Below are 52,450 nucleotides of genomic sequence, written 5' to 3' on the forward strand. Positions count from 1 at the left end.
TTATTCCTCACACCGGCTACATGGGGGTCATTCTCTGCGAACCCCTTATCTGGATTCCCATGACCCTACAGCTCATCATAATCTATCGAAAAATCAGGTACCAACTCCTTACTGAATAATGATTGATTAACAAGACCAAAACAACTTCTGCTCATTTGAACAGAAGTTGTTTTTAGATATCTAGCTATTAGAACAAACCGATGGCTGTTCCATCAGCAGCCACATCCATATTTAAAGCAGCTGGACGTTTTGGTAAACCAGGCATGGTCATGACATCCCCAGTCAAAGCGACAATAAAGCCTGCTCCCAATTTTGGAACCACTTCACGGATAGTGATTTCAAAGTTTTCAGGAGCTCCCAAGGCATTTGGATTATCAGAGAAGCTATATTGTGTTTTGGCCATACAGATTGGCAACTTATCCCAACCATTTTTCACGATTTGGGCAATTTGTGTCTTAGCTTTCTTCTCAAAATTCACCTTCGTACCGCGATAAATTTCTGTAACAATCTTTTCAATTTTTTCTTCAACAGAAAGGTTATTATCATACAAGCGTGTGTAGTTAGCTGGACTTGTTTCGATGGTTTTAACCAAGGTTTCAGCAAGTTCAACTCCACCGTCAGCACCATTCGCCCATACACTCGCAAGCTCAACTGGCACCTCAATTTCAGCACACAATTCTTTCAAAGCAGCAATTTCTGCTTCTGTATCAGTGATAAATTCATTGATGGCAACCACTGCAGGAATGCCAAACTTACGGATATTTTCAACGTGACGTTTCAAGTTGGCAAAACCAGCACGAACAGCTTCTACATTCTCTTCAGTCAAAGCATCCTTGGTCACTCCACCGTTCATCTTAAGAGCACGGAGAGTCGCTACGATCACAACCGCATCTGGTGAAGTTGGCAAGTTTGGCGTTTTAATATCGAGGAATTTTTCAGCACCGAGGTCAGCCCCAAAACCAGCTTCTGTAATCGTATAGTCGGCTAAATGAAGAGCTGTCGTCGTTGCTAACACAGAGTTACATCCATGGGCGATATTGGCAAATGGACCACCGTGAACAAAGGCAGGTGTACCATAGATGGTTTGAACCAAGTTTGGCTTAATCGCATCTTTGAGGATCAAGGCAAGAGCCCCTTCTACTTCTAAATCACGGACATAAACTGGACTACGATCATAGCGGTAACCAATAACAATGTTGGCCAAACGACGTTTCAAATCTTCAATATCTGTCGCCAAGCAAAGGATGGCCATGATCTCAGAAGCAACGGTAATATCAAATCCGTCTTCACGAGGAATCCCATTGAGCGGTCCACCGAGACCAACCGATACGTGTCGCAAAGCACGGTCATTCAAGTCCACTACCCGTTTCCAGATAATCCGACGTTGGTCTATTCCAAGCTCATTTCCTTGGTGCAAATGATTATCAATCAATGCTGAGAGGGCATTATTAGCCGTTGTGATCGCATGCATATCCCCTGTGAAATGAAGGTTGATGTCTTCCATCGGTAGAACTTGGGCATAGCCACCACCAGCAGCACCACCTTTAATCCCCATAACTGGACCTAAAGAAGGTTCGCGAATGGCAATCATGGTTTTTTTACCGATTTTATTCAAAGCATCTGCTAAACCAATGGTGATGGTTGATTTCCCTTCTCCAGCTGGAGTTGGGTTGATCGCAGTGACTAAGATAAGTTTTCCTACTGGATTTTTCTCAACTTCACGAATCTTATCAAAGCTCAATTTTGCCTTGTATTTTCCATACAATTCAAGATCATCGTCAACCAAACCAATTTTCTTAACAACGTCCACAATCGGTTGGAGTTCAATGCTTTGAGCAATTTCGATATCTGTTTTCATAAGGGACTCCTTTATATTTGATAGATCTATTATACCTAAAATTCGCGAAAATAACATGGTTTTTCCACCTTTTGAATCGAACGTTCGTTTTTTATCTAAATTTTATGGCTATACATAGTTAATCCTAATAGCTTCAGAACTTTACTTACGTATCTTTTTTGTGTAAAATAAGCATATGCATATTTTAATTACATCAGGTGGGACGAGCGAAGCCATTGATAGTGTTCGTTCGATCACCAATCATTCCACCGGGAGCCTAGGGAAAATCCTTGCAGAAATGGCTCTTGCAAAGGGACATCAGGTGACCTTGATCACAACGCCTACCGCGCTTAAACCCGATCCTCACCCACAGCTTCGACTTCTATTGATCCAGAATGTCGAAGAACTTCTCACACAAATGAAAACGGAAGTCCCTCAACATCAGGTTTTGATTCACGCTATGGCAGTCTCAGACTACACACCTGTTTACATGACCGGCCTTGATGAAGTTGAGAAAGCTCAAGACCTTCATAGCTTTATCCATCGTGAAAATCAGGAAGCGAAAATTTCTTCCAAAGAAGAATACCAAGTACTCTTTCTAAAAAAAAATCCGAAGATTATCTCGCTCGTCAAAGAATGGAACCCTGCCATTCAACTGATCGGCTTTAAGCTATTAGTCGACGTTTCTTCTGCAGAGTTGATCCAAGTAGCGCGTGAAAGCCTCGTTAAAAATCATGCCAGCATGATCGTTGCCAACGATCTGACCAAGATTCAGAACGGTCAGCATCAAGCCTATCTAGTGACAGATGATCAGGTCCTAGAAGCTTCTACGAAAGCAGAAATCGCAGAGGCTATCCTACGTTATATCAAATAAAAAGGAACATATGACACACATTACTTTAGCGGTTACCGGTAGTATTTCCGCCTATAAAGCTGCTGATATTACTAGCCAACTAACCAAATTGGGATTTGAAGTGAAGGTCCTCATGACTCCTTCAGCCCAAAAATTTATCACCCCTTTAACCTTGCAAGTTCTTTCAAAAAATCAAGTGGGGCTTGATGTTATGATTGAAGACGATCCACAGCGGATCGAGCACATCGACATTGGGAAAGAAACTGACCTCTTTCTTGTAGCGCCGGCCAGTGCCAATACCATTGCTAAATTGGCTATGGGACTGGCAGATAATATGGTCACAAGCACAGCTCTAGCCTTGCCTCAAAGGACTAAAAAATTACTGGCCCCTGCTATGAATACAAAAATGTTAGAACATCCCGCTACCCAACGAAATCTAAAACTCTTACAAGACTATGGTTACCAGATGATCCAACCTCGTGATGCTGTTCTTGCTTGTGGGGACAAAGGTGCTGGAGCTCTAGCGCCTGTAGAAACTATTGTAGAAACTGTTAAGGAGAATTGTTTATGAGAAAATCATCTTCTATTTCACGAATTGCCATCTTTTTTGCGGTGATGATCACCATTCACTTTGTGACGTCCTTCATTCTGCAATTTGTTCCATCAGGTATTCAACCGACCTTGGTTCATATTCCTGTCGTGATCGCCTCTATCATATACGGTCCACGGATTGGAGCTATCTTAGGACTCCTCATGGGACTCTTTAGCCTTACTATGAATACCCTGGTTATAACACCCGCCAGCTATCTCTTTAGTCCCTTTGTCCCTCACGGGAATCTCTACTCCCTTATCATTGCCATAGTCCCTCGGATTCTCATCGGGGTAACCCCTTATTTTGTCTATCGTTGGATTCGCAATCGTACTGGACTTGTGATCGCTGGAATTGTCGGCTCTATGACCAATACTGTTTTCGTTCTAAGTGGGATTTATTTCTTCTTTGGAAATAGCTTCGGTGGTGGGATTCAACATTTCCTAGCCTTGATTGTATCTACCAACTCTCTCATCGAAGTCATTGCGACAGTACTCATTACCAGTGCAGTCGTTCCATCTCTTGAAAAATTAAAATAACCTTCAAAGCCAAGACCAATTTATCTTGGCTTTTTTTGATGGTGAATTAACTCTATTTTTTTGAAAAGATTTACAATTATCGCTAGAATTTTCTGAAAAAATTTGCTACAATGTAAGCGATTAAATTATAAGCAAAAAGGAGACGCTTGCATGACCTATCAAGAAAACTACCAAAAATGGCTCGACTTTGCTGAATTACCAGCTTACCTTCGTGATGAGTTGGTCGCAATGGATGAAAAAACAAAAGAAGATGCCTTCTATACCAACCTAGAATTCGGTACAGCTGGTATGCGTGGATTAATCGGTGCTGGTACCAACCGTATTAATATCTATGTTGTTCGCCAAGCAACTGAAGGGTTGGCCCAATTGATCAACTCAAAAGGTGAGGAAGCGAAGAAACGCGGAGTTGCGATCGCTTACGATAGCCGTCACTTCTCTCCTGAGTTTGCTTTTGAATCAGCTCAAGTTTTGGCTGCTCATGGGATCAAATCTTATGTATTTGAAAGCCTTCGTCCAACACCTGAATTGTCATTTGCCGTTCGTCACCTCCACACATTTGCTGGGATCATGGTAACAGCTAGCCACAACCCTGCTCCATTTAACGGATATAAGGTATACGGTGAAGACGGTGGACAAATGCCTCCAGCAGATGCTGATGCATTGACAGATTACATCCGTGCTATCGAAAATCCTTTCACTGTACAATTAGCTGACCTTGAAGAAAGCAAAGCTAACGGCTTGATTGAAGTTATCGGTGAAAACGTCGACGCTGAATACTTGAAAGAAGTGAAAGGCGTTAACATCAACCAAGACTTGATCAATGAATACGGTCGTGACATGAAGATTGTCTACACTCCACTTCATGGTACTGGTGAAATGTTGGCTCGTCGTGCTCTTGCCCAAGCTGGATTTGAAGCTGTTCAAGTTGTTGAAGCTCAAGCTGTTCCAGATGCTGACTTTTCAACTGTTAAATCTCCAAACCCTGAAAACCAAGCTGCCTTTGCTCTTGCTGAAGAACTTGGTCGCAAAGTAGACGCTGATGTATTGGTTGCAACTGACCCAGATGCTGACCGCCTTGGTGTAGAAATCCGCCAACCAGATGGTTCTTACCTCAACCTTTCTGGTAACCAAATCGGAGCGATCATTGCTAAATACATTCTTGAAGCTCACAAAACAGCTGGTACCCTTCCTGCAAATGCTGCCCTCTGTAAATCAATCGTATCAACTGAGTTGGTGACTAAGATTGCAGAAAGCTACGGCGCAACAATGTTTAACGTCTTGACTGGTTTCAAATTTATCGGTGAAAAAATCCATGAATTTGAAACACAACACAACCATACTTACATGCTTGGTTTCGAAGAAAGCTTCGGTTACCTGATCAAACCATTCGTACGTGACAAAGACGCTATCCAAGCCGTTCTTATCGTTGCTGAAATCGCAGCTTACTACCGCTCACGTGGTATGACTTTGGCAGATGGTATCGAAGAAATCTACAAACAATACGGTTACTTCGCAGAAAAAACCATCTCTGTTACCCTTTCAGGTGTGGACGGGGCTGCTGAAATCAAGAAAATTATGGATAAATTCCGTGGTAATGCTCCTAAACAATTTAACAAGACAGACATTGCTAAGACAGAAGACTTCTTGGAACAAACAGCTACTACTGCTGACGGCGTTGAAAAATTGACAACTCCTCCAAGCAACGTTCTTAAATACATCTTGGCTGATGATTCATGGTTTGCCGTTCGTCCTTCAGGTACAGAACCAAAAATCAAATTCTACATCGCTACAGTTGGTGAATCTGAAGCAGATGCTAAAGAAAAAATTGCAAATATCGAATCAGAAATCAATGCTTTTGTAGGCTAAAACACGAGGCTGGGACAAAAGTCCTAGCCTCTCAATTATCTTTGAATTGTCGAGCAAGACGCAGTGGTTGAGTGGGCTCTACTACGCTGATTTCATCAGTTTTTACAGCCCTACTCAACTGTTCGGAGGTGGGACGACGAAATCGAATTCTAACGAATTACCGATTTCTGTCCCACTCTCTCTTTCTTTCGTAGCAAATACCAGCGATTTTATAGAAAATATGGCATACTAGACTTAGAAGAAAGCGAGGTAATCTCATGGAACAATTTTTAGAAGATATTAAAGATCTTGAAGTCACAACTGTCGCGCGTGCGCAAGAAGCGATTGATCAAAAAGAAACAGCGACCTTCTTTATCGGACGCAAGACTTGTCCTTACTGCCGGAAGTTCGCTGCTAAGTTAGCAACTGTCGTAGCTGAAACAAAAGCTCATATCTATTTTATTAATAGTGAAGAACCAAGTCAGCTAGATGCATTACAAGCCTTCCGCTCAACCTACGGCATTCCAACTGTCCCAGGATTTTTACATGTCGAAGCCGGTGAAGTCAGTGTTCGTTGCGACTCATCTATGTCTGAAGAAGAAATCAAAGCATTCGCTCATTTATAAAAAAATTGAGGCTGGGACAAAAATCCTAGCCTCTCAATTATTTTTGGATTGTCGAGCAAGACGCAGTGGTTGAGTGGGCTCTACTACGCTGATTTCATCAGTTTTTACAACCCTACTCAACTGTGCGGAGGTGGGACGACGAAATCGAATTCTAACGAATTACCGATTTCTGTCCCACTCTCAATTTTCATTTTCTGAAAAAGACGTCCAAATCTTCTGCTGAGGTTTAGCAAAAGGATAATTCGAAAATTCTTCTGGTGTTAACCAAACAGTCGATTCGTTTGCTGGCTGTACTCCTTCTTTTACCAGACCATATCGGATCTGAACCTGCCATTTGCGATGCGAAAAGATATGCTGGACGATAGGATACGATCTGTCCTGCCAATCAATGGCCAAGTCATAGTCCTGTTCAAAAGATAGAATTTCTGGGTTACTCTCTGCTTCCCCCTTCCCATCCAATAGAGATAATTGGCCTAGGTTCTCAGTTAGGCTATCCACTTCGATCAAGGGGAAATGCCAGAAACCTGATAAAAGCCCCTCTCGCTCATTTTTCTCCAGCAAATAGCGTCCTTGACTATCCTTGATAATAAAGGCTGTGAGATAGACAGGTACCGGTTTCTTCTTAGGAGCCTTAATGGGATAACGATCCATAGTCCCATGTTGGTAGGCCGCGCTAAATTCCTTAACAGGACTGTCTTCCGGCCGTGGATTGACTGGGGACTCAATATCGGAGCCCAAATCCATCAAAGCCTGATTGAAATCACCAGGACGAACCGGATCGATCAAGATTTCCATCATGGCTTGAAAAATCTTGCGATTGGTCGAAATTCCGATATCGTAGTCTACCTCAAACAAACGGGCTAAAACACGCATGACATTGCCATCCACTGCTGGCTCTGGCAAGCCAAAAGCAATACTAGCGATGGCACCAGCTGTATAAGGCCCAATTCCCTTGAGTTTAGATATTTCCTCATAACTTGATGGAAACACTCCTCCGTGATTTTCCATTATCTGCTGGGCAGCTTTCTGCATATTTCGGACACGTGAGTAATACCCCAAGCCTTCCCAAACTTTTAAGAGTTTTTCTTCAGGAGCTTGAGCCAAATCAGCGACCGTCGGAAACCAATCTAAAAAACGCTCATAATAAGGAATCACCGTATCAACTCGTGTTTGCTGGAGCATAATCTCTGAGATCCAAATTTTATAAGGATCCTGGGTCTTTCTCCAGGGGAGATCCCGTTTGTGGGCATCATACCAGGCTAATAACTTTTCTCGGAAAGAGGTGATTTTTTCCCCCTCCCACATAGTAATCCCGTAATCTTTTAAATCTAACATATTCCTAGTATACCATAGAATGAGTTAGAGTTTAGAAATTCTGATTTTATAAAGAAAAAGGCTCAGGAATTTCCTGAGCCTATATATATTTCTTATTGTTCCACAGCTTGAGCTGCTGTAATCAAGGTCAATTTGTAAACGTCATCTGCATTACATCCACGAGAAAGGTCGTTGACTGGTTTATTCAACCCTTGCAAGACAGGACCTACCGCCGCAAAACCACCAAGACGTTCTGCCATCTTGTATCCAATGTTACCTGCTTCAATACCAGGGAAGATAAAGACATTGGCTTGACCTGCTACCTTGCTTCCTGGAGCCTTCAAGGCTGCAGTTGCAGGAACAAAGGCTGCGTCAAATTGCAATTCTCCGTCAATTTCAAGATCTGGACGAAGTTCATGGGCAAGCTTAGTCGCTTCGACAACCTTATCAACACTTTCACCGAAACCAGATCCTTTTGTTGAATAGCTCAACATAGCAATTTTTGGATCAATTCCAAACATCTTGGCTGTGATAGCTGAATTGATGGCAATTTCGGCTAATCCTTCAGCATCTGGATTGATGTTAATCGCACAGTCTCCAAACAAGTAACGTTCAGAACCACGAACCATGAGGAAGGCACCTGAAGTGCGTTTGACATTTGGACGAGTTTTGATAATTTGAAGAGCCGGACGAACAGTTGCGGCTGTTGAGTGAATCGCACCAGATACCATCCCATCAACGATTCCCATATGTACCAACATGACACCAAAATAGTTAACGTCGTCTTTCAAGACTTGACGCGCTTCTTCTTCTGTCATTTTGCCCTTACGACGTTCTACTAAGGAAGCTACCATTTCTTCAAAACCTGGATAAGAATGAGGATCGATAACTTCATATCCATCCAAAACCCCTTCGATTTCAAGATAAATCCGAATTTTATCCGGATTACCAAGCAAGACAGGGGTTACTTCTGTCTCGTTCACAATGCGTTTTGTCGCTTGGAGGATACGAGGCTCTTCACCTTCTGGTAATACAATACGTGCATTCTTACCAACGAGGTTGGCTTTGAGATTTTCGAAAACTTCCATGAGTTTTACTCCTTTTTATAATTAATAACTAGTTTGAAGCTGTGTTAATACAGCTTGGAAATCTGGAGGCAGTGGACTTTCTATGACCAATTCTTCCTCTAGAAATGGATGATAATAGGATAGACGATGACAATGAAGGGCCTGGCGCTCAATGCCGTCTTCTAAACTGCCGCCATAGAGATCATCTCCCAAGAGCGGAAAACCAATATGGGAAAAATGAACGCGGATCTGATGGGTTCGACCTGTGTGTAACTGAATATCCACTAGGTGAATATCACCAAAAGATTGAACAACCTGGTAGCTAGTATGAGCATACTTGCCACCTTTTGCTACCTTTCGTGTGATAATTGAATCTTCATCACGCGCAATCGGAGCAATAATCTCTCCGACAGGATCAAGCTTCCCAGATCCCTTGACCAAGGCATAATAGCGTTTTTGAATCGTTTTAGACTGCAATTGCTTATCCAAGCGGGCATGGGCATAGCCATGTTTGGCAAAAAGCATGACGCCACTAGTATCCTTGTCCAGGCGAGTGACAATGTGAACCTGCTGATTCTCGTAGCCTTGTTTCACATAGTAGCCTTTTACAAAATTTGCTAAGGTATTGGAATGAATCGCACTTGGAATTGAAGCAATCCCAAAGGGTTTGTTTAAGACCAAAAAATGATCATCTTCAAACAAAATATCCAAAGGCCGATCCATGGGTTTTAGGGTTTCGAACCCTTCTTCTGCTGGAATATCAATGACCAAGCGATCCCCAATATCCAACAAATAAATTGCATTCTCCGGACGTCCATTGACAAGGATCTGGCCACCACGAAACTTAATCTTTGCTAAGAGGCCCTTAGAAACCTCGTGCTTTTTCAGGAAGGTCTTGACCTTGACATGCTCATCGACAATGAATTCAAATCTCATTCTCTATCATCTCCGATAAAGGCATCCTTGACCCGATTCCAGAAACTGGTATGACTGGAGCTTGCCACAAAATTAATCTTATGGTTGTCAATCTGGTATTCTACCTTTGCAATATTGCGGTAAGAATAGGTTGAATTGTCAACAGAGATAATGTGGAAGCCAGGTCTTGTCGGTGTAATCTCGATCTTATCCTTTTTAGGGACAATGACAGAAGAACCCAAGGTACGATAGACACGATTGTTGAGACTGGCGATCTCAGCGATCTGTAGTGCCTCAATAGTCGGGTGAAGGACTGCTCCTCCTAAGGATTTGTTGTAAGCCGTACTTCCTGTCGGAGTCGAAACGGTAATCCCGTCTCCTCTGAAGCGCTCAAAATCCACTCCATTAATCGTGAGATCGGCAACCATGGTCCGGTCGCTTCTCTTAATCGTCGCTTCGTTCAACGCTCTCATGGTGCGGGTTTCCCCATTGTCGAAAGTAATCTTAACATTCAAAATAGGGTAAGAAACCTTGGCACCTGTATCATATTTTAAGTTCTCAACCAGCTTATCAATTTCACTGTCTAAGTAATCTGTATAAAATCCTAAGTGTCCAGTATGAACGCCAACAAATCGTACTCGATCCAACTGGTGTTCATACTTGTGAAAGGCCGATAGCAACATCCCATCGCCACCAATTGAAATCACAATATCCGGGTGCTTCTCTGTCAAAATAAAATTATTTTTCCGAAGCTTATTTCGCAACTGCTGAAAAACCTCTTCACTTTGACGCTTGCGATTGCGAATAATGGATACTTTTTTACCTGTAGTCTTCATCTGTGTCATCACTATTTCCAACGCCATCATTTAACTTACGATGAAGTGGATCAAACAGGGCTTGAGCCTCCTGAATCGCATCCCGAATTGCCCCCATCTCTTCATCCAAGAGATAGGCCAGGTTTGCTGTCGTCTCTAAGCGTTTTTTGATCTCGTCTGGAAAGTCTCCTTTATATTTATAATTGAGCGAGTGTTCAATGGTTGCCCAAAAATTCATGGACAAGGTCCGAATTTGAATCTCTGCTAAGATCGTTTCATTTCCATCAATGGTATCGACCGGATACTCAACCACGACGTGGTAACTCCGGTAGCCACTTGATTTCTTGTGGCGGATATAATCTCGCTCTTGGACCACGCGCATATCCTGCCGTTGTCTCAGAACCTCTAGGATCTCATCCACATCGTCCACAAACTGGACCATGATGCGAAGACCAGCAATATCTTGCATATCCTGAGCCAGATTTTCTTCAGAAATATTTCTTCGGATCATCTTCTCACGGATGCTCTCAATCGGTTTGACCCGTCCTGTGACAAACTCGATTGGAGAATGCTTTTGCTGCTTACGATATTGCTTACGAATCCCACGCAGTTTGATTTTTAATTCCCCAACTGCTTGGATATACGGATCTAAGAAGTTTTCCCAATCAATTGCCATCCTACCACCTTGTAATCTGAACCATTTTTGTATACAATAAACACATCTCCTATTATATCATGAATCGCTTTCAAAAAAAAGCAAAGGATGACAAAATGAACCATTTAGAAATTGAATATAAAACCTTGTTGAATAAGCAAGAATACCAGTCCCTTCTCTCCCTTTTCACAGATACACCCTTAGTTATTCAAACGAATCACTATATTGATACGCCGGATCAGCTTATTCGATCGCAAAAGATGGCTCTACGTGTCCGTACATTTAAGGATGCAGCTGAATTGACTCTTAAAGTCCCTGAAGTAGTCGGTCACTTCGAATATAATCAAGCGCTCAGCCAAGAGGAAACCGAGGCGATCCTTCAACACCAACAGTTTCCTGACGGAGAAATCAAAAACCTCTTAATCTCTAAAGAAATCCCTGTTGAGCAACTCGCTGTCTGGGGAAGCCTTACAACAGAACGCTTCGAAAAAGAAACAGCTGCAGGATTAGTGGCACTAGACCACAGTCTCTATCTAGACACTGAAGATTATGAGTTGGAAATCGAGGTCGAAACTGCTGAACAGGAAGAAAATTTCCATCAGTTCATAACAGACCATGGAATCGTCTACAAAGCAGCAAAAAATAAAATCGCCAGATTGGCTGAAAGATTGTAAAATAGCTGAAATTATCGCAAATTTTTGCTAAAATAGTGCTAAGATCAAAAATCTAAATGAGGTTGGAATCACATGTCAGATAAAAAAAATATGAAGCTCTTCTCTCTCAATTCAAATCCAGAGATTGCGCAAAAAATCGCGGATCATGCTGGGGTTCCACTTGGGAAAATTTCATCCCGTCAATTCTCAGATGGTGAAATCCAAGTCAATATTGAGGAAAGTGTTCGTGGATATGATATTTATATCATTCAATCAACCAGTTTCCCTGTCAACAATCACTTGATGGAACTCTTAATTATGGTGGATGCTTGCCAACGGGCCAGCGCAAATACTGTCAATGTGGTCATGCCTTACTTCGGTTATGCTCGCCAAGACCGGACTGCTGCTCCTCGCGAACCAATTACTGCTAAGCTTGTCGCAAACATGTTGGTCAAAGCTGGGGTGGATCGCGTCGTCACACTGGATCTCCACGCTGTTCAGGTCCAAGGTTTCTTCGATATTGCCGTGGATAACCTCTTTACCATTCCACTCTTTGCAGAACACTACATTAATAAAGGACTAACAGGTCCTGATGTCGTCGTCGTCAGTCCTAAAAATTCAGGTGTCAAACGAGCTCGTAGTTTAGCAGAATATCTTGATGCACCGATTGCCATCATTGATTACGAACAAGATGATGCAAACCGTGATTATGGCTATATTATCGGGGATGTCAAAGATAAGAAAGCGATCTTGATTGACGATATCCTCAATACCGGTAAGACATTCTCAGAAGCTGCGAAAATCGTCGAACGAGAAGGAGCTACTGAAATTTATGCTGTATCAAGCCATGGTTTATTTGTAAAAGGTGCTGTCGAGTTATTAGACCAAGCTCCGATCAAAGAAATCTTGGTAACCGATTCTGTTGCTCCAAAAGGACCAACACCAAAAAATATTAACTATCTGACAGCTAGCGAACTGATCGCTGAAGCTATTGTTCGCATTCAAGAAAGAAAACCTGTTAGTCCTCTATTTGCCTACCATAAGAAATAAGGTCTTAATGTGATATATTTTGATAATGCCGCAACAACTCCCCTTCTACCTGAAGTCATTGATAAAATGTCTGAAACTATGAAGACCACATTTGGAAATCCATCGAGCCTTCATGCTCATGGACGGATGGCTAGTAAACTTCTCCGAGAATCTCGCGAGCAGATTGCTCAGTCTCTCCATACTCTTCCAAATCGTATTTTCTTCACTTCAGGTGGATCAGAAAGTAATAATACCGTTATAAAAGGCTACTGCTTGAAACACCAAGCAGATGGCAAACACATCATTACGACCGCTTTGGAACACCATGCGGTTCTAGAACCCATCGAATATCTTGTAGAACGTTTCGGATTTGAAGTTACGATCGTCCAACCAAGAGATGGACGCATTCAGGCTAGCGATATCAAGGCTGCACTTAGACCGGATACTATTCTTGTCTCTACTATGTTTGCCAATAATGAGACAGGCGATCTTCTACCGATTAAAGAAATCGGAGAACTCTTAAAAGATCATCCAGCTGCCTTTCACGTTGATGCGGTCCAAGCAATTGGAAAGGTCCCTGTCTATCCCGAAGAGTTGGGAATTGATTTTCTCAGTGCTTCTGCCCACAAATTCCATGGACCAAAGGGCGTCGGTTTCCTTTATGCAGCCGTCCCAGATTTTGATAATCTCATCCATGGCGGGGATCAGGAAAGTAAGATGAGAGCCAGCACGGAAAATCTTATTTCTATTGTCGGGATGGCAACCGCGCTTCAGCAAGCCACACTTCATCAAGAAGAAAATTTCAACCAGGTTCAAAAACTCGGCCAAGAACTAGTCAATGGTTTAGCAGCCTACGACTACTACGTTAATGCGAATGAAGATCATCTTCCATTTGTTTGGAATCTTGGCTTTCCGGGTGTCCAAAATGATGTATTATTGATGCGACTCGATCTTGCTGGCATTTCTGTCTCTACAGGTTCTGCTTGTACCGCTGGTACAGTTCAACCCAGCCATGTCCTTGAGGCGCTCTATGGAAAAGATAGCTCACGTCTAAAAGAATCCCTTCGAATTAGTTTTTCAGAACTCAATACTGTAGAGGAGGTTCAAGATTTCCTCTCAAAACTTAAAGAAATTTTATCATAGGAGAACAATATGGCTTTTGAAACAAGTGTTTCATTGAAAGACTGCAAATATACCTATAGTCTACACCCAAATGTAAAAAAATATACCTTACGTGACAATACATTCGCTGTTACAAAAGTTGGAAATTACGAGTTAAATCGTTTGCTCGAAGCCGTTCCAAATAGCGGCGAAGGCTTCCTACTTAAAATCATTTTCAATAAAGATTTGACAGGTTTTAAGATCAATATTACAGACAAGTCTGGGCTTCGCCTGGTTAATATCTTTAAAAATCCAGAAAATGACATTATCCAACAAAAATTCTATTTCTTAATGGATAGTCTTGTCGAAAGAGAAATTTTCAACAAAACAGAGGCCTAATATGGTAACCCTAACTTATATCGATGCTTACCAAGTAGAACGAACGACTACTTATCCTGACCTTGCAGCCTGTATCCTAGCTTTTTCAGGCTGTGTAACCTTGCCTGACTCTTACTCAATCGTATCCATTGAATACAAGGGGGAAAAGCTCCCCTATACAGGACGTGTCGATGGACTTTATGCTTTTTTGAAAAAGGTAGAACAAGCTGAAAACTAAGCTGATGCTGATGGAACTCTCCATCGCCATCAGCTTTTTCTTTAGACAAAAATATTTTTTAAAAACCGCTCTAGATAGTTGATTTTTTCACAATCTTCCTATACAATAAGAGGGAAAGGTTGTGATATTGTGAAACATGATAAAAATACTCCAATTCCACGCGCAACAGCAAAACGCTTATCGCTCTACTACCGCATTTTTAAACGCTTTAACTCTGAAAAAATAGAGCGCGCCAATTCCAAGCAAATTGCTGATGCAATTGGGATTGACTCTGCTACCGTTCGCCGAGATTTTTCTTATTTTGGTGAATTAGGAAGACGGGGATTTGGTTATGACGTAAAAAAACTAATGAACTTCTTTGCCGATCTTTTAAATGACAATGCCATTACCAATGTCGCTATTGTGGGGATCGGAAATATGGGAAGTGCGCTTCTCAACTATCGCTTCCATGAACGCAATAAGATGAAAATTGTCATGGCGTTTGATCTAGACGATCATGAGCTGATCAATACCAAAAGTAAGGACGGAATTCCCATTTACGGTATTTCCACCATCAAAGAAAAGCTCAAACAAGAAGGCATTCAAACAGCCATCCTTACTGTTCCTAGCGTCAAGGCTCAAGAAGTGGCTAGTCTTTTGGTAGACGCTGGTGTCAAGGGAATTCTCAGCTTCTCACCAGTACATCTGACAGTCCCTAAAGATGTCGTCGTCCAATATGTCGACCTCACCAGTGAATTGCAAACACTCCTTTATTTCATGCGAAAAAACGAAGAATAAAGACTTATACATTAACAAGGAAAAGAGGCTGGGACAAAAGTCCTAGCCTCTCAATTATCTTTGAATTGTCGAGCAAGACGCAGTGGTTGAGTGGGCTCTACTACGCTGATTTCATCAGTTTTTACAGCCCTACTCAACTGTTCGGAGGTGGGACGACGAAATCGAATTCTAACGAATTACCGATTTCTGTCCCACTCTCTTTTTTATTCCAAATAATCGGTTTCTTCACGGTAACTATAATAGTTTTCTTCAGATACAATCAAGTGATCCAATAGGGTTAAGCCCATCACTTCACAGGCCTCTAAGACTCGATGCGTTACTTCATCATCATTTTTACTTGGAAATACGGCACCAGATGGATGATTGTGCGCCAAGATGATGGAGGTTGCCATGTGTTTTAGTGCATAATGCAGGATTTCACGTGGCTCCGCAATACTTCGATTCACGGTTCCAATAAAAATGGTCTGCTGATGAATAATTTCATTCTGCGTATTTAAATAGAGGGCAACCAGGTGCTCCTGTTTCTTATGGCCGATTTCCTGTTGAATTTTATGGGCCAATTTCTGACTGCTCATGATCTGTTCAGAACTCATCAATTCATCTTTATGAATCCTTCGTCCAAACTCAATCACAGCCTGAAGTTCGATGGCCTTCACCCGGCCAATACCTGAGATTTCCTGCAGCTCCTCTAGGGTTAATTGACTTAACTCCTTTAAACTATTAACCGAACTCAAAAGACCTTGTGCAATCTCATAAACGCTTTTTTTCTTATTGCCTGTCCGTAAGAGAATGGATAGCAATTCTTGATGACTCAGCTTATCTACCCCTTCAGATACCAAACGTTCTCTAGGAAGCAAAGATGGTTCAATAAATGATATGTCGTACATAATTTCCTCCTCACTTATTAATTCGTAATAAATAGAGAAAACGTCGACCTTGCATTATTTACAGGCGATTTCTTCCTTCAAATCATCTAACACTAAGACTTCATCTTTATTAAAGCGGATCTGGTAACCTGTTTGAACTTGTTCAAGCTCTTTTAAAAACTGTTGAATTTCACAGCGAATCAAGTACTCCTGGCTCTGAGGAATGGCCTCTAAAGCTTGGTAGACCTGCTCTACTTCGTAGATTCCTTTCGTAATTAAACCATTTCGTGGAAAATCATTTACTAAGAGATTGTAGAAATGATGTAAGAGATGATAAATTCGCTCTTTTGTCACTATTCTACCTCCTTATCATACTCTTTCTTCTCTATTATATACTGATTTTCCCTCAATATTATGACAAATTCCTTACATAATATTACCAATCTCTTACAATTTTACAAGAATTTCTCCTAGCTTCCTACATAGAAAAAGCCCTGGCATCTCTGCCTTGGGCTTTATTTTCTTAAAGTTGCATTTGATTATAAGACTTGCTGAATGAATCCAGGATGTCTTTTGGAGCCTTGTCATAGTCAACAGAGGTTTCCAAATTTCCTTTTACAATCGTACGGTAAGTCGCTGCAGCATCCTCACAGGTCACCAAGGTGATCTCATTAACGCCTTCACGATCTTGAATAACATCTACACGGTCTGGAGTCACTGTCTCAACTGACGAGATGACATAAGTATAGATTTTTTCTTTGTCCGTGATGTAGATCTTCATTCCTGCCTTGGCTTTCTCTAATGGTGAGAATAACATGGCATTTGCTCCAGTTAGGCCAAATACGTGGTGACTAGCAAGAGAATAATTGCCTTGCCCCATGACTTGGTTTTCCTTCATGGTCCCTGCTCCGTAGTAGAGGGCTACATTTTCAAGCCCCTTAAAGATCGGAAGGTTCATGTTTAATTCAGGAATCGAAATCCCCCCAATTACTGGTAGCTTTTGAGCTTGCCATTGGGCATTGATGACGGCTTCCGTCGAGAGTGACTGGACATGTTGGAAATCAAAGCTCGTCTTCACTTCTTTATTCTTATCAATGGTTTTTTTATCGACCTTGCTAACCTGATATTGGTTGGTATGCCAAACCATAATCATATTTCGGATCGGAGCATTGAAAATCAAGAGAAGCGAGAGAATAATCAAAAGTATTGCAACGATGTTGATAAGAGTATTGCGTAAACTCTTTTTCTTTTTTCTTTTGCGTGACATACTGTCCCCTTATCTATTCGTTTTCTTCCACTACTTCTTCATCTTTATCATCAGGCTGGACTGTTGTAAAGGTCACAATTTTCGCATCCTGATCCAGTCTCATAACTTTCACACCCTGAGTTGAACGACCCGTTTGAGAGATATTCCCAACATTTGTGCGAATCATGACTCCTGTATCGGTAATAATCATCAGATCTTCATCCCCTTTAACAGTTAAAAGACCAGCTAAGGGACCATTTTTCTCTGTAATATTGGCTGTCTTGATTCCTTTACCACCACGGCCTTTGGTTGGGTATTCGCTAGCCATTGTACGCTTACCATATCCTTTTTCAGTGATGATCAATACTTCATCTTGATCCGTAACGACACTAGCCCCAACAACCTTGTCTCCTTCACGGAGATTCACACCACGTACACCTGTGGCAGAACGTCCCATATTTCGGACTACAGCCTCATTAAAGCGGACAGAATAACCATACTTGGTACCGATAATAACATCAGTATTGCCATCTGTAAGGAAGACATTGATTAATTCATCCTCATCGCGCAGATTCAGCGCTTTGAGACCGTTCTGACGAATATTTGAAAATTCAGCTACATTGGTCCGCTTGACCAAACCTTTTCGCGTCGTAAAGAAGAGATAGGCTTCGTCACTGCGGTCTTGCTCCACATTGATAATGGTTTGAATCGATTCACCTTCGTCCAATTTTAGGAGATTGACGATTGGTAATCCTTTGGCTGTCCGACCATATTCTGGAATCTCATAACCTTTCAGACGATAGACACGTCCCTTATTGGTAAAGAAGAGCAAATGATCATGGGTGCTCGTAGAGACCAGTTCACGAACAAAGTCATCATCTTTGACACCAGTTCCTTGAACCCCTCGTCCACCACGTTTTTGAGCCGTAAATTCCGCTTGGTCCAGACGTTTGATGTAGCCTTTATTCGAAAGGGTGATCAAGACATCTGTTTCTTCAATCAAGTCCTCATCTTCAAGAGAAAGGACTTCTCCAACCATCAACTCAGTTCGGCGAGCATCGCCAAACTTGCGTTTGACTTCTTCCAATTCTTCCTTGATGATGGTCGCTACACGTTCTGGCTTCGCCAAAATGTCAGCCAAATCAGCAATCAAGGCAACCAAATCATCGTATTCACTTTGGATCTTGTCTCGTTCCAAACCGGTCAAACGACGAAGACGCATGTCCAAAATGGCTTGACTTTGACGTTCAGAAAGCTTGAATTTAGCCATCAATTCAGCTTGTGCTTCAGCGTCTGTCCGGCTATTGCGGATAATCCGGATCACTTCATCGATGTGATCCAAGGCAATGAGCAAACCTTCTAAGATATGTGCACGGGCTTCCGCTTTTTCTTTATCAAAGATGGTCCGTCGAGTCACCACTTCTTTCTGGTGCTCAATATAAGCACCTAAAATTTGACGAAGAGAAAGAATCTTTGGAACACCATTTTGGATCGCCAACATATTGAATCCAAAATTGGTTTGCATTTGCGTCATCTTAAAGAGGTTGTTCAAAATAACGTTAGCCGAAGCATCTCGGCGGACCTCAATCACAAAACGAACCCCTTCACGGTTAGACTCATCACGTACAGCTGTAATCCCTTCGATCCGTTTTTCTTGCACCAAGCGAACGATGTGCTCGTGAACCTTGGTTTTATTGACCATATAAGGGAACTCAGTGACAACAATCCGTTCACGGCCACTCTTGGTCACTTCAATCTCTGTACGAGAACGAAGAACGATCGAGCCTTTCCCTGTTTCATAGGCTTTGTGGATACCTGATTTCCCCATGACCAAAGCACCTGTCGGGAAATCTGGACCAGGAAGAACTTCCATAAGTTCACGGGTCGTCACCTCAGGATTATCCATCATCAGATTCACTGCGTCAATGGTTTCTCCCAGATTGTGAGGAGGAATATTTGTAGCCATCCCAACAGCAATCCCAGTAGCACCATTGACGAGAAGGTTAGGAAAACGTGCAGGTAAGACCAAAGGTTCGCGCTCACTGGCATCATAGTTATCAGCGAAATCAACTGTATTTTTGTTGATATCCCGCAACATTTCAAGAGCGATCTTACTCATACGGGCTTCTGTATACCGTTGTGCAGCGGCACCATCACCGTCCATAGAACCAAAGTTTCCATGACCGTCCACTAACATGTAGCGATAACTCCACCATTGCGCCATCCGAACCATAGCTTCATAAATAGAGGAATCTCCGTGTGGGTGGTATTTACCCATAACATCCCCTGTGATACGGGCTGACTTCTTATGCGGTTTATCTGGTGTAACACCCAATTCATTCATTCCGTACAAAATACGACGGTGAACAGGTTTCAAACCATCCCGAACATCAGGGAGGGCACGAGCAACGATAACACTCATGGCATAATCGATAAAACTCGTCTTCATTTCTGATGTTAAATTCACATCAATTAGATTCTTATCCTGCATTCAAAAAATGCCTCTCTTTACTTAATTCACCATACTATTATAACACATTTTAGCCTATTTTTCTTCTTAGGAACACAAACGTAAAAACGTTTACATCAAGGTTTCATACTGTATTAGATGACAAAGACTTTCAAAAGTGGTAGAATGAAGACGTATGAGAATCTATCTCAAAAAAATATGAAGGAGACGTTTAGACTCATGAATTTGACTAAACAACACAAAAAAGTTATCCTTGTCGGTGACGGTGCCGTAGGTTCATCTTATGCATTTGCACTTGTCAACCAAGGAATTGCACAAGAGCTTGGAATTATCGAAATTCCTCAATTGCACGAAAAAGCTGTTGGAGATGCGCTTGACCTTAGCCACGCCCTTGCCTTCACTTCACCTAAGAAGATCTATGCGGCTGAGTACGCTGACTGTGCAGACGCTGACCTTGTTGTAATTACTGCAGGTGCTCCTCAAAAACCAGGTGAAACTCGCCTTGACCTTGTTGGTAAAAACCTTGCGATCAACAAATCAATCGTTACAGAAGTTGTGAAATCTGGATTTAACGGTATCTTCCTTGTAGCTGCTAACCCAGTTGACGTATTGACATACTCTACATGGAAATTCTCTGGATTCCCTAAAGAACGTGTTATCGGATCAGGTACTTCTCTTGACTCAGCTCGTTTCCGTCAAGCATTGGCTGAAAAATTGGATGTGGATGCTCGTTCAGTACACGCCTACATCATGGGTGAACACGGTGACTCAGAATTCGCTGTATGGTCACACGCTAACATCGCTGGTGTAAACCTTGAAGAATTCCTTAAAGACACTCAAAACGTTCAAGAATCTGAATTGATTGAATTGTTCGAAGGTGTTCGTGACGCGGCTTACACCATCATCAACAAAAAAGGTGCTACATACTACGGTATCGCTGTTGCCCTTGCTCGTATCACTAAAGCAATCCTTGATGATGAAAATGCAGTACTTCCACTTTCTGTATTCCAAGAAGGTCAATATGGTGTTAGCAACGTCTTTATCGGTCAACCTGCCATCGTAGGTGCACACGGTATTGTTCGTCCAGTGAACATCCCATTGAACGATGCGGAACAACAAAAAATGAAAGCTTCTGCTGATGAATTGCAAGCAATCATTGATGAAGCATGGAAAAACCCTGAATTCCAAGAAGCTTCTAAAAACTAAGAAAAAAACATCTCCTTATTAAAAAGGGGATGTTTTTTAGCTGCTTTATTTGGATTTGTCAGCAAGGATTTCAAGCAAATAAGGCACAACGAGATTGCTCTCTATGTCTTTCAAAGAAGAAATCCATTTAAAGTCTGTATGCTCTTCTGGATCTAATATAAAATCACGCTCTTCCAAAATCTCGCCAGCATAAACTAGGCGTGTAAAGACAGTATCTTTGCTGGCATCAAATTGACTATCTTCGTGGATAATCTTATTAATCCGAAGCTTTTGATTAACCTCCTCCATAGCCTCACGTAGAGCAGCCTCTCTGGGCAATTCATTCTCTTCTACACTTCCACCTGGAATATCCCAATAAGATGGATAGACATTAGGGAGACCTCGCTTTATTTTCGAGCGTTTGATAAGCAGATACTTCCCGTCTTTCTCAATCAAGGTATGGGCGATTAATTTTACTGTCATTGCATGTTCCTCCAAGAAAGAGCAAAAAAGACTCCGAGGAGCCTCGTTATGAATCATCCACCCTGAGGGAATCGAACCCCCATCTCAAGAACCGGAATCTTACGTGATATCCATTACACTAAGGGTGGCAACTGTTATAGTATATCAAATTCTCGAGAATTTTACAAGTAAAAAAAGCTTACCGAGAGGTAAGCTTTTTGAATATTACAATTCGATATCGCCAAACAAGTCAGCCATTGAGAATCCAGTTTGAGTTTCTGGAAGATCAAAGTCGCGTTTTTCTTGTTTTGGACGACGTGGGCGAGATTGACGTTTTTCTTGTTTTTCGCCTTCTTCTTGAGCTGGACGTTCTTCAAGGGCTTTGATAGAAAGTGATACACGTTCATCTGCAGCATTTACTTCAAGAACTTTAACAGTTACTTCTTGTCCAACTTTAAGAACATCTTTTGGATTTTCAACACGTTTGTGTGAAATTTGTGAGATGTGTACAAGTCCGTCGATACCTGGCAATACTTCAACGAATGCACCGAAGTCAGTCAAACGTTTAACAGTTCCTTCGATAACATCACCAGCAGCCAATTTTTGTTCTACGCCATCCCAAGGTCCAGGTGTTGTAGCTTTCAATGAAAGTGATACACGACCTTCTTCTTCGTTCAAGTCAAGAACTTTCACTTGGATTACTTCACCAACAGTTACTACTGATTTAGGTGATACGTTGCGTTCGTGTGACAATTCTGTCAAGTGAACCAATCCATCAACACCACCAAGGTCGATGAAAGCACCGAAGCTTGTGATACGTGCAACTTTACCAGTTACGATATCACCAACGTTCAATTTACCAAATACTTCTGCGCGTGCTGCAGCTGATTCAGCTTCAACAACTTCACGACGAGAAAGGATGAAGCGGTTTTCTTTCGGATCTACTTCTTTGATTTTAGCATCAAATTCTTGACCTACGAAACGTTCAGTGTTACGTACAAAACGAGTATCAAGCATTGAAGCTGGAATAAATCCACGAAGTCCTTCAAATTCTACTGAAAGTCCGCCCTTAACAGCGCGAGTTCCTTTAACAGTAACAACTTCTTCTTCACGTCCGACCAATTTGTCCCATGCTTTGCGAGCTTCCAAACGTTTTTTAGATACAAGGTAAGTTACTGTATCAGTATCTTTCCCAACTACTTGACGAAGAACAAGCAATTCAAGTGTTTCACCTGGTTTTACCAAGTCGTTGATGTCCGCATCACGATCGTTTGTCAATTCGCGAAGAGTCAAGACACCTTCGACACCAGTTCCAGAGATTGCAACGTTAGCTTGGTTCGCGTCAACTGTCAATACTTCAGCAGTAACAACGTCACCTGGTTCAACTTGGCTAACACTGTTTAGCAAATCTTCAAATTCATTCATCTAAAAAATCCTCCAACAATCAAGTTTTCTAAAACTTGACATACTTATAATTATTTTTCCTAAGCAAGCACTCGCAATGAGATCAACTACAATCTTTAACGACTCATCCTATAAAGAAATAAAATACCTGGATAGATATTTTATCACTTATCTGATATTACCTAAGAACTGGGGTAGCTGGATTCGAACCAACGCATGAGGGAGTCAAAGTCCCTTGCCTTACCGCTTGGCTATACCCCATGAATGAAATGGAGAGAGAGGGATTCGAACCCCCGAACCCGAAGGAGCGGATTTACAGTCCGCCGCGTTTAGCCTCTTCGCTATCTCTCCATATAAATCAACAGGATCTATTATACCATTGATTTACTATGATTGCAAGCCCTTATTTATTCAAATTATAATTTTCTATCAAAATTTCAACGGCTTTTTCAAGTTTTTTGTAAAGAGAATCCACATTTCCATTTTTGATAATGGCAAATTGACCAGCCATATCTGCAATTTCACCAATCGTTTTCTTTCCAATGGACAAAGTGAAACCATCAAAAGTGTCTTTTCCGACGGTTACTTTACTATCAACGATTTGAATCTCAATTTTCTTATCTTTTTTACTCATTTCAACCCTCTTTTCACTTTTTCTATTTTACAAAAATTCTCTTGATGACGCAAGAGAAAAGGGAGTGGGCAGAAAGAATTTAGTTAGAAATTCCTTCTTTCTCCCACCCCCGAAAAGGTCATTCGGCACTCTTCTATTCCTAAAAGCGAATGAAGAGAAACTTTAGCTACTACGTCCTTCGTTAAGACTCGTTCTCGTTGAAGCCTGGACACTTTTATCTCAGATGCTTTCGGTTTAATCGACTTTGACAATCCATCCTTCTGGTGCTTCGACATCACCAAATTGGATACCAGTCAACTCGTCATAGAGCTTCCGTGTGACAGGACCTACTTCTGTTTCAGAATAGAAGACATGGAAGTCATCACCGTGTTGAACGCCTCCGATCGGAGAGATGACAGCTGCGGTACCACAAGCTCCTGCTTCTACAAAGCGATCCAAGTCATTGATAAAGACATCCCCTTCAATTGGTGTCATACCAAGACGGTGTTCTGCCAAGTAAAGCAAAGAGTACTTGGTGATCGATGGCAAAATAGAAGGACTCAATGGCGTCACAAATTCGTTATTAGCAGTGATACCAAAGAAGTTTGCAGAACCAACTTCTTCAATCTTGGTGTGCGTCGCTGGATCAAGGTAAATCACGTCAGAGAAGTTACGATCATGCGCAATCTTACCTGGCAACATACTAGCTGCGTAGTTCCCACCAACTTTTGCAGCCCCAGTACCATTTGGTGCAGCACGGTCATACTCATCTTGAATCAAGAAGTTCGTTGGAACCAAACCACCTTTAAAATAGTTACCGACAGGCATGGCAAAGATGGTAAAGATATACTCATCTGCTGGATGCACACCAATAATATCACCAACCCCAATCAAAAGTGGACGAAGGTAAAGGGTAGCTCCAGTACCATATGGTGGAACATACTCTTCATTGGCTTTCACCACTGCCTTACAAGCATCCACAAACATGTCAACAGGTACTTGAGGCATCAGCAAACGATCTGCTGTGCGTTGCAAACGTTTAGCGTTTTGATCTGGACGGAACAATTGGACGCTTCCATCTTTTGTACGGTAGGCTTTCAACCCTTCAAAAGCTTGCTGACCGTAATGCAAACTTGGAGAAGATTCGGACAAATGCAAAGTCGCATCTTCTGTCAATTCCCCTTTTTCCCAAGCTCCATTGCGATAATGTGCCAAATAGCGATAAGGTAATTTCATATATGAAAAGCCAAGGTTTTCCCAATCAAGTGATACTGTCATGATAGTGCTCCTTTTAATTCTTTCTATTCCTTGTCGATCTGATGTAGGTCGATTCAGTTTCTCAATCTATGTACACTATTGTACACCATTTCATGAGAATTTCAAGCGAAATTTTCAATTTTCAGAAAATTTATTTTCAAAGAAAGTCAGTCCTAGAATGGACCGACGCTTTCTTTTATTTGATAGTAGCTGAAAAAACTTCTTGATCCGAAATGGTATCGTTGACAAAGGATCCATTGCTTGTTCTTTCAGAAATACTTAATTGTGTCAAATCAACTTCTGTCACCTGACCTGTTGTAGAAGTGATCTGAAGAATTTGATCTTGTTCTACCACTTCTTCTTGACTCGTAAAGAGATCAAAATCTCCCTGGTCAGTGAAGACTGGACCTGCCTTGAAGACACGGTGTGGTTTATTTTTCAACTCACGCAAGACCTGTAGTCCCCGTTTAGCCCGACTGGTCACAGGAATATCGTCTTGTAACATCCGTTTGAGACTGCCTCGCTGGGTCAGAATGTACATGCTTGGAGTCGTCGACTTAAAGGCGGCAGCAACTTGATCTCCGTCTTTGAGGTTAATGGCTTTGACCCCTGCTGCTTTGGCTCCTACGACAGGGACCTCTTCAATATTGAAACGCAAGCCATACCCATTTTTAGTAATGATCATGATGTCTTCAAGGACAACTGGTGCAACTGCTACGATACGGTCGTCTTGGTCTTTTAGCTTAGCATACTTAGTCGATTTAGAACGATAAGTCCGCCATGGGCTTAATTCCTTGCGTTCAAAGCGCTTGATTTGTCCTTGTTGAGTTGCCGCAAAGTAGGTTACTCCCTCAAACTGATCCACAATCTCCGCAAAGAGAATTTCTTCCTCTTGCTCGAAATTGGTCAAGGTCTGACTGAGGTGCTCTCCGATATCCTTCCACTTGGTATCTGTCAATTCGTGGATTGGTCGATAAATGGCATTCCCCAAGTTGGTAAAGAGTAAAAGATGCTGAGTGGTCTTAGCAGGCTCTACAAAAATCAACTCGTCATCGTCTCGCTTACCGACTTCTTCCAGTGTTGAGGCATTGAAAGAACGAGGCGAGGTCCGTTTGATATATCCAGCACGGGTTACGCTGACGAAGGTTTCCTCTTCAACAATGAGACTGGCTGTATCAATCTCGATCGTTTTAGCAGTGTCTTGCAACTCACTGCGACGCGGATTACCAAAGAGCTTCTTGACTTCACGCAACTCTTTCTTCATAAGATTAAACATGGTCCGTTCATCCCCAATGATGGCTGCCAAGGTTGCGATTTGCTCCTTGAGACTGGCATGCTCTTCTTCCAAGGTCACGATATCGGTATTGGTCAAACGATACAATTGCAAAGTGACAATAGCTTCTGCTTGTTCTTCCGTGAAATCGTAGCTGACCTTGAGGTTTTCTTTAGCATCTGCCTTATTATCAGAAGCACGGATCAAGGCAATCACTTCATCAAGGATTGAAATGACGCGAATCAAGCCTTCTACGATATGGAGACGCCGTTCGGCCTTTTCCTTATCAAAGCGCGAGCGAGCGACAATGATATCCCGACGGTGAGCAATGTAGCTAGAGAGAATCGGTACAATCCCCACTTGACGAGGGGTATAATTGTCAATCGCCACCATATTGAAGTTGTAGTTGACCTGCAAATCTGTGTACTTAAACAAGTAGTTCAAGATCAAGTCTGCATTGGCATCTTTTTTGAGCTCAATGGCAATACGAAGACCATCTCGGTCAGACTCATCCCGAACCTCAGCGATACCTGCAACCTTGTTGTTGACACGAACATCATCGATCTTCTTGACCAAGACAGCCTTGTTGATCTCATAAGGGATCTCGGTAACAACGATTTGCTGCTTACCACCTTTGAGCTGCTCGATCTCGGTTTTAGAGCGGACAACCACCCGACCCTTACCAGTTTCATAGGCTTTCTTAATCTCATCCCGGCCTTGGATAATGGCACCCGTTGGGAAATCAGGTCCAGGTAAAAACTCCATGAGCTTGTCTACCTTGGCAGATGGATGGTCGATCATGTAGACCACGGCATCGATGACTTCAGCAAGGTTGTGTGGCGGAATATCTGTCGCGTAACCAGCTGAAATCCCTGTAGCTCCATTGACCAAGAGGTTTGGAAAGGCTGCCGGCAAAACAGTTGGCTCTTTTTCTGTATCGTCAAAGTTCCAGGCAAATGGTACTGTGTTCTTTTCGATATCTTGCAAAAGATAACCCGCAATTTCAGACAAGCGTGCTTCGGTATAACGCATGGCTGCCGGTGGATCACCGTCCATGGAACCATTGTTTCCGTGCATTTCGACTAGAATCTCACGATTTTTCCAGTCCTGAGACATGCGGACCATGGCATCATAGATAGAACTGTCCCCGTGAGGGTGGAAATTCCCCATGATATTTCCGACAGACTTGGCAGACTTGCGGTAGCCTTTGTCATGGGTATTGCCATCCTTATTCATAGAATAAAGGATCCGCCGTTGTACAGGTTTCAAGCCATCCCGAATATCAGGAAGAGCCCGCTCTTGAATAATGTATTTGGAGTAGCGACCAAAGCGCTCTCCCATGATGTCCTCTAGGGACATATTTTGAATATTAGACATAAGATACAAAGCCCGTAAAATACAAAGTGAAAATAAGAAATTTATCTTTTTCACACAGCACTCAGGGCGTGTTCAACTCCTTTCAAAGAATGTTGAGTAGTCTTTTATATATAGAGGAATTCAGTTACACCAAGTAACCAAAGGATCCTTTTTTTAGTTTAAAATAGATTCATTAATGATTTGAAAGTTTCTCTTTAGCATAAGAAGTCATTTTCTCTGCTAGTTCCTTATCGTAAGCAAATCCCATCTTTTGGGCCAGAAATTGAGCTTCTCGATCGAATCCCTTCATGGTAGAAAATAAAGACTGAGTGATTTTATCGAAACTAGATAAATCAAGTAAAGCTGAGAACTCCTTCTCTTGCTCAGCTGGAAGGTACTGGAAGAGGTACTTGTAGTTCTTTCCGATGTCAACTACTCCCTTATCGCTTGTCACCTGCCAAGCTAAGACCTTGAGAAGTTCTTGCTGACAAATGACATAGAGATGGTCGGTCGCATAGATCAGCTGATTTCTTCGAATAGCCTTTACCACATAAGCCGATACCCACCAAAATTCATTGCAGGATGCTGCAAATTTCTCTTCAGTAGGCGGAGCGGTCCAATAGCGCTTCGGACTAGGAATGTAAGAGTCAAACAAACCTTTGTCATCTTTTAAGACTTTGAAACCAGCCTCGCTATCCACCCACTCTTGGATAGACTCCTTGGGGCAGAGGGTTAAATCAATACGATTCCCATCTTCAAAGAGCATGAGATACAGACGACGGTGTCCAAGGACATTGTGCTGTTCAATCAGACGCATTCCAAACTGGTCTAGCCAAGATAAATCAGATAACAAGTCGTTCAGATTCTCAACAATATAGACCACATCGTAATCTTGAAACTCATCTTTTGGTGCTTTTGGATTTGTCTGTGAACCGGACATGGCGACAGCCTCTACTTGGAGAGTTTTTGCTGTGTGTAAAATTAGATTCAACATTTCGGGGTCAGTTCTCATGTTAATACCTGTTTCTCATTTGATATTCCTGTATATTAGCATACTATTTCTCAAGATAAAATAGTTAATTAATTATAAAAGATTTAGCTATTCTTCTCTCAAAGTTTTTAATTTCGACAAAATTCTAGATTCATCCATGCTTAAAATAACAAATAAAGTCGAAGTATAGATGTCATCGTACCATTGTTCCAGTTCATCATCAGTCAAATCAAGATGATATTGATTTGAATTATTGTGTCTTAAACCAAAATTATTATACATTTCAAAAAGTTTTTCAAACGCGATAACCTTTTGATTGTTGACTTTCAAAATATCTTTTAATTCTTCAGAATTATTTAGTTCTCTCCTAAACGGTTCAAGGTAGTTCGCTAAAGCAATAAGTATTTCTTTCTTACGCTGAATATTTCCCTTATTTGAAAAATGATTATATTCTAAGACCTTTATCGCCTCCTCAATACTAGTTTCAGATACAATCTGAGAAGCTTCTGAGGCATATACATTCTTCTCAACAATGATTTTGTTACCATTATCCAATGTAATCAATTCATGATTTGATAATTCTAAAAACCTTTTAATATTATCAAATATAATTTGAATAAACTCACTCTCTTTCTTTGTAAATTTTTCTGCAAGATTACAAAAAATATCAACTAAGAACTCAGAGAAAACAAATAGTTGTTCAGTTGTATTATGGATATTCGATCCAACAAATTTTATCATTTGTGAATAATTGGTAAAGGTTGAACGATTAGGATAATCTAAGAAATTATCAGAAATCGCACTATTTAAACTTGTTTCATAATGGATACTCTTGAAATTTCTCTCCATTTCCAGTAAATCCATCAAATTTTTTAACTCTCTCTGTGGATCAAATTCCATACGGTTCAAAATATCAAAATAATTCTGTCTCGCCATAATATTTCCTATACTATCCTTAAAACACTGTCGCTTCTTCCAACGTAAACTTGACATTGTCTTCAATCCATTGACGACGTGGTGCAGCCTTATCTCCCATGAGGACGGAGACACGGCGTTCTGCACGCGCTAGATCATCAATGGTGACACGGATCAAGGTACGAGTTTCTGGATTCATGGTGGTTTCCCAAAGCTGATCCGCATTCATTTCCCCCAACCCTTTGTAACGTTGAAGGGTTGCTCCACGGCCAAAGGTCCGACGCAACTCTTCTAATTCGCTATCTGTCCAAGCATAGGCTACTTCTTCTTTCTTGCCTTTGCCTTTCGACATCTTATAAAGAGGAGGAAGTGCAATGTAGACATGACCTGCTTCTACCAAAGGGCGCATATAGCGATAAAAGAAGGTTAAGAGGAGGGTTTGAATGTGGGCACCATCCGTATCAGCGTCGGTCATGATAATGATCTTATCGTAGTTGGCGTCTTCCACAGAAAAATCTGCCCCAACTCCAGCACCGATGGTGTAGATCATGGTGTTGATTTCCTCGTTTTTGAGGATATCACTCATATTGGCCTTCTCAGTATTAAGCACCTTCCCACGAAGTGGAAGAATCGCTTGGAACTTCCGGTCCCGTCCTTGTTTGGCAGAACCGCCGGCTGAGTCTCCTTCGACTAGATAGAGTTCGTTTTTCTTAGGATTTTTAGACTGGGCAGGTGTCAATTTACCAGACAAAAGTCCCTTGTCCTTTTTGCTCTTCTTGCCATTTCGACTTTCATCCCGCGCTTTTCGAGCGGCTTCACGCGCATCCCGGGCTTTAATAGCCTTACGAATCAGATTAGAAGCCAACTCCCCATTTTCCATGAGGAAGAAGGTCAATTTATCAGAAACAATGCTATCGACAACTGGACGAGCCAAGGGACTTCCTAATTTGTCTTTGGTTTGTCCTTCAAACTGCAAATGGGCTTCTGGAACTAAGATCGAAAGAACAGCAGACAAACCTTCGCGGTAGTCTGATCCTTCCAGATTCTTGTCTTTTTCTTTGAGAAGTCCTGTCTTTCTTGCATAGTCGTTCATAGCCTTGGTAATAGCTGTCTTCAGACCCGTCTCATGGGTTCCCCCATCTTTGGTGCGGACATTATTAACGAAGGACAAGATATTATCTGAGTAGCCATCATTGTATTGCATGGCCACTTCTACCTGAAAACCATCAGATTCGCCACTAAAGTAGAGAACCGGTGTCAAAGTTTCCTTGTCTTCGTTCAAGTACTCTACGAAATCTTGGACACCATTTTCATAATGAAAGGCCACATAGTTGTCTTCTTCCTTACGGAGATCGGTCAGCGTCAGCGTCACGTCCTTCAGCAAGAAGGCTGATTCTTTGATTCGCTCAGCAATGGTATTAAATTTGAAATCCGTCGTTGAAAAGATGGTTGGATCCGGCATGAAGGTGACCTTGGTCCCTGTCTTTGACTTGGGAGCAGAGCCGATCTTTTCGAGAGTTGTAACTGGTTTTCCCCCATCTTCAAAACGTTGCTTGTAGACAGCTCCATCACGCGTAATTTCTACCTCTAGCCAGCTAGAAAGGGCATTGACAACAGAAGATCCCACTCCGTGAAGACCTCCAGATGTCTTATAGCCTCCTTGACCAAACTTCCCTCCGGCGTGGAGGACCGTAAAGATCACCTCAACGGTTGGTTTACCCATAGCATGCATCCCGGTCGGCATTCCACGTCCCTGGTCTTCTACCGATAGAGAGCCATCTTTATTAATCGTGACATCGATTTGTGAGCCAAAGCCAGACAAGGCTTCATCGACCGCATTATCCACGATCTCCCAGACCATGTGATGCAAGCCATTTCCGTCGGTCGATCCGATATACATCCCTGGACGTTTACGGACCGCATCCAACCCTTCTAGTACCTGAATGGCATCGTCATTATAATTATTAATATTGATTTCCTTTTTTGCCACAAGGAACCTCCTGTTTGTTCATCTTTTCTATATTACAGTTTTTTAGGAAATTTTGCAAAATTTTTTCTCTCTATATGGAGATTTCTACATCCCAGTACAAAATGTTGGCTGGACACTTTCTTCAGATGTCACACTTGAACTCCAAAAATTGCTTTTTCTATCGATGGCTTTTTGATATAATGAGAGTATGATAAAAGAAATAAGTGTTTTAATTTTAGCCTATCTGTTAGGCTCCATTCCTTCGGGATTATGGATTGGGAAAATCTTTTTCCATATTAATTTACGGGAACATGGCTCGGGCAATACTGGAACGACCAATACCTTTCGAATTTTAGGGAAGAAAGCTGGGATCATCGTCTTTGTGATTGATTTCTTGAAAGGAACTTTGGCAGTTCTCCTTCCGACTTTCTTTGGAATTCAGGGGATCTCGCCGATGGTCTTTGGTCTCTTAGCTGTTTTTGGGCACACTTTCCCAATTTTTGCTGGATTTAAGGGTGGAAAAGCGGTGGCGACGAGTGCTGGTGTCTTACTTGGTTTCTCGCCTATCCTGCTGCTCATTTTAGCTGTTTATTTTGTAGCCAGCCTGTATTTAACCAGCATGATTTCGTTTTCGAGTGTTACTGTTGCGCTACTCGCCATTCTATCGGTCCTCCTTCTCCCTTTGACTGGATGGATCTTGCACAAATATGATCCACTTTTTACAATCATTGTCTTGGCCTTAGCGACCTTGATTATTCTTCGTCACAAGGACAATATCCAACGGATCAAAGAGAAAAAAGAAAATCTCATCCCTTGGGGAAAGAACATCACCCATCAACAACCAAAAAACTAGAGCGCATACTCTAGTTTTTTTGATTGGATCCCCCTTATACTTTTGAACAGATCTTCATTATAAGGCATCGACTAAGTCCATCAGTATTTCCATAGGTGTTTTTTTCCTACGACCATTAACCGTTTCGATCATGTGATAAACTTTTAAACGATTGTCATTGCTAAATACAAACTCAAAGCGGAATTCGCGTCCGTTGGGTGCCACTGTATCAAATTTCGTTTTATATTTATCATGAACGGGGCTAACTGGAAACTTATTGAAGAGCAAGCGTCGTTTCTCCCCTGCTTCTTTCAAACAGTTTTCTAGCTCCTGACAATAGTTATAAAACAGCTGATAGAGGTCTTCTTCTGAAATTCTTCTTCTCCTAACTAATGATGTAAAATCCGAAAAATTTCTGCGCGGGATTTCAATGCTAAATGAGAATCCCTCTTGGTTGATTCTTTCTAAAAATGCATCTCTTGAAATCATAGAACTACTCTTTCTTTTATCAATTTGTAGTGAACCCTTATTGTTTCTATACACAGTCAATCCATTATGTAATCAAGCAGATCCATCAAGGTTAGTTTCTTACGACCATTGACGGTCTCAAATAAATTATAAACTCTTAGTTCTTGGTTCTTTTTAAAAGCAAACTCAAAGCGAAACTCCCGGCCATTGCATGCCACTATATAAAATCCGGTCTGATACTTCCTCTTATCCGCTACTACTTTCATTTGCCGGTCATCTACCTCTCTACAAAGTAAAAGAAAGATCTGATAGAGTTGCTCCTCAGAGAGCCTTTTTCTCCAAACCAATGACTTGAAGTTATTGTACTGCCACCATGGTATTTGGATGTTGAAAGAAAAACCTTCCTGATTGGCTTTATCGATAAATGCTTTTCTGGAGACCATACCACTTCCCCTTCTATTGGAACAAAGTTTAACTCTATTATACCATCTTTTATCCTTTCACAAAAAAAGCATCCCAAGTGGAATGCTTTTTCTGTTTCTTAATAGTATTCCCCTTGGCGGTAGTTCCAAGAGTTGAAATGATCAGATAAGTGCATCATGATCTTATCGATATCCAATCCTTTACGAATCACAACTGGACAAGTATTGACAGAACGGCTACCTGCTCCTTGTTCTGGGATCAATTTTCCTTCTGCATCCACCATTGAGACCATCACGCCTTGTTCATAGCGGGTTTCAATGGTCTTGTCTGGTTGGATAGAAGCTACATAATCATCGGCTTCGATGACCAAGTCCACGGCACCTTCGATACGCTCACCGATTCCTTCGACCTTCCCGCGGTTTCCTTTACCAGAAGGGTTGGCTGAAGAAGCGTAAACCATCTTGCCTTCTTTTTCCCACATTTCTTTGGCGATTTGCTCACCAGCTTTACCAAATTTAATGACAAAGCATGAAGTTCCACGAACGTCTGTCATGAGTTCTTCGCGTCCATCTCCGAAAGCTTGCAATTTTGCATAAGCATCTTCGCGCCAAGGAAGGATACAACCAAGCAAGATATCTTCATCCCAATGTTTTTGGTAGAAGGCCTCGATTTCAGGATTCAATTGCGCAAGGGCACGTAGTTCATCCATGCTTCCGCAAAGAACCACACCTGGTTTGTTGCGGTTACGTTCTTTGGCTTCGAATTTACGTTCCAAGCCAGCCTTGTCACTGGTCATGATGATGTAGCCAACTTTAGTAGGGCAGACGATACAGCCCCCTTCTCCTTTCAAAATATCAAATCCTTCTTGTGAAAGTTGTCCGTCCCATTGAATGTGTTTTGTCATAAGTCTCTTTCCTTTTCTATTCTTTTTAGTATTGTATCAAAAAATAGTCTCAAATTCAATATATTTTCAGAAAATTCGTAATTAAGTATACAATTTTATCATTGCCAGTAAGCTGGCCGGTTCTTCTCATAAGCTGCGATTAAGTCTTCATACTGAAGTGTAATCCCGATATCATCCAACCCGTTGAGCAATTTGTGCTTCCAATCTTGATCGATCTCAAAGCGAAACTCTCCAACAGGCGAGATAATCTTCTGCTCTTCCAAATCTACTGTCACTGGATCTGTCGGCTTCAAACTTGCCAATTTTTGACGAACCTCTAGTGGTTGGACAATCGGCAGCATGCCATTATTGAGCTCATTATTGTAATGGATATCTCCGAAGGATCCGGCAATAACGACTTTAAAGCCATAATCAGCTAAAGCCCAGGCCGCGTGCTCCCGAGAGGAACCAGCCCCAAAATTGTCACCAGTGATCAAAATGGTCGCCTTGCGGTATTCTGGCTTGTTAAAGATAAAATCCGGATCCTCAGTGTACTGGTCATCCAAATAACGCCAAGCATACATGAGGTATTTCCCAAATCCTTTTTTATCAATCAACTTTAAGAATTGCTTGGGGAGGATTTGGTCGGTATCAATATTATCGTTCATCAAAGGAACTGTTGTTCCCGTATAAATGGTAAATTTCTCCATGCTTCCTCCTTTTACTCGACTTCCGGCATTTGCCGCACATCGACAAAGCGACCGGCGATTGCTGCTGCAGCGGCCATTGCTGGGCTACAGAGATGGGTTTTAGCCCCAAATCCTTGGCGGTCTTCAAAGTTCCGGTTGCTAGTAGAGGCACAATGGACCCCATCTGGAACCTTGTCTGGGTTCATTCCTAGACACATAGAGCATCCTGGATCACGCCATTCAAAGCCCGCATCCATAAAGATCTTGTCTAAGCCTAATTTTTCGGCGGCTTGCTTAACCGGACGAGAGCCAGGTACCACAATAGCAGTTAAGTTGGGCGCAATTTTTTTGCCTTTCACAAACTTGGCTGCCAACTCCAAATCGCTGAGACGCGCATTGGTACAAGAACCGATAAAGATATAGCCTAATTCAATGTCTGCTGGTTTTTGGCCAGGTTCGAGATCCATATAATGATAAGCCCGTTCATCATTCATGTCTCGTATCTCTGGAAACGGAGTCTCAAAGTCCACTCCCATTGAAGGGTTGGTTCCCCAAGTCACCATCGGAGCAAGATCAGATACATCCATACGGATGACCTTATCATAAACGGCATCGTCATCACTAACCAGAGTCTTCCAATCTGCTACTGCGGCCTCAAAATCATCTGGCACACATTCGCGTCCTCGGAGGTAGTCAAAGGTCGTCTCATCTGGATTCATGATCCCCATTTTGGACCCGAACTCGATCGACATGTTACAGATGGTCATGCGTTCTTCCATGGTCAAGCGATCAATTGCTTCTCCCCGATACTCTACGACATAGCCAACTCCACAAGCAACACCGTAGCGCGCTATCAAAGCTAGGATGTAATCCTTTGAATAGATCCCTTTTTGTGGGGTTCCGGTGAATTCAACCAACATTTTCTTTGGTTTGACTTGCCAGATGGTTTGGGTGGCAAAGACATGCTCCACTTCACTGGTTCCAATACCAAAGGCAATGGCACCAAAGGCTCCGTGAGTTGCGGTATGGCTGTCTCCACAGACAATAAATTTTCCAGGCTGGGTCCGACCGGTTTCAGGGCCCACCATATGAACGATTCCTTGCTTAGCAGAACCATGGGCAGCATGATCAATCCCAAAGTCCACCACATTCTCAGCTAATTTATCAATCTGGGCTTTTGAAATCACATCTCGAATATCAAAAATATTGACCGTTGGAACATTGTGATCAAAGGTTCCAAAGGTTAAATCAGGTCGTCGGACCTTGCGTCCTGCGTCCCGTAATCCTTGAAAGGCTTGCGGACTCGTCACTTCGTGGATGTAGTGTTGGTCCACATACATGAGTTGGGGTTGCCCTTCCACTCCTGTAATCACGTGGCGGTCCCAAAGTTTATCAAAGATTGATTTTCCACTCATCGTCTTTCTCCATTTATCTTGTTCTTAGGAAATCCATTGAAGGATTAGAAAGAGAGCACCTGCTAAAAGAAGGCTACTGCCCCACCAGGTGGCTTGAAAATACCATTTCCGCACCTTGTGGTGAAAGAGATATCCACCTAGTAGAGCTCCGAATCCACCAAGCAGCCAGCTCTCGAGTAACAGGACCTTTTCAGGAATCCGCCATCTGTTTTGGATAGCTTTTCGTTTATCTAAACCATAGGTCAGAAATACGATACTATTCCAAATAGCAATAACAACTAAACAGCGATCTCTCCAAGTCATCTTAGAGATTCCCAATAATGGCTGCAGTCATCTCTGCAGTAGAAGCCTGACCACCTAGATCTCGCGTCAAGATTCCTTGATTCAAGGTTTGATTAACGGCTTCTTCGATCATTTCTGCACCTGCTGTTTCTCCAAAACTGTCTCGGAGCATCATGGCAACGGACAGAATCATGGAAATCGGATTGGCAATGCCTTGACCTGCAATATCAGGTGCCGAACCATGAATCGGTTCGTACATACTTGGTCCTTGGTCAGAATGACTGGCAGACGGCATCACGCCTAGTGTCCCAGGAAGGACACTCGATTCATCAGATAAGATATCTCCGAATAGATTCTCTGTCACTACAACATCAAAGCGTGCTGGATTGGTAATCATGATCATGGCCGCACTATCGACAAGCTGGTGCTCTAAGGTCACATCTGGAAATTCTTTGGCAACTTCTTCTGCCACTTGGCGCCACAATTTAGAAGTTGCTAGGACATTTTGCTTATCGATACTGGTCACTTTCTTACCACGTCCTTTGGCGATCTTGAAGGCTTGGCGCATAATCCGACGGATTTCTTCTGCACTGTAATCATTGATATCACGCGCTGTATCTTCTTTCAAGATATGCTCTCCAAAATAAATCCCACCTGTCAATTCACGCACGACTACAAAGTCGACACCCTCGATACGCTCTGGTTTCAAAGGAGACAAGTGTTTCAAGGCGTCAAAAATCCGTACAGGACGAATATTGGCAAAGAGATTTAATTCCTTGCGAATAGCGAGCAAGCCTTGTTCTGGACGAACAGGAGCATTGTCATACTCAGGACTTCCGATGGCTGCGAGAAGAATAGCATCCGCTCCTTTAGCTGCTTTTAGAGTATCTTGGGGAAGTGGGTGGCCAGCGGCATCAATTCCTGCACCCCCAAAAGCTTTGTCTTCTAGGCTATAATCAAAGCCAATTTTTGGAGCGACGGCAGCGAGGACCTCTAGTCCAGCTGCCATGATCTCAGGGCCAATCCCATCTCCTGCAAGTGTTACAATTTTCTTTGTCATGTTCATTTCCTCTTAGGCTTGTGGAAGATCACGGTAGGAGACAGCTCGTCCCATCTCACCCGCATTCACTTTTTGAACCAGCGTGTTGGCATTGATATAAGCAATGGCAGAGGCTTTCAATACGTCAAAGTCCAAACCAGAGGCATTGAAAATCGTATCGGTATCGACATTTTCCACGGATACCAAGACGCGGGCTTGGGCATCAATCCCATCTGTCACTGCATCGATATTGTATGAGGTCAAGCGAACAGTTTGGTTGAAGAATTTATCAATCGCATTAAAGATCGCTTCAACCGACCCTTGACCATTGGCAAGGAACTCAAGCACTTCCCCTTCTTCATTGCGGAGGCTAACCGCTGCTGTAATCGTTTCGTCTGCATTGGTGGTTAAGCGGAGATCATTAAATTGGAATCCTTCTGGATTTTCCACTGCTGTACCGGCAACAAGTGCGCGGATATCGGCATCTGTGATCTCGTGTTTCTTGTCTGCAAGAGATTTGAACTTAGCAAACAATGGCTTGATGTCTTCTTCTGTGAAATCCAGTCCCAACTCATGCAATTTTTCGACAAAGGCATGGCGACCAGACAATTTTCCAAGAGGGAGACTATTGCTCTTAACACCCACCAACTCAGGGGTAATGATTTCGTAGGTAAGAGGATTTTTAAGAACTCCGTCTTGGTGAATCCCAGACTCGTGTGAGAAGGCATTGCCACCAACAACCGCCTTGTTTTTAGGAATTGGAATACCAGAGTAACGAGAGACCAACTCAGAAGTGTTGATGGTTTCATTAAGGACAATCGGACTCTCAACTTGGAAATAGTCTTCACGGATATTGAGAGCAACCGCTACTTCTTCAAGTGCCGCATTGCCGGCCCGCTCCCCGATCCCATTAATGGTTCCTTCGACACGACGGGCACCATTTTTAACAGCAGCGAGGCTATTCGCCACGGCCATTCCTAGGTCATCATGGCAATGAGGGGAATAGATAATCTCGCGATCTGTCTTGACATGGTCGATCAAGTATTTGAAAATGGCACCGTACTCTGCTGGTGTCGTGAAACCAACTGTATCAGGAATGTTGATATAGCTAGCACCAGCATCGACTGCAGTCTGTACGACTTGCAAGAGGAAATCCAATTCTGTCCGGGTAGCATCTTCTGGCGAGAATTCCACAATCTCAAATTTTGAGCGAGCGTAAGAAACGTGCTCTTTGATCGTTTCAAGGATTTCTTCCTTTGTCTTGTTGAGTTTAAACTCCCGGTGAATCGGACTGGTTGCGATAAAGACGTGAATTTGTGGATACTTAGCATCCTTCAAGGCTTCATAACAAGCATCAATATCTGATTTGACAGAACGGGCCAAACCTGTCACGGCTGTCTTGTTCAAGACCTTTGCAATCTCTTGAACAGCAGTGAAGGAATCCGGACTAGCTGCAGGAAAACCTGCTTCAATAGCAGAAATCCCCCATTTTTCCAATTGTTTAGCAATGGCAATCTTTTCTTTGATAGAGAAATTAACTCCTGGAGTCTGTTCACCATCCCGAAGGCTGGTATCTAAAAATTCAACTTTACGCATAGGGTCTCCTCATTTCTATGTAGTGGATATAAAGAAAAACATCTCACTCGGTTAACCAAGCGAGATGTTTTTGCCCGCTTGGTAAGCCAAACAGGACTAATGCTTCTGCACTAGCCCTTGTACCTCAACAACAAAGCAAATTGAATAAACTTAGCTGTTTTCATGTTTGACTTTCTCCTTTGTTCAATGTCTTGTCTAGTATTCTAGCATAGGGAAAAAGCAATGTCAAGAATTTTCCGTAATATTCTGAATTTTTTGAATAGAAACAAAATAGAGCTTTCAATTCTAATTAGACTATAGACAGCCAGTTTTTACATAAGAAAACCTAGGTGCTATTAAAAAAATTATAATGATAAAAACAATTAGGATCATTCAAACACATCATGTAATGAAACTTTCCGCCGTGAGAAAAGTGCTAGAAACACGATTGTTTCTAGCACTAGGAATTATTGAGCCTAAGGAAAGTTTTTAAGATGACTTTGAATTCAATTTGAATAGCCTCTTCCGCTCTACTTCTTCTGATACAAATCGAAAACGATCTTGTCATTATAGAGGTCAATGGTATTGGCCTTGACATAGATTCCAAAGTCATTGTCAATTTCTGGTAATACAATGGTGATGGTAGACTGCTTTGGTGAAATTTGGATAAATTCTGGAATAGTTTTATTCTTGCTCAAGAGCTGCAAAACCATCCTTTGTGGAATTTGAAAGGTTCCGACTGAAAAATCCTTCACCGTCAAGAGAATGTTCCCATTTTCCAATTTGGATGGTTGAAAGTAAATATATAAGGGATAATCCTTCCCTAAGAAACTCAACTGCCCTTCTAATAGGATTTGCTGATTGTCCGCATAGACCTTGTAGTCGGACAGCTTATATTTTTTCAGAAGCGATTTGATGGTGTCATTGAGTTGATCACGAGTTGTCGTCATAGTTCCAACTTTGACATCTTTGGTGCCAACTGTTTGATGAAGCTGACTAACATCTTCTCTTGGCGTCGCTAAGCGTCCTTGCACGACTATAGCAAAAGCTAAGAGAAGACTGACCAAGCCTAAAAACAACCATTTCCAAATATTGATTTTTTGAAGGAAGGGGACCTTCTCTTTGATGGGATTATTTTTGACTCCAAGTTTTCTTCGTGGCATTGATTTTCTCCAATATTGCTTGTTTCATCTTTTCATAGCCCGTATTGTTAGGGTGGAAACTATCCTCTTCATACAGGGCATCATTGATAACGGTTGTCTTCCCGTCACTGATTTCTGATACGCCCATTTTACCATCAATTCCTTTATAGAGCAGATCATTGATCGGAACGAAATAGACCTGATCAAATTGCGCGATGGTTTCTTCCGTCGTCTCATTCCAACGATCTACAGCCGTCTGGATACTAGTTAATTCAGGAAAATTCAGGTAAAGAGGATTGTAGATCCCCACTACATAAATAGGAAGATGGGGATTGTCCTTTCTGGCCTTTGTAATAATTTCTTTGAGGTTCACTGTATAACTCTTGAGCGGCTTTTGGATATCCGATAGGGAAAAGTCACTCAGATGATCGACAACGACTTTGCGCAGATCATTTCCCCCAACCGTTAAGGTCATGACACGCGCCTTTTTGAGATCCTTCTGAAGATCTGTTTGCTTCTTGAGTCGATCTAAGATCTGAGCGCTTGTATTTCCAGCTACTCCATAGTTGACAGGCTGGTACTGGCCGTCATTTTCATTGGACAGGCTTTGGGCGAGGATGGGCACAAAGCCCCCTTGCTTGGTGCTATCCCCTACTCCTTCGGTCAGTGAATCTCCTAGAGCTACATAAGTATAGGTGATTTCTTTCGCAGCCGTTTTGGGCTTGGTCATGCGAGGGGACGCAGTTGGTAGCAGAGCACGAAATAGAAAGACAAAGACAAGAAGGCTGGTTAAAAAGGAAACCAAGCCTTGCATCATTTTTTTAAGATTCATATAAATACGATCGCTTACCCTTGAAAAATCACTTGTCCATCACAGATCGTATAAGCAACTTTTCCTTTTAATGTTTCACCCACAAATGGTGAATTGCCCGCTTTTGAAGCGAAATGATCCGATACCAGACGATCTGCTTCTGGATCAAAGATGGTCAAATCTGCCGGTCCATCCACTGCGATATAGCCAGCATCAAAATCATAGAGACGTGCTGGATTATAGGACATCTTTTCAAGCAATTGCATCAGGCTTAAATGGCCAGCATGCACCAAGTAGGTCAAGCCAAGAGAGAGCGAAGTTTCAAGCCCAGTCATTCCAGATGGTGCTTTGGTAATATCAGGGACATTCTTCTCATCCGCATGGTGAGGCGCGTGGTCCGTCGCAATCACTGAGATGACGCCTGACTTCAAGCCTTCAATCACTGCTAGACGGTCAGATTCCAAGCGAAGAGGTGGATTCATCTTAGCATTGCTTCCTTTAGTCAAGAGCAGACTTTCTGTTTTCGAAAAGTGTTGAGGTGCCACTTCTGCCGTTACATGAGCTCCTAATCCTTGGGCAAATTCCACCACCTTGACACTTTCTTCCTTGGAAAGGTGTTGGATATGGAGGTGAGCACCTGTCGCATGGGCAATCATGGCATCCCGCGCAGCCATTGAATATTCGGCTACACCCGTCGCCCCACAGACATGGAAGTGTTCCTTAGCAATGTTTTCATTCAAACCAAGAATGCCATTCAACTCAGGGTCTTCTTCATGCAGACTAATAAAGGTCCCTAGACGCTTAGCTTCTTCCAAGGCTTGGCGGACAACCTTAGTGCTTTGAAGGGGAATCCCATCATCTGAAAATCCCACTGCACCAGCCTTAAGCAGGCCTTCAAAATCTGTCAGGCGTTGACCGTCAAAGTTCTTAGTCACCGTCGCAACCGTATGAATGTGAAGATTTTCCTTGGCTGCAGAAGCTAAGACTTCCTCTAAGGTCGCAATATCTGAAATGGTCGGATTGGTATTGGCCATCATGACCACTCGAGTAAAACCACCCGCGGCTGCGGCTAAGGCACCCGTATGGATGTCTTCTTTATGAGTTTGACCAGGTTCACGGAAATGCACGTGTACATCGATCAAACCAGGAGCAACCACCAGACCAGTAGCATCAAGGACTTCTTGTCCATCCGTTGGGAGGTTCTCTGCGATCTCTACAATTTTCTTTCCTTCAATGCGAAGATCACAGACTTGATCCAAACCTGTCTTGGGATCCATTACGCGACCATTTTTAATGACAACCATTGCATTCTCCTTTATTCATAAAAATCAACATGCGACTCTAACAAGCGGTCGCCGTCATAGCGAAACATTGCTGAAAAGAAGGGTTTATCCTCCAACAACCACTCGACAAAGGTGTGGTCCCCTTCCCAAGTTGGTTTTGAGAGGACTTGATCATAAGGCACCCACTCCAAGGTTCCTTCGTTACACTCGATCAGTTCTCCCTCAAAATCTGTTACCTTGAAGACATAGGTGTACCAGTCTAAATCTGGAGTGAACTCCGGAAAGGTAATAATCCCTTTCAAAACTGGCTTGGCTCTAAGGCCCGTCTCCTCAAAAATCTCACGCGCCGCACACTCCTGTGGGGTTTCCCCGCGTTCTAATTTTCCTCCAACTCCGATCCATTTACCTTCATGGACATCATTGGGCTTTTTATTGCGATGCAGCATGAGAAATTCTTTCCCATTGTCAATGTAACAAATCGTTGCTAATTGTGGCATTTCTTTCTCCTATCTTAACCAATCAATCGGCTCGCGTCCCGCCTCTTTCAAAAATTGATTGGTTTTTGAAAAGGGTTGGGAACCAAAGAATCCTCGGTAGGCCGATAAGGGACTTGGGTGAGCTGATTCAAGGACCAAATGTCGATCGTGGGTAATCAGTGGCTTTTTCTTACGGGCATAAGATCCCCAGAGGATAAAGACAACTGGCTCCTCCAACTCATTGACCACCTTGATCACAGCATCTGTGAAAGGCTCCCAAATTTGTCCTGCATGACCATTGGCCTGACCAGCAGGCACTGTCAAACAAGCATTGAGCAAGAGCACTCCTTGCTCTGCCCAAGAAGTCAAATCATGGGAGCGCTTCTCTCCGATATCTGAGCGCAATTCTTTGAGAATATTTTGCAAAGAAGGCGGCGCTGGTACATGATCCGGAACAGAAAAACTCAAGCCCTGCGCTTGATCCGGTCCATGGTAGGGATCTTGGCCTAAGATCAAGACCTTGACCTGATCCATCTCTGTCGTCTGCAAGGCCTTAAAGACCTTGTCACGCGGTGGATAAACCACTCCTTTACTGTAGACTTCATTCATAAAGTCATTGATCTGGTGAAAATACCCTTCTGGAAGATGGGATTTGATGGCTTCATGCCAGGGTGAATGCTGCATGGAAACTCTCCGCTATCCAATAAATTCTTACCTTCCATTATACCACATTTGGTGCAGATCCACTGGATAAAAAAGAGGCTGGACATTTTTGTCCAACCTCTTTTTCTGCTTGTCAAACAAGCAGGAGCTTTTAGATATTTTCTTTCTTGGTAAATCCTGCTAGACCGATCGAAGCGACTAGTAAAATTTGCGGTAAGAATTGGATGAGGTAGCGGGTCTTCCCACCTTCAAAGATGGTCAAAAAGAGCAAACCACCAAAGACCGCTAAGGAAAGGAAGTTAAAGTCATCTGTATCTCGACGTTTGAGATAAGCTCCAACCAAACCAGCCGATAGGATGATCCAGATCACCTGCTTGACAAATTCATAATACTTGTACTGCGGTCGATCAATGCTGAGGAAATAGGTCCGCACCCATTTTGCCAAACCATTATTTTTAGTCAGAGGTGCATAGAGAGGATTGATAAAAGGCGTCTTCTCATACTCTACATCTCGGTACAGCCAGCCCAGGGTCCCTTCTGCTACCGTCAAGGATTGCTTGTAGTAGATATGCCCGATCAAACCGAACGGTCCGTACTCCTTGAGACGGCGCTTGATTTCTTTGATCACATTTTCTTTTTTAAAGAGGCCATTGTTGTAATCCGAGCGCTTGTCCTCATCAATATAGGCTAGCAAGCCCTCCTTCATATCTTCTTGGTTGTGCCCCATATCTGTCAAGCCCAGATTGATAAACAAGAGCGGTCCTTTAGCCAACCCTTCTTGTTTCAAGATCGGTACAACTCTTTGATGATTGACCGCTGTATTCAATCCTGCAAAGACAAAGCCCGTCGTCAAGACCGTCACCGTAGCAATCTTGCCAAAGGCCTTCCAATTTCCTCTGAAGAAGAACACAGCCCAAAAGGCAATCATGACAATAATCGTCGTTGGACGGATCAACATAGTCACGCCAGATAAGATCCCCAAGCCAACAATCTTCTTCCAGGAGTCTGCTTGATCTTCCTTCAAGATATCCAAAGCCCACCATAACTGAAGAGCGATCAAAGGAAGTGGCGGAATGTCCGTATACATGGAATAGAAATAAGGCGAGTAACAGATCAAGCTCACATAGAAGAGATAGACCAGATCAGCCGTTTTTTGATTGAAATGCTTCTGGGACAGCTTGTACAAGAGGACTGCACCCAGATTGACATAAAGGATATTGAGAGCCTGCATGACCCACAGACCGCTAGAGCCAAATAAGACATAGAAAAACTTCTCGTAAAGAAAGAGTGGAATGTTATTGGGATTGCGACTGAGGTAGTTGGTGATGGAAGATTGCTTAAGAAGATCAAAAGCCCCTTTGAAAACAACCGCAGCATCCCTACGGATAAAGAGCTCTGCACAGACCATGACAATCAACTGAAAGACAAGGGCACCAAGCAAGAAACCTTTTTTGTGCCGGGTCAACCAAGCAAAGGCACTCTTTAGCCCATCGCGTTTCAAACAGGCTAGCAGAAATAGCAATCCAGCACCTAAAATGGCTAGCCATGAAATCTCTCTCAGATAGGTCACACTGATCAAGAACCAGTGAAACACCACTAGCAACATGACAACATGAAGCATCCCAAATAGAATACGTTTACTTTTCGATAACATAGGTCCATTATATCAAAAAAACAGCATTTCTGCTGTTTTGGGGTGAACATCAACTGTAAAATGGTAATTATGAGTACATTCATTTTATCCAACCAATTTTTAACTCTTAACCTTAACTAACCTAAAACACTAGGATTAGAATACATAAAAAAACAAGATAAATCCCAACCGTTAGAATCATTCCGATTTTATAGAAACCGACTAAGCCGGCATATCGTTCGACAAAACCAATCTGTGGGTCGACTGGATTATAAAAGACTGTCATGGGAGACCCGATTGGGAATATCATCCGCAAATCCAGATTTTTGCCGGCTCCAAGAACATAGGTTCTATCGAAAACATTGGCCTGCCTAGATTTGGAAGAAGTCTCCCTAAAATAAGCATAGGTGAATGTCTTTTGGTATCTTTCACCCTCGACTTGATACTCCACCACAGGCAGGGAAATAGGCAGTTGATTTTTGGAATCAAAAGCAACTACTTCTCCCAGAACTTTTTCGGTTGATTCTGTTTTCACTTTTATTTCACGACGATAAAAGATGTAAAAGATGAGCAGAATGATCAGGAAAATAAGGGTCAGAATGCCCAAACTAAGCCAGAATATTGTTACTGTCATTGATTTTTTACCCTTTCAAATAAACTAGTTGGTTTCAAATCCCTTGAAAAAATTTTTACTCTCCCCTTTTCAACCAATTCTGTTGCTGTGCTTTTTCTGCAAGATCTTTTGCTTTATTAAGATCAAGTGAATTTGAATCTGATGGGGCATTGGATTCGATTTCTTCTTTCAATTCTTGTAAGGTTTGAACATCTTTCGGAGTCAAATTGGAGACCGTGCTAGATCCCTTTTCTGTCGAATTTTCTGGCACAGACTGGATCTCGCTATTAGTTTTTATTACCTCAGTCCCTACATCCGTTTTTGGAGCTGGTCTGTATAACATGAAGAATCCAACAATTACAATGATGAAAGATAGGATCGATATCCCATTTCGTTTTTGAATTTCTTCCTGAGGAATTTCTACCCCCTTTGTTGATAAATTCTTCCATTCTGGGTGTTCCTCCTCAGCTGCTTTTTTCTTATAAAAAACAGGTGCAATCAATGACCGATTGATGAAGATGAGAGTTCCAATGCAAATTATAAAATATGGCACTTCACGAGAGTTGCTGAGTAATATCTTAATATAAAATGCACTAGCGAATATGGCTAGGACGATATTAATTGTAAATCTAATTTTAAATTCCTTCTTCATTTGCAAATAATCTTTTTTTGTCATCTTATTCTCCCTTAAAAATAGTTTTTCTTCATCCATAAAAATAATTACTACTATCATACCGGATTTTACTTTGAGAATCAAGTTAACCACCAACTAGTGAAAAGAGTATAAAAAAGAAGCGTTAGAAACGCTTCAGTTGAATTATTTATTTTGCCAAGTTTCTTGGTTTTCCTTGAAACGGTGCAACAACTCTAAACCTTCAGAAGTGATGTAACCTTGTTCTTCTGCCAAATGAATCAATTCTGTATAGTTAGACAAGGTTTCAAGTTGAACGCCAGCTTCCGCAAATTTCTTATCGGCTTTCTCCAATTGGTAGGTGAAGATAGCTACCACACCAAGGACATCCGCTCCTTCACGCTTGGCAGCTGCGACAGCATCCAAGACAGACCCACCGGTAGAAATCAAATCTTCCACTACGACCATCTTTTGACCTTGTGGAACACGGCCTTCAATTTGGTTCCCAGCACCATGGTCTTTTGGTTTGCTACGAATGTAGGCAAATGGCAAATTCATCTTGTCTGCAATGATAGCACCATGAGGAATCCCCGCAGTTGCAGTTCCTGCAATCACTTCTACTTCAGGGAAAGCTTCCTTGATTTTATCTACAAATCCATTTTCGATCAAGGTACGCGTTTCAGGATAAGCAAGAGTTACACGGTTATCTGTATAAATAGGGGATTTGATCCCAGATGCCCAAGTAAAAGGTTCTTCTGGTTTCAAATAAACCGCTTCGATTTTCAAAAGATGGCTAGCAATATCTTTAGCTAATGACATGACGACTCCTTTTTACGATTTTAATCATATACGAATTAAATCAATCATTGATTTAAATAACAACATTACAGGTTAGTGAATAGTTTAGGGAAGGCCCTATCGGGCTTCCCTAAACTATTCCACTGTCTCTTAATTTCATGGTAAGCGTCCCATGGGTTTTCCGCTTGGATGATTGGACGTCCAACGACAATATAGTCAGATCCAATTTTATGGGCTTCTTGTGGCGTCATGACCCGTTTTTGGTCGCCGATTTCAGCTCCAGCAGGACGAATCCCTGGTGTGACACAGACAAAGTCTGATGAAGTAGCATCCTTGATCAAGGCTACTTCATGGGCTGAACAGACAACGCCATCCAAGCCTGCTTCTTGGGCCTTGCGGGCATAATTAACTACAGATTCTTGGACCGTTGTTTGGATGTTTTGGCAATCACGCATGTCTTCTTCACTGGTAGAAGTCAACTGGGTCACGGCTACCAATTTAGCTCCTTCACCAAGAGCTGCCTTGGCTTCGCGCATCATCTCTACACCACCGGCTGCGTGGACCGTCACCATATCTACTCCGAAAGTCCCCAGTACGGACATAGCTGATTTGACTGTATTTGGGATATCATGCAATTTTAAATCAAGGAAAATACTGTGTCCAAGCCCTTTGAGGTAATGTACAATTTCAGGACCAACTGCATAGAAAAATTCCATTCCGATTTTTACAAATAATTTTTCGTCTTCTGGAAAATGCTCTAAAAAGTGTTTGACATCCTCGAAAGCTGGGAAGTCAAGGGCGATAATAGGACGTTCTTCACGCATGGATTACTCCTTTTTTGATTGATCATTTTATCTACAAAAAAACCTTGCCCGAGGCAAGGTTACACGAAAATTAGGTAGGAACAACTACCATGATTCACCGTCTAGACCTTAGGAGCCTCTCTGGACTACTTTAAAGGTTTTTAATTATTGTAGTACGATATTTGGGAAAAGTCAAGGATTTACAGTAGATTTTCCCGTACATGTTTCCGGAAGTTCTCAAGGGTATCAATACCATAGCGATCCATGACTTGTGGCAGATCTTCGATGATGGTTGGACATGCATAAGGATCAGTGAAATTAGCGGTTCCAACTCCAATCGCAGAGGCCCCTGCAATCATCATTTCAATAGCTGCTTCTGCTGAATCCACACCTCCCATTCCGATAATCGGAAGTTTAGTGGATTGGGCAACCTGGCGGATGAGTTTCAAAGCAACTGGGAAAACGGCTGGACCCGACATGCCTCCGGTTCCATTAGCAATGATCGGTTTACCAGTCTTGAGGTCAAAGCGCATCCCAACCAAGGTATTGATCATGGTCAAGCCAGTCGCCCCTGCATCCTCTGCTGCTTTTGCGACCTGCGTAATGTCTGCCACACTAGGCGTTAACTTGACATAGACAGGGACTGAGGACGCTTCTACCGCTGCTTTCACAGCCGCATAGGCCAACTCAGGAACCTGCCCGATTAAGAGACCATTATTCCCATGGTCTACATTTGGACAAGAGATATTGAGTTCAATCGCTTTGACATTTGGCGCTTGCGAGATCTTGCCTGATACCGTCGCATACTCTTCGTTGGAGAAGCCAGCTACATTGGCAATAATCGGTAGATCTGGATAATGTTGAGCCAACCAAGGGAGTTTCTCTGCAAGGACCACATCTACACCTGGATTTTGAAGCCCAATGGCATTGAGCATGCCAGCAGGAGTCTCAGCGACACGTGGCGTTGGATTTCCAAAACGAGCCTCAGCAGTCGTCGCCTTGATCATGATGGATCCAAGCAGGTCTAAGTCATAGTATTTGGCATATTCCTGACCGAAGCCAAAACAGCCAGATGCCGGAATAATCGGGTTTTTCAAGTCTAAACCGGGTAAGGATACGGCTAGTCGATTTGCTGTCATAAGGTCCTCCTACATCACAATCGTACCGGTTTCAAAGACCGGTCCGTCTTCACACACGCGCTTATTGGCTGCTTGGCTTTCATTTTCCAAATGCACCACACAGGCGTAGCAAGCCCCCATCCCACAGGCCATACGCGATTCCATAGAAATGTAGGCGCGGGGATGATCATGGAATTTGGTATTGACATATTTGAGCATGCCAGGTGCTCCACAAGAATAGATAGCGTCAAACTCCTGGTCCATCTGATCAATGACCGTAGAGACATAGCCCTTAGTGCCATAAGTCCCATCGTCTGTCGTTACAGTGACATGAGCAACCTGAGAAAGCTCTTCTTCCAAAATGACGGCTTCTTTGGTCGCAAAGCCGACAACCACTTCAACTTCCACGCCTTGCTCATGGAGTTGTTTGGCCACTTGGACCAAAGGAGGAACACCAATCCCGCCACCGATGATCAAGGCTTTCTGACCTTGGCCGAGATTGGTGAGATCAAAGCCATTTCCCTGAGGCCCCATGACACTGAGTTTGCTACCGATTGGCAATTGGGAAAAGATAGCTGTCCCCCCACCTTCGATGCGATAGATCAAGTGACACGTCTGTGTCTCAGGATCAATCTCAGAAATTGAAATCGGACGGCGAAGGAGCTTAGACCCATCAGGTACGCGGATATGAAGGAATTGACCTGGCAGCATCTGCTCCACCATTTCCCCCTTTAAGATCATGGAATAGATGCGCGGAGCGATCTCTTCTTGAGCAACCAGCTCCATCTCCTCCATCATGATTTTGCCAAAGCGTTTTTTACAACTGTCACTGACCATTGATATCCTCTTCTTTCTTTCAGCAAAAAAGACCTCGCAAAAGCAAGGCCCTACAAATGATCAGCTAGACACCGTCCGCTGATCTTTTTTCTGTCTTTCCTTGCAGGCCTCTCTGGACCTCTTAAAGGTTAAATTTGTCTCATTATATCGCGCTCCTTCTCGCTTGTCAAGTAAAATCAGTAACTCAGGAAACTTTATGGGGGTCAAAATCTTCTGGGATCGGCTTGATGTATTGCATAGCAATTCGGTTTTCTGGATTGCGATCGACCAAGTAGAGAACCAACAAGAAGATCCATTCCAGGGGCTTCATCAGATAGTAAATGACATCCATAGCCCATTTCTTCTTGATATGTTTGGCAAAAGGATAGCCATAGCGGTCGTAATTGCGACGCAAGAAGCGATGGAATCGCGGCGTCTTTTCTTCTAGTACCTGTTCAAAGGCATTGGCGATACAGAGCTGGCGATTGACAACGACTGGATGACCGTGGCGGACGCCCATCCGCTGGGGCTTGACAACATTTTCATGGCCACCAGCCGCAACCGTACAGAGATAATGCTCATCAATGATGAGATTTTGAGGGGGGATCTTCTGTGAGAAGGCCCAGTCAGCTGTATTGGTCCAGGCCTTGATCATGGAATCCGGTTGCTGCCCAAAGAGCATGAGAACAAGGACAACAAGGGCAAGGGTTGGAAGAGCGATTAGGACCGCTAGCCAAGGCCAGTTACGCGACTTGTTTAAGAGCCGATGGAGCCATTGAAGTAGACGATTCTCATAGCTTATCTCTGTTCGATCTTGCTGCCACTCCTTGATACGAACCCACAAGAGATGGAAGGAATAGATCAATAAGAAAAAGGTGTGAAAACTTGCTACCTGCAGTTGATTATCAAAAACTAAGAGAAGAACCACTCCTCCTAGAATGCCACTGATGCAGAAAACATTTGCTAGTGGCGAGAGTGAATTCGCATCTCGGTAGGAATAGATAATCAAGGCTAGTAAAGTAAGAGCTGCCAGTGTAAAGAAGGTCGGATAGGCGCCAGACCAGATCAAGGCATGTTTCTGAGAATTGATCAAACTCTCACTCCAATCGTAAAAAGTCATATCCTTGACAATGAAAATGAAAATCGCTTCGAGAAAGCAACCAAAGAGACCAAACCAAAGAACAATTGTAGGCTGTTGCTTTTTATTTTTGCTAGGCTTAGGACTAGGTGATTCTTGCCTTTCCTTCATAAGAAATGCGTCATCTTCACTTGTCTCTTCTCCTTCCTTTGGAATTCTATCTTCAAACAAATCCGGATCTTTGAGAGCTTCTTCCTCAGCTTCTTTGAACTGGAGGCTAGACCACCGACCGATCCCATAGATAATTACAAAAATATTGGGAACAAAGAGGGCTATGGTTAGACCATAGGGCAAGATCTTCATCGTAAAGGAAACGATCTCCCAAACACTAAATTGAATGAATGGATCCTTTATTGCATAGAGCGATTCACTAACAACAAAATAAATGTAAAAGGCTAATAGAATTAGTGCATTGGTCACAAAATTGATCTGCAACAGACCGGCTGTGAAATGGGTTTCCAATCCCTTATCCTTTTTCTTATACCAGGAAACGAGTTTTTTCATAAGATCTCCTCAATCAATTTTTTACCATTCTATCAATCAGCTCCCCCCTTAATCAAGGCAAAACTGTATTTTTCCATCAAAATCAGTCCCCAGATGGAGATTTTGTTTCCAATTTCCTATTTTTAATTATTCGATCTAGCCTACTTCCTATTACCTACCTCAGCCTGTCTTATTCTCTCATACAGTCCTTGAAAGACCATATTTTACGGGAAAAACGCGCTCTTTTATGTTAAAATAAAAGCATGAGAATACAACAATTACAATACATTATCAAAATCGTCGAAACCGGCTCTATGAATGAGGCCGCAAAACAACTCTTCATCACGCAACCTAGCCTTTCCAATGCCGTCAAGGACTTGGAAAATGAGATGGGGATTGAAATCTTTATCCGGAATCCTAAAGGGATCACTTTGACCCGCGATGGGATGGAGTTCCTCTCTTATGCCCGCCAGGTGGTGGAGCAGATCGACCTCTTGTCCGAGCGCTATAAAAATCCTGTGGGCTCTCGTGAGCTTTTCAGCGTCTCTTCACAGCACTACGCCTTCGTGGTTGAGGCCTTCGTTTCTCTCCTCAAGAAAAGCGACATGGAAAAATACGAGCTCTTCCTACGGGAGACGCGGACTTGGGAGATCATCGATGACGTTAAGAATTTCCGAAGCGAGGTTGGCGTACTCTTTTTGAATAGCTACAACCGAGATGTCCTCTCTAAGATGTTGGATGATAATCACCTGGTTGCTACCCACCTCTTTACAGCCCAGCCTCATATCTTTGTCAGCAAGACCAATCCTCTTGCCAAGAAAGAGATCGTCCACTTATCTGATCTGGAAGATTTCCCATACCTTAGCTATGACCAAGGGACCCACAACTCCTTCTACTTCTCAGAAGAGATCCTCTCTCAAGAGCATCATAAGAAATCCATCGTCGTCAGTGACCGAGCGACTCTCTTTAATCTCTTGATTGGTCTGGATGGCTACACCATTGCGACCGGGATCCTCAACAGCAATCTCAACGGAAATAACATCGTCTCCATTCCCCTTGATATCGAAGACCCAATCGAGCTGGTCTACATCAAACATGAAAAAACAGCCCTCTCAAAAATGGGAGAAAAATTCATCGAGTACTTACTTGAGGAAGTGAAGTTTGATAAATCATGACCACCCGTCAAACGGGTGGTTTG

At 42.6% G+C, this 52,450-nt stretch carries 54 protein-coding genes and 3 tRNA genes (1 of these 57 running past the window's edge); 15 read left to right on the forward strand and 42 right to left on the reverse strand.

Annotated features, from left to right (window positions below; genetic code table 11):
* Nucleotides 1-119: the 3' end of an MATE family efflux transporter gene (locus HMPREF2904_RS07050; RefSeq protein WP_070661374.1), read on the forward strand. Its footprint begins 1,225 nt before the window's first position; only the last 119 of its 1,344 coding nucleotides appear in the window; the start codon falls outside the window, past its left edge; the stop codon is at nucleotides 117-119.
* Between the two features lie 68 nt (nucleotides 120-187).
* Here HMPREF2904_RS07050 and HMPREF2904_RS07055 read toward each other — a convergent pair whose 3' ends face one another.
* Nucleotides 188-1,858, reverse strand: coding sequence for a formate--tetrahydrofolate ligase (locus HMPREF2904_RS07055; RefSeq protein ID WP_070661377.1), 1,671 nt, complete (start codon nucleotides 1,856-1,858; stop codon nucleotides 188-190).
* A 175-nt stretch (nucleotides 1,859-2,033) separates the two neighbouring features.
* On the opposite strand from HMPREF2904_RS07055, the gene HMPREF2904_RS07060 reads away from it, so the two are divergent.
* From HMPREF2904_RS07060 to HMPREF2904_RS07080, 5 genes are all read left to right on the forward strand, one after another.
* Nucleotides 2,034-2,711: a phosphopantothenate--cysteine ligase gene (locus tag HMPREF2904_RS07060; protein ID WP_070661380.1), complete on the forward strand. Its 678-nt coding sequence runs from the start codon at nucleotides 2,034-2,036 to the stop codon at nucleotides 2,709-2,711.
* Between the two features lie 10 nt (nucleotides 2,712-2,721).
* Nucleotides 2,722-3,261 carry a phosphopantothenoylcysteine decarboxylase gene (gene coaC, locus HMPREF2904_RS07065; RefSeq protein ID WP_070661384.1) on the forward strand — a complete coding sequence of 180 codons (540 nt, stop codon included), beginning with the start codon at nucleotides 2,722-2,724 and terminating at the stop codon, nucleotides 3,259-3,261.
* The gene (locus tag HMPREF2904_RS07070) at nucleotides 3,258-3,818 is read left to right on the forward strand and encodes an ECF transporter S component (protein WP_003011870.1); all 561 of its coding nucleotides are present in this window, start codon (nucleotides 3,258-3,260) and stop codon (nucleotides 3,816-3,818) included. Before coaC ends, HMPREF2904_RS07070 begins: the two co-directional genes overlap by 4 nt.
* 150 nt (nucleotides 3,819-3,968) lie before the next feature.
* The gene (locus HMPREF2904_RS07075) at nucleotides 3,969-5,684 is read left to right on the forward strand and encodes a phospho-sugar mutase (RefSeq protein WP_070661387.1); all 1,716 of its coding nucleotides are present in this window, start codon (nucleotides 3,969-3,971) and stop codon (nucleotides 5,682-5,684) included.
* Nucleotides 5,685-5,941: 257 nt separating this feature from the next.
* A complete protein-coding gene (locus tag HMPREF2904_RS07080; protein WP_070661389.1) occupies nucleotides 5,942-6,289 on the forward strand; it encodes a DUF6568 family protein in 348 nt (115 codons plus the stop codon).
* A gap of 180 nt (nucleotides 6,290-6,469) precedes the next feature.
* On the opposite strand, the gene mutY is transcribed toward HMPREF2904_RS07080, so the two are convergent.
* From mutY to HMPREF2904_RS07105, 5 genes are all read right to left on the reverse strand, one after another.
* Entirely contained in the window at nucleotides 6,470-7,624 is a 1,155-nt protein-coding gene (mutY, locus tag HMPREF2904_RS07085; protein ID WP_070661391.1) for an A/G-specific adenine glycosylase, read from the reverse strand.
* 92 nt (nucleotides 7,625-7,716) lie between these two features.
* Complete coding sequence (gene pta / locus HMPREF2904_RS07090; protein ID WP_021153149.1) at nucleotides 7,717-8,691, reverse strand: phosphate acetyltransferase; 975 nt, start codon at nucleotides 8,689-8,691, stop codon at nucleotides 7,717-7,719.
* A 21-nt stretch (nucleotides 8,692-8,712) separates the two neighbouring features.
* Nucleotides 8,713-9,606, reverse strand: coding sequence for an RluA family pseudouridine synthase (locus tag HMPREF2904_RS07095; RefSeq protein WP_003007192.1), 894 nt, complete (start codon nucleotides 9,604-9,606; stop codon nucleotides 8,713-8,715).
* Nucleotides 9,603-10,421 (reverse strand): NAD kinase, encoded by an 819-nt coding sequence (locus HMPREF2904_RS07100; protein ID WP_282189002.1) that lies wholly within the window; start codon nucleotides 10,419-10,421, stop codon nucleotides 9,603-9,605. The genes HMPREF2904_RS07095 and HMPREF2904_RS07100 overlap by 4 nt, the downstream gene beginning before the upstream one ends.
* Entirely contained in the window at nucleotides 10,405-11,076 is a 672-nt protein-coding gene (locus HMPREF2904_RS07105) for a GTP diphosphokinase (RefSeq protein ID WP_003003504.1), read from the reverse strand. Before HMPREF2904_RS07105 ends, HMPREF2904_RS07100 begins: the two co-directional genes overlap by 17 nt.
* A 95-nt stretch (nucleotides 11,077-11,171) precedes the next feature.
* Here HMPREF2904_RS07105 and HMPREF2904_RS07110 point away from each other — a divergent pair, with 95 nt between their 5' ends.
* The 6 genes from HMPREF2904_RS07110 (at nucleotide 11,172) to HMPREF2904_RS07135 (ending at nucleotide 15,231) form a co-directional block, all read left to right on the forward strand.
* The gene (locus HMPREF2904_RS07110; RefSeq protein ID WP_070661480.1) at nucleotides 11,172-11,729 is read left to right on the forward strand and encodes a CYTH domain-containing protein; all 558 of its coding nucleotides are present in this window, start codon (nucleotides 11,172-11,174) and stop codon (nucleotides 11,727-11,729) included.
* Nucleotides 11,730-11,801: 72 nt separating this feature from the next.
* Entirely contained in the window at nucleotides 11,802-12,758 is a 957-nt protein-coding gene (locus tag HMPREF2904_RS07115; RefSeq protein WP_070661397.1) for a ribose-phosphate diphosphokinase, read from the forward strand.
* Between the two features lie 9 nt (nucleotides 12,759-12,767).
* Entirely contained in the window at nucleotides 12,768-13,880 is a 1,113-nt protein-coding gene (locus tag HMPREF2904_RS07120; RefSeq protein ID WP_070661401.1) for a cysteine desulfurase family protein, read from the forward strand.
* A gap of 9 nt (nucleotides 13,881-13,889) precedes the next feature.
* Nucleotides 13,890-14,237 carry a DUF1831 domain-containing protein gene (locus tag HMPREF2904_RS07125; protein WP_009730974.1) on the forward strand — a complete coding sequence of 116 codons (348 nt, stop codon included), beginning with the start codon at nucleotides 13,890-13,892 and terminating at the stop codon, nucleotides 14,235-14,237.
* 1 nt (nucleotide 14,238) lies between these two features.
* A complete protein-coding gene (locus tag HMPREF2904_RS07130) occupies nucleotides 14,239-14,454 on the forward strand; it encodes a DUF4649 family protein (RefSeq protein WP_049490891.1) in 216 nt (71 codons plus the stop codon).
* A 129-nt stretch (nucleotides 14,455-14,583) separates the two neighbouring features.
* Entirely contained in the window at nucleotides 14,584-15,231 is a 648-nt protein-coding gene (locus HMPREF2904_RS07135) for a redox-sensing transcriptional repressor Rex (protein WP_049472498.1), read from the forward strand.
* Nucleotides 15,232-15,434: 203 nt separating this feature from the next.
* Here the strand turns inward: HMPREF2904_RS07135 and radC are convergent, their stop codons facing one another.
* From radC to gyrA, 4 genes are all read right to left on the reverse strand, one after another.
* Nucleotides 15,435-16,118: a RadC family protein gene (gene radC / locus HMPREF2904_RS07140; RefSeq protein WP_070661404.1), complete on the reverse strand. Its 684-nt coding sequence runs from the start codon at nucleotides 16,116-16,118 to the stop codon at nucleotides 15,435-15,437.
* 54 nt (nucleotides 16,119-16,172) lie between these two features.
* Entirely contained in the window at nucleotides 16,173-16,451 is a 279-nt protein-coding gene (locus HMPREF2904_RS07145; RefSeq protein WP_049474901.1) for a hypothetical protein, read from the reverse strand.
* Between the two features lie 169 nt (nucleotides 16,452-16,620).
* Nucleotides 16,621-17,364, reverse strand: coding sequence for a class A sortase (locus tag HMPREF2904_RS07150; protein ID WP_070661408.1), 744 nt, complete (start codon nucleotides 17,362-17,364; stop codon nucleotides 16,621-16,623).
* Nucleotides 17,365-17,377: 13 nt separating this feature from the next.
* Nucleotides 17,378-19,834 carry a DNA gyrase subunit A gene (gene gyrA / locus HMPREF2904_RS07155; protein ID WP_070661410.1) on the reverse strand — a complete coding sequence of 819 codons (2,457 nt, stop codon included), beginning with the start codon at nucleotides 19,832-19,834 and terminating at the stop codon, nucleotides 17,378-17,380.
* 198 nt (nucleotides 19,835-20,032) lie between these two features.
* On the opposite strand from gyrA, the gene HMPREF2904_RS07160 reads away from it, so the two are divergent.
* Complete coding sequence (locus tag HMPREF2904_RS07160; RefSeq protein WP_070661413.1) at nucleotides 20,033-21,019, forward strand: L-lactate dehydrogenase; 987 nt, start codon at nucleotides 20,033-20,035, stop codon at nucleotides 21,017-21,019.
* Between the two features lie 45 nt (nucleotides 21,020-21,064).
* Here the strand turns inward: HMPREF2904_RS07160 and HMPREF2904_RS07165 are convergent, their stop codons facing one another.
* The 11 genes from HMPREF2904_RS07165 to parE form a co-directional block, all read right to left on the reverse strand.
* Nucleotides 21,065-21,481 carry an NUDIX hydrolase gene (locus HMPREF2904_RS07165; protein ID WP_021153136.1) on the reverse strand — a complete coding sequence of 139 codons (417 nt, stop codon included), beginning with the start codon at nucleotides 21,479-21,481 and terminating at the stop codon, nucleotides 21,065-21,067.
* A gap of 56 nt (nucleotides 21,482-21,537) precedes the next feature.
* Nucleotides 21,538-21,609: transfer RNA gene (locus HMPREF2904_RS07170), tRNA-Arg, on the reverse strand.
* 76 nt (nucleotides 21,610-21,685) lie between these two features.
* Entirely contained in the window at nucleotides 21,686-22,885 is a 1,200-nt protein-coding gene (rpsA, locus tag HMPREF2904_RS07175; RefSeq protein WP_070661416.1) for a 30S ribosomal protein S1, read from the reverse strand.
* A 168-nt stretch (nucleotides 22,886-23,053) separates the two neighbouring features.
* A tRNA-Gln gene (locus tag HMPREF2904_RS07180) sits at nucleotides 23,054-23,125 on the reverse strand.
* 9 nt (nucleotides 23,126-23,134) lie between these two features.
* Nucleotides 23,135-23,215, reverse strand: a tRNA-Tyr gene (locus HMPREF2904_RS07185).
* Nucleotides 23,216-23,267: 52 nt separating this feature from the next.
* Nucleotides 23,268-23,498: a DUF2969 domain-containing protein gene (locus HMPREF2904_RS07190; RefSeq protein WP_003003589.1), complete on the reverse strand. Its 231-nt coding sequence runs from the start codon at nucleotides 23,496-23,498 to the stop codon at nucleotides 23,268-23,270.
* A 234-nt stretch (nucleotides 23,499-23,732) separates the two neighbouring features.
* A complete protein-coding gene (locus tag HMPREF2904_RS07195; RefSeq protein WP_070661419.1) occupies nucleotides 23,733-24,755 on the reverse strand; it encodes a branched-chain amino acid aminotransferase in 1,023 nt (340 codons plus the stop codon).
* A gap of 175 nt (nucleotides 24,756-24,930) precedes the next feature.
* Nucleotides 24,931-27,384, reverse strand: coding sequence for a DNA topoisomerase IV subunit A (gene parC / locus HMPREF2904_RS07200; RefSeq protein WP_070661483.1), 2,454 nt, complete (start codon nucleotides 27,382-27,384; stop codon nucleotides 24,931-24,933).
* 172 nt (nucleotides 27,385-27,556) lie between these two features.
* Complete coding sequence (locus HMPREF2904_RS07205) at nucleotides 27,557-28,375, reverse strand: aminoglycoside 6-adenylyltransferase (protein ID WP_070661421.1); 819 nt, start codon at nucleotides 28,373-28,375, stop codon at nucleotides 27,557-27,559.
* Nucleotides 28,376-28,462: 87 nt separating this feature from the next.
* Nucleotides 28,463-29,290 carry a tryptophan--tRNA ligase gene (locus tag HMPREF2904_RS07210; protein WP_070661424.1) on the reverse strand — a complete coding sequence of 276 codons (828 nt, stop codon included), beginning with the start codon at nucleotides 29,288-29,290 and terminating at the stop codon, nucleotides 28,463-28,465.
* A gap of 19 nt (nucleotides 29,291-29,309) precedes the next feature.
* Complete coding sequence (gene parE, locus HMPREF2904_RS07215) at nucleotides 29,310-31,259, reverse strand: DNA topoisomerase IV subunit B (RefSeq protein WP_070661427.1); 1,950 nt, start codon at nucleotides 31,257-31,259, stop codon at nucleotides 29,310-29,312.
* A 187-nt stretch (nucleotides 31,260-31,446) separates the two neighbouring features.
* Between parE and plsY the strand changes: the two genes are divergently transcribed.
* Nucleotides 31,447-32,091, forward strand: a complete 645-nt coding sequence (gene plsY / locus HMPREF2904_RS07220) for a glycerol-3-phosphate 1-O-acyltransferase PlsY (RefSeq protein WP_070661430.1) — start codon at nucleotides 31,447-31,449, stop codon at nucleotides 32,089-32,091.
* A 57-nt stretch (nucleotides 32,092-32,148) separates the two neighbouring features.
* Here the strand turns inward: plsY and HMPREF2904_RS07225 are convergent, their stop codons facing one another.
* The 21 genes from HMPREF2904_RS07225 to HMPREF2904_RS07325 all read right to left on the reverse strand — a co-directional run bounded on the left by HMPREF2904_RS07225 (nucleotide 32,149) and on the right by HMPREF2904_RS07325 (nucleotide 51,273).
* Nucleotides 32,149-32,559, reverse strand: coding sequence for a hypothetical protein (locus tag HMPREF2904_RS07225; protein ID WP_070661433.1), 411 nt, complete (start codon nucleotides 32,557-32,559; stop codon nucleotides 32,149-32,151).
* A gap of 56 nt (nucleotides 32,560-32,615) precedes the next feature.
* A complete protein-coding gene (locus HMPREF2904_RS07230) occupies nucleotides 32,616-32,981 on the reverse strand; it encodes a hypothetical protein (protein WP_070661435.1) in 366 nt (121 codons plus the stop codon).
* Between the two features lie 98 nt (nucleotides 32,982-33,079).
* A complete protein-coding gene (locus tag HMPREF2904_RS07235; RefSeq protein ID WP_003003291.1) occupies nucleotides 33,080-33,865 on the reverse strand; it encodes an L-threonylcarbamoyladenylate synthase in 786 nt (261 codons plus the stop codon).
* A 98-nt stretch (nucleotides 33,866-33,963) separates the two neighbouring features.
* Nucleotides 33,964-34,554, reverse strand: coding sequence for a 3-isopropylmalate dehydratase small subunit (gene leuD, locus HMPREF2904_RS07240; protein WP_003003580.1), 591 nt, complete (start codon nucleotides 34,552-34,554; stop codon nucleotides 33,964-33,966).
* A gap of 11 nt (nucleotides 34,555-34,565) precedes the next feature.
* A complete protein-coding gene (leuC, locus tag HMPREF2904_RS07245) occupies nucleotides 34,566-35,948 on the reverse strand; it encodes a 3-isopropylmalate dehydratase large subunit (protein WP_023917999.1) in 1,383 nt (460 codons plus the stop codon).
* 24 nt (nucleotides 35,949-35,972) lie between these two features.
* A complete protein-coding gene (locus tag HMPREF2904_RS07250) occupies nucleotides 35,973-36,251 on the reverse strand; it encodes a DUF1294 domain-containing protein (protein ID WP_003003226.1) in 279 nt (92 codons plus the stop codon).
* 1 nt (nucleotide 36,252) lies between these two features.
* Complete coding sequence (gene leuB / locus HMPREF2904_RS07255) at nucleotides 36,253-37,290, reverse strand: 3-isopropylmalate dehydrogenase (RefSeq protein ID WP_070661438.1); 1,038 nt, start codon at nucleotides 37,288-37,290, stop codon at nucleotides 36,253-36,255.
* 12 nt (nucleotides 37,291-37,302) lie between these two features.
* Complete coding sequence (locus HMPREF2904_RS07260; RefSeq protein ID WP_070661441.1) at nucleotides 37,303-38,865, reverse strand: 2-isopropylmalate synthase; 1,563 nt, start codon at nucleotides 38,863-38,865, stop codon at nucleotides 37,303-37,305.
* A gap of 509 nt (nucleotides 38,866-39,374) precedes the next feature.
* Nucleotides 39,375-40,007, reverse strand: a complete 633-nt coding sequence (locus HMPREF2904_RS07265) for a YpmS family protein (RefSeq protein ID WP_003007130.1) — start codon at nucleotides 40,005-40,007, stop codon at nucleotides 39,375-39,377.
* Complete coding sequence (locus tag HMPREF2904_RS07270) at nucleotides 39,976-40,818, reverse strand: SGNH/GDSL hydrolase family protein (RefSeq protein WP_070661444.1); 843 nt, start codon at nucleotides 40,816-40,818, stop codon at nucleotides 39,976-39,978. Before HMPREF2904_RS07270 ends, HMPREF2904_RS07265 begins: the two co-directional genes overlap by 32 nt.
* Nucleotides 40,819-40,832: 14 nt before the next feature.
* Complete coding sequence (locus HMPREF2904_RS07275) at nucleotides 40,833-42,101, reverse strand: dihydroorotase (protein WP_070661447.1); 1,269 nt, start codon at nucleotides 42,099-42,101, stop codon at nucleotides 40,833-40,835.
* Nucleotides 42,102-42,112: 11 nt separating this feature from the next.
* The gene (locus tag HMPREF2904_RS11470; protein WP_003003493.1) at nucleotides 42,113-42,577 is read right to left on the reverse strand and encodes an NUDIX hydrolase; all 465 of its coding nucleotides are present in this window, start codon (nucleotides 42,575-42,577) and stop codon (nucleotides 42,113-42,115) included.
* A gap of 9 nt (nucleotides 42,578-42,586) precedes the next feature.
* The gene (locus HMPREF2904_RS11475; protein WP_023917989.1) at nucleotides 42,587-43,240 is read right to left on the reverse strand and encodes a uracil-DNA glycosylase; all 654 of its coding nucleotides are present in this window, start codon (nucleotides 43,238-43,240) and stop codon (nucleotides 42,587-42,589) included.
* A 130-nt stretch (nucleotides 43,241-43,370) separates the two neighbouring features.
* Nucleotides 43,371-44,873 carry a glycosyltransferase family 39 protein gene (locus HMPREF2904_RS07290; protein WP_070661450.1) on the reverse strand — a complete coding sequence of 501 codons (1,503 nt, stop codon included), beginning with the start codon at nucleotides 44,871-44,873 and terminating at the stop codon, nucleotides 43,371-43,373.
* Between the two features lie 121 nt (nucleotides 44,874-44,994).
* A complete protein-coding gene (locus HMPREF2904_RS07295) occupies nucleotides 44,995-45,486 on the reverse strand; it encodes a DUF3592 domain-containing protein (protein ID WP_070661454.1) in 492 nt (163 codons plus the stop codon).
* 55 nt (nucleotides 45,487-45,541) lie between these two features.
* Nucleotides 45,542-46,141: a hypothetical protein gene (locus HMPREF2904_RS07300; RefSeq protein WP_070661486.1), complete on the reverse strand. Its 600-nt coding sequence runs from the start codon at nucleotides 46,139-46,141 to the stop codon at nucleotides 45,542-45,544.
* 141 nt (nucleotides 46,142-46,282) lie between these two features.
* Nucleotides 46,283-46,915: an orotate phosphoribosyltransferase gene (gene pyrE, locus HMPREF2904_RS07305; protein ID WP_003003338.1), complete on the reverse strand. Its 633-nt coding sequence runs from the start codon at nucleotides 46,913-46,915 to the stop codon at nucleotides 46,283-46,285.
* Nucleotides 46,916-46,980: 65 nt separating this feature from the next.
* Nucleotides 46,981-47,718: an orotidine-5'-phosphate decarboxylase gene (gene pyrF / locus HMPREF2904_RS07310; RefSeq protein WP_070661458.1), complete on the reverse strand. Its 738-nt coding sequence runs from the start codon at nucleotides 47,716-47,718 to the stop codon at nucleotides 46,981-46,983.
* A 179-nt stretch (nucleotides 47,719-47,897) separates the two neighbouring features.
* Complete coding sequence (locus HMPREF2904_RS07315; protein WP_049504335.1) at nucleotides 47,898-48,836, reverse strand: dihydroorotate dehydrogenase; 939 nt, start codon at nucleotides 48,834-48,836, stop codon at nucleotides 47,898-47,900.
* 9 nt (nucleotides 48,837-48,845) lie between these two features.
* Nucleotides 48,846-49,652 (reverse strand): dihydroorotate dehydrogenase electron transfer subunit, encoded by an 807-nt coding sequence (locus tag HMPREF2904_RS07320; RefSeq protein WP_070661461.1) that lies wholly within the window; start codon nucleotides 49,650-49,652, stop codon nucleotides 48,846-48,848.
* A 184-nt stretch (nucleotides 49,653-49,836) separates the two neighbouring features.
* Nucleotides 49,837-51,273, reverse strand: a complete 1,437-nt coding sequence (locus HMPREF2904_RS07325) for a DUF6688 domain-containing protein (protein WP_070661464.1) — start codon at nucleotides 51,271-51,273, stop codon at nucleotides 49,837-49,839.
* A gap of 242 nt (nucleotides 51,274-51,515) precedes the next feature.
* Between HMPREF2904_RS07325 and HMPREF2904_RS07330 the strand changes: the two genes are divergently transcribed.
* A complete protein-coding gene (locus HMPREF2904_RS07330) occupies nucleotides 51,516-52,427 on the forward strand; it encodes a LysR family transcriptional regulator (RefSeq protein WP_070661467.1) in 912 nt (303 codons plus the stop codon).
* Nucleotides 52,428-52,450: the final 23 nt, after the last annotated feature.

Origin of the sequence: Streptococcus sp. HMSC072G04 (assembly GCF_001813295.1) — a bacterium.
GTDB lineage: Bacteria > Bacillota > Bacilli > Lactobacillales > Streptococcaceae > Streptococcus.

What these genes read in the sequence shown, in the direction of transcription:
- HMPREF2904_RS07055 (WP_070661377.1), bottom strand. Translation starts at nt 1,858, where the DNA reads ATGAAAACAGATATCGAAATTGCTCAAAGCATTGAACTCCAACCGATT.
- HMPREF2904_RS07060 (WP_070661380.1), top strand. Translation starts at nt 2,034, where the DNA reads ATGCATATTTTAATTACATCAGGTGGGACGAGCGAAGCCATTGATAGT.
- coaC (WP_070661384.1), top strand. Translation starts at nt 2,722, where the DNA reads ATGACACACATTACTTTAGCGGTTACCGGTAGTATTTCCGCCTATAAA.
- HMPREF2904_RS07070 (WP_003011870.1), top strand. Translation starts at nt 3,258, where the DNA reads ATGAGAAAATCATCTTCTATTTCACGAATTGCCATCTTTTTTGCGGTG.
- HMPREF2904_RS07075 (WP_070661387.1), top strand. Translation starts at nt 3,969, where the DNA reads ATGACCTATCAAGAAAACTACCAAAAATGGCTCGACTTTGCTGAATTA.
- HMPREF2904_RS07080 (WP_070661389.1), top strand. Translation starts at nt 5,942, where the DNA reads ATGGAACAATTTTTAGAAGATATTAAAGATCTTGAAGTCACAACTGTC.
- mutY (WP_070661391.1), bottom strand. Translation starts at nt 7,624, where the DNA reads ATGTTAGATTTAAAAGATTACGGGATTACTATGTGGGAGGGGGAAAAA.
- pta (WP_021153149.1), bottom strand. Translation starts at nt 8,691, where the DNA reads ATGGAAGTTTTCGAAAATCTCAAAGCCAACCTCGTTGGTAAGAATGCA.
- HMPREF2904_RS07095 (WP_003007192.1), bottom strand. Translation starts at nt 9,606, where the DNA reads ATGAGATTTGAATTCATTGTCGATGAGCATGTCAAGGTCAAGACCTTC.
- HMPREF2904_RS07100 (WP_282189002.1), bottom strand. Translation starts at nt 10,421, where the DNA reads ATGAAGACTACAGGTAAAAAAGTATCCATTATTCGCAATCGCAAGCGT.
- HMPREF2904_RS07105 (WP_003003504.1), bottom strand. Translation starts at nt 11,076, where the DNA reads ATGGCAATTGATTGGGAAAACTTCTTAGATCCGTATATCCAAGCAGTT.
- HMPREF2904_RS07110 (WP_070661480.1), top strand. Translation starts at nt 11,172, where the DNA reads ATGAACCATTTAGAAATTGAATATAAAACCTTGTTGAATAAGCAAGAA.
- HMPREF2904_RS07115 (WP_070661397.1), top strand. Translation starts at nt 11,802, where the DNA reads ATGTCAGATAAAAAAAATATGAAGCTCTTCTCTCTCAATTCAAATCCA.
- HMPREF2904_RS07125 (WP_009730974.1), top strand. Translation starts at nt 13,890, where the DNA reads ATGGCTTTTGAAACAAGTGTTTCATTGAAAGACTGCAAATATACCTAT.
- HMPREF2904_RS07130 (WP_049490891.1), top strand. Translation starts at nt 14,239, where the DNA reads ATGGTAACCCTAACTTATATCGATGCTTACCAAGTAGAACGAACGACT.
- radC (WP_070661404.1), bottom strand. Translation starts at nt 16,118, where the DNA reads ATGTACGACATATCATTTATTGAACCATCTTTGCTTCCTAGAGAACGT.
- HMPREF2904_RS07150 (WP_070661408.1), bottom strand. Translation starts at nt 17,364, where the DNA reads ATGTCACGCAAAAGAAAAAAGAAAAAGAGTTTACGCAATACTCTTATC.
- gyrA (WP_070661410.1), bottom strand. Translation starts at nt 19,834, where the DNA reads ATGCAGGATAAGAATCTAATTGATGTGAATTTAACATCAGAAATGAAG.
- HMPREF2904_RS07160 (WP_070661413.1), top strand. Translation starts at nt 20,033, where the DNA reads ATGAATTTGACTAAACAACACAAAAAAGTTATCCTTGTCGGTGACGGT.
- HMPREF2904_RS07165 (WP_021153136.1), bottom strand. Translation starts at nt 21,481, where the DNA reads ATGACAGTAAAATTAATCGCCCATACCTTGATTGAGAAAGACGGGAAG.
- rpsA (WP_070661416.1), bottom strand. Translation starts at nt 22,885, where the DNA reads ATGAATGAATTTGAAGATTTGCTAAACAGTGTTAGCCAAGTTGAACCA.
- HMPREF2904_RS07190 (WP_003003589.1), bottom strand. Translation starts at nt 23,498, where the DNA reads ATGAGTAAAAAAGATAAGAAAATTGAGATTCAAATCGTTGATAGTAAA.
- HMPREF2904_RS07195 (WP_070661419.1), bottom strand. Translation starts at nt 24,755, where the DNA reads ATGACAGTATCACTTGATTGGGAAAACCTTGGCTTTTCATATATGAAA.
- parC (WP_070661483.1), bottom strand. Translation starts at nt 27,384, where the DNA reads ATGTCTAATATTCAAAATATGTCCCTAGAGGACATCATGGGAGAGCGC.
- HMPREF2904_RS07205 (WP_070661421.1), bottom strand. Translation starts at nt 28,375, where the DNA reads ATGAGAACTGACCCCGAAATGTTGAATCTAATTTTACACACAGCAAAA.
- HMPREF2904_RS07210 (WP_070661424.1), bottom strand. Translation starts at nt 29,290, where the DNA reads ATGGCGAGACAGAATTATTTTGATATTTTGAACCGTATGGAATTTGAT.
- plsY (WP_070661430.1), top strand. Translation starts at nt 31,447, where the DNA reads ATGATAAAAGAAATAAGTGTTTTAATTTTAGCCTATCTGTTAGGCTCC.
- HMPREF2904_RS07225 (WP_070661433.1), bottom strand. Translation starts at nt 32,559, where the DNA reads ATGATTTCAAGAGATGCATTTTTAGAAAGAATCAACCAAGAGGGATTC.
- HMPREF2904_RS07230 (WP_070661435.1), bottom strand. Translation starts at nt 32,981, where the DNA reads ATGGTCTCCAGAAAAGCATTTATCGATAAAGCCAATCAGGAAGGTTTT.
- HMPREF2904_RS07235 (WP_003003291.1), bottom strand. Translation starts at nt 33,865, where the DNA reads ATGACAAAACACATTCAATGGGACGGACAACTTTCACAAGAAGGATTT.
- leuD (WP_003003580.1), bottom strand. Translation starts at nt 34,554, where the DNA reads ATGGAGAAATTTACCATTTATACGGGAACAACAGTTCCTTTGATGAAC.
- leuC (WP_023917999.1), bottom strand. Translation starts at nt 35,948, where the DNA reads ATGAGTGGAAAATCAATCTTTGATAAACTTTGGGACCGCCACGTGATT.
- HMPREF2904_RS07250 (WP_003003226.1), bottom strand. Translation starts at nt 36,251, where the DNA reads ATGACTTGGAGAGATCGCTGTTTAGTTGTTATTGCTATTTGGAATAGT.
- leuB (WP_070661438.1), bottom strand. Translation starts at nt 37,290, where the DNA reads ATGACAAAGAAAATTGTAACACTTGCAGGAGATGGGATTGGCCCTGAG.
- HMPREF2904_RS07260 (WP_070661441.1), bottom strand. Translation starts at nt 38,865, where the DNA reads ATGCGTAAAGTTGAATTTTTAGATACCAGCCTTCGGGATGGTGAACAG.
- HMPREF2904_RS07265 (WP_003007130.1), bottom strand. Translation starts at nt 40,007, where the DNA reads ATGCCACGAAGAAAACTTGGAGTCAAAAATAATCCCATCAAAGAGAAG.
- HMPREF2904_RS07270 (WP_070661444.1), bottom strand. Translation starts at nt 40,818, where the DNA reads ATGAATCTTAAAAAAATGATGCAAGGCTTGGTTTCCTTTTTAACCAGC.
- HMPREF2904_RS07275 (WP_070661447.1), bottom strand. Translation starts at nt 42,101, where the DNA reads ATGGTTGTCATTAAAAATGGTCGCGTAATGGATCCCAAGACAGGTTTG.
- HMPREF2904_RS11470 (WP_003003493.1), bottom strand. Translation starts at nt 42,577, where the DNA reads ATGCCACAATTAGCAACGATTTGTTACATTGACAATGGGAAAGAATTT.
- HMPREF2904_RS11475 (WP_023917989.1), bottom strand. Translation starts at nt 43,240, where the DNA reads ATGCAGCATTCACCCTGGCATGAAGCCATCAAATCCCATCTTCCAGAA.
- HMPREF2904_RS07290 (WP_070661450.1), bottom strand. Translation starts at nt 44,873, where the DNA reads ATGTTATCGAAAAGTAAACGTATTCTATTTGGGATGCTTCATGTTGTC.
- HMPREF2904_RS07295 (WP_070661454.1), bottom strand. Translation starts at nt 45,486, where the DNA reads ATGACAGTAACAATATTCTGGCTTAGTTTGGGCATTCTGACCCTTATT.
- HMPREF2904_RS07300 (WP_070661486.1), bottom strand. Translation starts at nt 46,141, where the DNA reads ATGACAAAAAAAGATTATTTGCAAATGAAGAAGGAATTTAAAATTAGA.
- pyrE (WP_003003338.1), bottom strand. Translation starts at nt 46,915, where the DNA reads ATGTCATTAGCTAAAGATATTGCTAGCCATCTTTTGAAAATCGAAGCG.
- pyrF (WP_070661458.1), bottom strand. Translation starts at nt 47,718, where the DNA reads ATGCGTGAAGAACGTCCTATTATCGCCCTTGACTTCCCAGCTTTCGAG.
- HMPREF2904_RS07315 (WP_049504335.1), bottom strand. Translation starts at nt 48,836, where the DNA reads ATGACAGCAAATCGACTAGCCGTATCCTTACCCGGTTTAGACTTGAAA.
- HMPREF2904_RS07320 (WP_070661461.1), bottom strand. Translation starts at nt 49,652, where the DNA reads ATGGTCAGTGACAGTTGTAAAAAACGCTTTGGCAAAATCATGATGGAG.
- HMPREF2904_RS07325 (WP_070661464.1), bottom strand. Translation starts at nt 51,273, where the DNA reads ATGAAAAAACTCGTTTCCTGGTATAAGAAAAAGGATAAGGGATTGGAA.
- HMPREF2904_RS07330 (WP_070661467.1), top strand. Translation starts at nt 51,516, where the DNA reads ATGAGAATACAACAATTACAATACATTATCAAAATCGTCGAAACCGGC.